At 71.5% G+C, this 56899-nt stretch carries 54 protein-coding genes, 1 tRNA gene and 1 pseudogene (1 of these 56 cut by a window edge); 41 read left to right on the top strand and 15 right to left on the bottom strand.

All coding sequences use genetic code 11. The features are described 5' to 3' along the window. Positions 1 to 125, top strand: partial view of a pyruvate formate-lyase-activating protein gene (pflA, locus tag JS756_RS30420; protein WP_205386474.1) — the 3' portion only. Its footprint begins 712 nt before the window's first position; the window shows 125 of its 837 coding nt (coding positions 713-837); the start codon falls outside the window, past its left edge; the stop codon is at positions 123 to 125. Between the two features lie 94 nt (positions 126 to 219). After that, positions 220 to 396, top strand: coding sequence for a hypothetical protein (locus JS756_RS30415; RefSeq protein WP_205386473.1), 177 nt, complete (start codon positions 220 to 222; stop codon positions 394 to 396). A gap of 52 nt (positions 397 to 448) precedes the next feature. Here JS756_RS30415 and mscL read toward each other — a convergent pair whose 3' ends face one another. The 6 genes from mscL to JS756_RS30385 all read right to left on the bottom strand — a co-directional run bounded on the left by mscL (position 449) and on the right by JS756_RS30385 (position 6380). Further along, on the bottom strand, positions 449 to 922 hold the full coding sequence (mscL, locus tag JS756_RS30410; RefSeq protein ID WP_205386472.1) for a large conductance mechanosensitive channel protein MscL: 474 nt from the start codon (positions 920 to 922) through the stop codon (positions 449 to 451). Positions 923 to 1060: 138 nt separating this feature from the next. Next, positions 1061 to 1654 (bottom strand): hypothetical protein, encoded by a 594-nt coding sequence (locus JS756_RS30405; RefSeq protein ID WP_205386471.1) that lies wholly within the window; start codon positions 1652 to 1654, stop codon positions 1061 to 1063. Between the two features lie 169 nt (positions 1655 to 1823). Then, complete coding sequence (locus tag JS756_RS30400) at positions 1824 to 2657, bottom strand: S-methyl-5'-thioadenosine phosphorylase (protein WP_205386470.1); 834 nt, start codon at positions 2655 to 2657, stop codon at positions 1824 to 1826. Positions 2658 to 2763: 106 nt separating this feature from the next. Beyond that, positions 2764 to 3069: an FmdB family zinc ribbon protein gene (locus JS756_RS30395; protein ID WP_205386469.1), complete on the bottom strand. Its 306-nt coding sequence runs from the start codon at positions 3067 to 3069 to the stop codon at positions 2764 to 2766. Positions 3070 to 3136: 67 nt separating this feature from the next. Then, positions 3137 to 4426: an MFS transporter gene (locus JS756_RS30390; protein WP_205386468.1), complete on the bottom strand. Its 1290-nt coding sequence runs from the start codon at positions 4424 to 4426 to the stop codon at positions 3137 to 3139. Positions 4427 to 4829: 403 nt separating this feature from the next. Then, entirely contained in the window at positions 4830 to 6380 is a 1551-nt protein-coding gene (locus JS756_RS30385) for a potassium/proton antiporter (protein ID WP_307791238.1), read from the bottom strand. A 214-nt stretch (positions 6381 to 6594) separates the two neighbouring features. Between JS756_RS30385 and JS756_RS30380 the strand changes: the two genes are divergently transcribed. Beyond that, positions 6595 to 9351, top strand: a complete 2757-nt coding sequence (locus tag JS756_RS30380) for a penicillin acylase family protein (protein ID WP_205386466.1) — start codon at positions 6595 to 6597, stop codon at positions 9349 to 9351. Positions 9352 to 9440: 89 nt separating this feature from the next. Here the strand turns inward: JS756_RS30380 and JS756_RS30375 are convergent, their stop codons facing one another. After that, on the bottom strand, positions 9441 to 9995 hold the full coding sequence (locus tag JS756_RS30375) for a 5-formyltetrahydrofolate cyclo-ligase (RefSeq protein WP_438817357.1): 555 nt from the start codon (positions 9993 to 9995) through the stop codon (positions 9441 to 9443). A gap of 158 nt (positions 9996 to 10153) precedes the next feature. Here JS756_RS30375 and galU point away from each other — a divergent pair, with 158 nt between their 5' ends. The 7 genes from galU to JS756_RS30340 all read left to right on the top strand — a co-directional run bounded on the left by galU (position 10154) and on the right by JS756_RS30340 (position 15872). Then, entirely contained in the window at positions 10154 to 11056 is a 903-nt protein-coding gene (galU, locus tag JS756_RS30370) for a UTP--glucose-1-phosphate uridylyltransferase GalU (RefSeq protein WP_205386465.1), read from the top strand. Positions 11057 to 11061: 5 nt separating this feature from the next. After that, positions 11062 to 12384: a molybdotransferase-like divisome protein Glp gene (glp, locus tag JS756_RS30365; protein WP_205386464.1), complete on the top strand. Its 1323-nt coding sequence runs from the start codon at positions 11062 to 11064 to the stop codon at positions 12382 to 12384. 135 nt (positions 12385 to 12519) lie between these two features. Continuing rightward, entirely contained in the window at positions 12520 to 12999 is a 480-nt protein-coding gene (moaC, locus tag JS756_RS30360) for a cyclic pyranopterin monophosphate synthase MoaC (protein WP_205386463.1), read from the top strand. Then, the gene (locus JS756_RS30355) at positions 12996 to 13571 is read left to right on the top strand and encodes a MogA/MoaB family molybdenum cofactor biosynthesis protein (RefSeq protein ID WP_205386462.1); all 576 of its coding nucleotides are present in this window, start codon (positions 12996 to 12998) and stop codon (positions 13569 to 13571) included. The genes moaC and JS756_RS30355 overlap by 4 nt, the downstream gene beginning before the upstream one ends. 59 nt (positions 13572 to 13630) lie before the next feature. Further along, positions 13631 to 14251 (top strand): GNAT family N-acetyltransferase, encoded by a 621-nt coding sequence (locus JS756_RS30350; protein WP_240204590.1) that lies wholly within the window; start codon positions 13631 to 13633, stop codon positions 14249 to 14251. Positions 14252 to 14430: 179 nt separating this feature from the next. Further along, on the top strand, positions 14431 to 15627 hold the full coding sequence (gene sepX, locus JS756_RS30345) for a divisome protein SepX/GlpR (protein WP_205386461.1): 1197 nt from the start codon (positions 14431 to 14433) through the stop codon (positions 15625 to 15627). A gap of 171 nt (positions 15628 to 15798) precedes the next feature. Next, positions 15799 to 15872, top strand: a tRNA-Ala gene (locus JS756_RS30340). On the opposite strand, the gene JS756_RS30335 is transcribed toward JS756_RS30340, so the two are convergent. The 3 genes from JS756_RS30335 to JS756_RS30325 all read right to left on the bottom strand — a co-directional run bounded on the left by JS756_RS30335 (position 15854) and on the right by JS756_RS30325 (position 19028). Then, positions 15854 to 16258, bottom strand: coding sequence for a hypothetical protein (locus JS756_RS30335; RefSeq protein WP_205386460.1), 405 nt, complete (start codon positions 16256 to 16258; stop codon positions 15854 to 15856). The two genes, JS756_RS30340 and JS756_RS30335, sit on opposite strands and share 19 nt — an antisense overlap. Before the next feature lie 85 nt (positions 16259 to 16343). Then, a complete protein-coding gene (locus tag JS756_RS30330; protein ID WP_205386459.1) occupies positions 16344 to 16715 on the bottom strand; it encodes a hypothetical protein in 372 nt (123 codons plus the stop codon). A 270-nt stretch (positions 16716 to 16985) separates the two neighbouring features. After that, on the bottom strand, positions 16986 to 19028 hold the full coding sequence (locus JS756_RS30325) for a TerD family protein (protein ID WP_205386458.1): 2043 nt from the start codon (positions 19026 to 19028) through the stop codon (positions 16986 to 16988). 372 nt (positions 19029 to 19400) lie between these two features. Between JS756_RS30325 and kilB the strand changes: the two are divergent. From kilB to JS756_RS30310, 4 genes and pseudogenes are all read left to right on the top strand, one after another. After that, positions 19401 to 19748: pseudogene (gene kilB, locus JS756_RS37890) on the top strand (plasmid transfer protein KilB); the annotation flags it as partial. 147 nt (positions 19749 to 19895) lie between these two features. Next, positions 19896 to 20360: an SRPBCC domain-containing protein gene (locus JS756_RS30320; protein WP_205386457.1), complete on the top strand. Its 465-nt coding sequence runs from the start codon at positions 19896 to 19898 to the stop codon at positions 20358 to 20360. Beyond that, positions 20357 to 20701, top strand: a complete 345-nt coding sequence (locus JS756_RS30315) for an ArsR/SmtB family transcription factor (RefSeq protein ID WP_205386456.1) — start codon at positions 20357 to 20359, stop codon at positions 20699 to 20701. Before JS756_RS30320 ends, JS756_RS30315 begins: the two co-directional genes overlap by 4 nt. Before the next feature lie 12 nt (positions 20702 to 20713). Further along, entirely contained in the window at positions 20714 to 21151 is a 438-nt protein-coding gene (locus tag JS756_RS30310; protein ID WP_205386455.1) for an SRPBCC family protein, read from the top strand. A gap of 228 nt (positions 21152 to 21379) precedes the next feature. Here JS756_RS30310 and JS756_RS30305 read toward each other — a convergent pair whose 3' ends face one another. Beyond that, positions 21380 to 21856, bottom strand: a complete 477-nt coding sequence (locus tag JS756_RS30305) for a GNAT family N-acetyltransferase (RefSeq protein WP_205386454.1) — start codon at positions 21854 to 21856, stop codon at positions 21380 to 21382. A gap of 152 nt (positions 21857 to 22008) precedes the next feature. Between JS756_RS30305 and JS756_RS30300 the strand changes: the two genes are divergently transcribed. Beyond that, on the top strand, positions 22009 to 22812 hold the full coding sequence (locus JS756_RS30300) for an exodeoxyribonuclease III (RefSeq protein ID WP_205386453.1): 804 nt from the start codon (positions 22009 to 22011) through the stop codon (positions 22810 to 22812). Positions 22813 to 23095: 283 nt separating this feature from the next. Here the strand turns inward: JS756_RS30300 and JS756_RS30295 are convergent, their stop codons facing one another. Further along, positions 23096 to 23824, bottom strand: a complete 729-nt coding sequence (locus JS756_RS30295; RefSeq protein WP_205386486.1) for a MerR family transcriptional regulator — start codon at positions 23822 to 23824, stop codon at positions 23096 to 23098. Between the two features lie 160 nt (positions 23825 to 23984). Here JS756_RS30295 and JS756_RS30290 point away from each other — a divergent pair, with 160 nt between their 5' ends. The 4 genes from JS756_RS30290 (at position 23985) to JS756_RS30275 (ending at position 27973) form a co-directional block, all read left to right on the top strand. Then, the gene (locus tag JS756_RS30290) at positions 23985 to 25679 is read left to right on the top strand and encodes a flavin-containing monooxygenase (RefSeq protein WP_240204589.1); all 1695 of its coding nucleotides are present in this window, start codon (positions 23985 to 23987) and stop codon (positions 25677 to 25679) included. Then, on the top strand, positions 25676 to 26776 hold the full coding sequence (locus JS756_RS30285; RefSeq protein ID WP_205386452.1) for an alpha/beta fold hydrolase: 1101 nt from the start codon (positions 25676 to 25678) through the stop codon (positions 26774 to 26776). The genes JS756_RS30290 and JS756_RS30285 overlap by 4 nt, the downstream gene beginning before the upstream one ends. After that, positions 26773 to 27675, top strand: coding sequence for an SDR family oxidoreductase (locus JS756_RS30280; RefSeq protein ID WP_205386451.1), 903 nt, complete (start codon positions 26773 to 26775; stop codon positions 27673 to 27675). Before JS756_RS30285 ends, JS756_RS30280 begins: the two co-directional genes overlap by 4 nt. Positions 27676 to 27781: 106 nt before the next feature. After that, positions 27782 to 27973, top strand: a complete 192-nt coding sequence (locus JS756_RS30275; RefSeq protein WP_205386450.1) for a hypothetical protein — start codon at positions 27782 to 27784, stop codon at positions 27971 to 27973. A 432-nt stretch (positions 27974 to 28405) separates the two neighbouring features. Here the strand turns inward: JS756_RS30275 and JS756_RS30270 are convergent, their stop codons facing one another. Further along, positions 28406 to 31642: a S41 family peptidase gene (locus JS756_RS30270; protein ID WP_205386449.1), complete on the bottom strand. Its 3237-nt coding sequence runs from the start codon at positions 31640 to 31642 to the stop codon at positions 28406 to 28408. A gap of 384 nt (positions 31643 to 32026) precedes the next feature. Between JS756_RS30270 and JS756_RS30265 the strand changes: the two genes are divergently transcribed. The 8 genes from JS756_RS30265 to JS756_RS30230 all read left to right on the top strand — a co-directional run bounded on the left by JS756_RS30265 (position 32027) and on the right by JS756_RS30230 (position 41085). Continuing rightward, positions 32027 to 32629, top strand: a complete 603-nt coding sequence (locus tag JS756_RS30265) for a TetR/AcrR family transcriptional regulator (RefSeq protein WP_205386448.1) — start codon at positions 32027 to 32029, stop codon at positions 32627 to 32629. Between the two features lie 192 nt (positions 32630 to 32821). Next, a complete protein-coding gene (locus tag JS756_RS30260; RefSeq protein ID WP_205386447.1) occupies positions 32822 to 35032 on the top strand; it encodes an MMPL family transporter in 2211 nt (736 codons plus the stop codon). A 370-nt stretch (positions 35033 to 35402) separates the two neighbouring features. Beyond that, entirely contained in the window at positions 35403 to 36374 is a 972-nt protein-coding gene (locus tag JS756_RS30255) for a linear amide C-N hydrolase (protein WP_205386446.1), read from the top strand. 173 nt (positions 36375 to 36547) lie between these two features. After that, positions 36548 to 36859, top strand: a complete 312-nt coding sequence (locus JS756_RS30250; protein ID WP_205386445.1) for a threonine/serine exporter family protein — start codon at positions 36548 to 36550, stop codon at positions 36857 to 36859. 124 nt (positions 36860 to 36983) lie between these two features. Then, a complete protein-coding gene (locus JS756_RS30245; RefSeq protein ID WP_205386444.1) occupies positions 36984 to 37259 on the top strand; it encodes a DUF1876 domain-containing protein in 276 nt (91 codons plus the stop codon). Positions 37260 to 38044: 785 nt separating this feature from the next. Beyond that, the gene (locus JS756_RS30240) at positions 38045 to 39223 is read left to right on the top strand and encodes an acyltransferase family protein (RefSeq protein ID WP_205386443.1); all 1179 of its coding nucleotides are present in this window, start codon (positions 38045 to 38047) and stop codon (positions 39221 to 39223) included. Positions 39224 to 39397: 174 nt separating this feature from the next. Beyond that, positions 39398 to 40213 carry an SAM-dependent methyltransferase gene (locus JS756_RS30235; RefSeq protein WP_205386442.1) on the top strand — a complete coding sequence of 272 codons (816 nt, stop codon included), beginning with the start codon at positions 39398 to 39400 and terminating at the stop codon, positions 40211 to 40213. Between the two features lie 218 nt (positions 40214 to 40431). Further along, complete coding sequence (locus JS756_RS30230) at positions 40432 to 41085, top strand: ScbR family autoregulator-binding transcription factor (RefSeq protein ID WP_205386441.1); 654 nt, start codon at positions 40432 to 40434, stop codon at positions 41083 to 41085. A 153-nt stretch (positions 41086 to 41238) separates the two neighbouring features. Here the strand turns inward: JS756_RS30230 and JS756_RS30225 are convergent, their stop codons facing one another. After that, positions 41239 to 41913, bottom strand: a complete 675-nt coding sequence (locus JS756_RS30225) for a ScbR family autoregulator-binding transcription factor (protein WP_307791233.1) — start codon at positions 41911 to 41913, stop codon at positions 41239 to 41241. A 225-nt stretch (positions 41914 to 42138) separates the two neighbouring features. On the opposite strand from JS756_RS30225, the gene JS756_RS30220 reads away from it, so the two are divergent. Then, positions 42139 to 43125: a ScbA/BarX family gamma-butyrolactone biosynthesis protein gene (locus JS756_RS30220; RefSeq protein WP_240204588.1), complete on the top strand. Its 987-nt coding sequence runs from the start codon at positions 42139 to 42141 to the stop codon at positions 43123 to 43125. Between the two features lie 869 nt (positions 43126 to 43994). On the opposite strand, the gene JS756_RS30215 is transcribed toward JS756_RS30220, so the two are convergent. Beyond that, entirely contained in the window at positions 43995 to 44783 is a 789-nt protein-coding gene (locus JS756_RS30215) for a response regulator transcription factor (protein WP_205386440.1), read from the bottom strand. 379 nt (positions 44784 to 45162) lie between these two features. Here JS756_RS30215 and JS756_RS30210 point away from each other — a divergent pair, with 379 nt between their 5' ends. The 13 genes from JS756_RS30210 to JS756_RS30145 form a co-directional block, all read left to right on the top strand. Continuing rightward, positions 45163 to 45792, top strand: coding sequence for an OvmZ protein (locus tag JS756_RS30210; RefSeq protein WP_240204587.1), 630 nt, complete (start codon positions 45163 to 45165; stop codon positions 45790 to 45792). Further along, the gene (locus JS756_RS30205) at positions 45789 to 45986 is read left to right on the top strand and encodes a hypothetical protein (RefSeq protein ID WP_205386489.1); all 198 of its coding nucleotides are present in this window, start codon (positions 45789 to 45791) and stop codon (positions 45984 to 45986) included. The genes JS756_RS30210 and JS756_RS30205 overlap by 4 nt, the downstream gene beginning before the upstream one ends. 405 nt (positions 45987 to 46391) lie before the next feature. Further along, on the top strand, positions 46392 to 46763 hold the full coding sequence (locus JS756_RS30200) for a dehydrogenase (RefSeq protein ID WP_240204586.1): 372 nt from the start codon (positions 46392 to 46394) through the stop codon (positions 46761 to 46763). Next, positions 46760 to 47797: an ester cyclase gene (locus tag JS756_RS37135; RefSeq protein ID WP_240204585.1), complete on the top strand. Its 1038-nt coding sequence runs from the start codon at positions 46760 to 46762 to the stop codon at positions 47795 to 47797. The genes JS756_RS30200 and JS756_RS37135 overlap by 4 nt, the downstream gene beginning before the upstream one ends. 177 nt (positions 47798 to 47974) lie before the next feature. Beyond that, positions 47975 to 48379 (top strand): nitroreductase family deazaflavin-dependent oxidoreductase, encoded by a 405-nt coding sequence (locus JS756_RS30185; RefSeq protein WP_205386439.1) that lies wholly within the window; start codon positions 47975 to 47977, stop codon positions 48377 to 48379. Then, positions 48376 to 48987: an NADPH-dependent FMN reductase gene (locus JS756_RS30180; protein WP_205386438.1), complete on the top strand. Its 612-nt coding sequence runs from the start codon at positions 48376 to 48378 to the stop codon at positions 48985 to 48987. The genes JS756_RS30185 and JS756_RS30180 overlap by 4 nt, the downstream gene beginning before the upstream one ends. Before the next feature lie 90 nt (positions 48988 to 49077). Further along, positions 49078 to 50382, top strand: coding sequence for a cation:proton antiporter (locus JS756_RS30175; protein ID WP_205386437.1), 1305 nt, complete (start codon positions 49078 to 49080; stop codon positions 50380 to 50382). A 178-nt stretch (positions 50383 to 50560) separates the two neighbouring features. Then, positions 50561 to 51238 carry a hemerythrin domain-containing protein gene (locus JS756_RS30170; RefSeq protein WP_205386436.1) on the top strand — a complete coding sequence of 226 codons (678 nt, stop codon included), beginning with the start codon at positions 50561 to 50563 and terminating at the stop codon, positions 51236 to 51238. Positions 51239 to 51416: 178 nt separating this feature from the next. Further along, positions 51417 to 52892 (top strand): MFS transporter, encoded by a 1476-nt coding sequence (locus JS756_RS30165; protein WP_205386435.1) that lies wholly within the window; start codon positions 51417 to 51419, stop codon positions 52890 to 52892. Between the two features lie 253 nt (positions 52893 to 53145). After that, positions 53146 to 54072, top strand: a complete 927-nt coding sequence (locus JS756_RS30160) for a MarR family winged helix-turn-helix transcriptional regulator (protein ID WP_307791231.1) — start codon at positions 53146 to 53148, stop codon at positions 54070 to 54072. Positions 54073 to 54242: 170 nt separating this feature from the next. After that, positions 54243 to 55955, top strand: a complete 1713-nt coding sequence (locus JS756_RS30155; RefSeq protein WP_205386433.1) for an NAD(P)/FAD-dependent oxidoreductase — start codon at positions 54243 to 54245, stop codon at positions 55953 to 55955. 84 nt (positions 55956 to 56039) lie between these two features. Next, positions 56040 to 56645 carry a flavin reductase family protein gene (locus JS756_RS30150; protein WP_205386432.1) on the top strand — a complete coding sequence of 202 codons (606 nt, stop codon included), beginning with the start codon at positions 56040 to 56042 and terminating at the stop codon, positions 56643 to 56645. Position 56646: 1 nt separating this feature from the next. Continuing rightward, positions 56647 to 56899, top strand: a 253-nt coding sequence (locus JS756_RS30145) for a biotin carboxylase N-terminal domain-containing protein (protein ID WP_275892750.1), incomplete at its 3' end; no start/stop codon positions are given.

Genomic DNA, 56899 nt, shown 5'->3' with positions numbered 1-56899 from the left:
TGGGCGAGTCCAAATGGAACGCGCTCGGACGGCCCTTCCTGCTCCATGACACGCCCAGCCCGACGCCCGAGCAGATTGCCCGGGCCCGGGCTGTCTTCACCGGACACGGCCTGTACGCCGTGTGACCCCGCCGCTCGAACGGCCCGCCGACCCAGCCGCTCGGGCGCGGGGCTCGTGCGCTCCCGAGGGGCGCCGCCGGCGGAGCCGTACCCTGGAGGCATGACGTCCGCACCCGCACCCGAGCCCCGCGACCCGAAGGCCGCGCTGATCTTCGACGACCCGCTCGACCAGCAGTCGTCGGACGACACGGACCGCGGCTGGGGCGAGCGGCCGGGCGGCGACGCCGTCGGCGACCTGAAGCGCTTTTTGGAGGAGAAGCCGCCCCACCACCTCTGAGCCTTCCGGGCCCAGCGGGCCGCTGCCCGCAATGTCGCGCGTACGACTGTGGCTACCTGTCGTCGCCGGAGCTGCGCTGGGCGACCATGACGTCGCGGATCTCCTTGAGCACCTCGAGCTCGGTCACCTCGACGACTTCCTTCGTGCCCGCGCGCGCGGCCTCCCGGTTCGCCTGCCGCGCCAGGTACTTCGACATCGGCAGGACCATCAGGAAGTACACCACCGCCGCGGTGATCACGAAGCTGAGCGTGGCGCCGAGCACCGAGCCCCACATGATCTGGATGCCGCTCGTGACCGTGCCGTCGGCCGCTTGCTTGCACGGCGCCCTCAGACAGGTGCTGTAGTTGTCGAGGTTCTGCGTGCCGATCGCTCCGACCAGCGGATTGATGATCCCCTTCACCACCGAGTTGACGATGTTCGTGAAGGCGGCGCCGATGACCACCGCTACTGCCAGATCGACGACGTTGCCGCGCATCAGAAAGGCTTTGAAGCCCTGCAAGACGCTCGGTCCCTTCTTCTCCCTCACCTCGGGGCCCTTTCTCGTACGTACCTGTGGTGGAACGAAACGCTCCGCAACCTACGCCAGGTCGAGGCATCCCTGTCCAATTGGGTAGCTCCCAAGAAGGACTTGACAGCAAGATCCGCAGCCTGCGGACGATGCGGCTCAGCACAGCGTCACCGCCAACCGAGTCGTCGCACCCGCGGCGACCAGGCGCGCCGCAGTGTCACGCGGCACCGAGAGAACGACCAGAGCTCCCGCGCCGGCTGTGTCGTCCCCGGACTCCGGCAACTCGGTCACCAGCGCCGCTCGTGCCAGCACCCGGGCGTCACCGCCGCCAGGTGCCGTCTGCGCGGCGGCGATCACGTCGACCCGGTCGCCCGGCCTCAGCAGCCGTACCGTGGCGGCGTCCGCGATGCGAACCGGCGCCGCCACGTGCGCCTCGGTGCTGCGCTGCTCACGCGCACCGGTCTCGACCGCCGCGGGCGCACGGGCCGGTGTGACCCGCTCCGGATGCCCGCGGGCCCGGTCGGCACGCGGACCCGCCGACACGAGGGCGGCGGCCGTGAGAGCGAGGCCGACCGCCACCGTGAGTCGCCGACGGCGCAGGAACCGGTGCAGCCGGTGGCGCACACCGCCCACGCGCACGGGAGCGAAGTGCGGCACCTCGCATGTGGGCGGAGCATCAGTGCCGGGCGGTTGTGGAGGGGGCGAGAGCGGAGCGAGGGACGGAAGGGACGGAGAGGGAGGGAGGGACACGCGGGATCACCACCTGCGACGCGAGACCGTCTGACCAGGCCACGATGGGGCCTCGCACGTTCGCTCGCCGGAGCCCGTGGGCTACTGGCGGGTTGTGGAAAAGCCGCTCACTCGAACGAAGGATCCGCTGCCGTCGCAGCCCCTGCCGCCCGTTCCGCCACGGTCCCACCTACGGCAGTTCGAAACCGGGATCCATCCCACCGAGGGCATGCGTGCACAGGCAGTCCCGCTGCTCCGTCGCGGGCAGCGCGGCCACCGCGTCGAACAGCACGCCCCGCAGCCGGTCGACGTTCGCGGCGAACACTCGCAGCACCTCGTCGTGCGAGACTCCCTCGCCGGTCTCGGCTCCCGCGTCCAGATCCGTGACCAGTGTCATGGACGTGTAGCAGAGTTCCAGCTCACGGGCGAGCGCCGCCTCCGGATGACCGGTCATCCCCACCACGGACCACCCCTGCGCCTGGTGCCACAACGATTCGGCACGGGTGGAGAACCGCGGTCCCTCGACGACCACGAGCGTGCCCCCGTCGACCGGTTCCCAGTCCCGGCCCCGGGCCGCCTTCAGCGCAGCCGCCCGCCCGGCGGGGCAGTAGGGATCCGCCAGTGACACGTGCACCACGTTCGGCATCGTGCCGTCGGGCAGCGGCAGCCCGTCGAAATACGTTCCCGTCCGGTGCTTCGTACGGTCGACCATCTGGTCGGGGACGAGCAGCGTGCCCGGTCCGTACTCGGGGCGCAGGCCGCCGACCGCGCACGGACCGAGGACCTGGCGCACGCCGACGGAGCGCAGCGCCCACAGGTTGGCCCGGTAGTTGATCCGGTGCGGTGGGAGATGGTGGCCCCGGCCGTGCCGGGGCAGGAACGCGACCCGCCGTCCGGCGATCTCGCCGAAGAAGAGGGAGTCGCTGGGCGGCCCGTAGGGGGTGTCCACCTGGACCTCGGTCACATCCTCGAGGAACGAGTAGAACCCGGAACCGCCGATTACACCGATCTCTGCGTTCGCCATGAAGTGCACAGTAGCCGGACCCGCGTGGCACCCGGCGTCGGGCTCCGAAGACACCGAAGACCCCGCCGACCGGGGCGGCAGGGTCTGCAAGCGATGTGTCTCGGTCTCAGGCGGCGGTGGTGCCGGTCGAGGTGCCCGAGCTCGACGACGAGGAACCCGAGGACGAGGAGCCGGAGGACGACGACGAGGAGGACGTCGACGGCTTCGACGGCGCGGGCGAGCTGCTGGACGACGCGCCGCGGCTGTCGTTGCGGTAGAAGCCGGAGCCCTTGAAGACAATGCCGACCGCGGAGAACACCTTCTTGAGGCGGCCACCGCAGTTGGGGCACTCGGTCAGGGCATCGTCGGTGAACTTCTGCACCGCCTCGAGGCCCTCGCCGCACTCGGTGCACTGGTACTGGTAGGTGGGCACTGTCTTCCTCCTGGCACTCTCACTCGATGAGTGCTAACGACGCTCCATAGTGACGTATTCCGCCGGATCAGTCCACCGTGACCGGCACGCGGTGACCGACGCCACGTGCGACGGTGAGCCCGCCGGGCCGCGCCGTCAGCCGCGAGCGCAGTGCCAGCAGGGTGGTCAGGGCGAGCAGTGTGCCCCCCATCGGCACCAGGAATCCAGCCCCGCCCCAGAAGCGGTCCTCCAGCTGACCGGCGACTGTGACGGCCGCGGCCTGGCCGAGCGCCACCGCGCCGGTCAGCCATGTGAACGCCTCGGTGCGTGCCCCCGCCGGGACGAGTGACTCCACCAGCGTGTAGCCGGTGATGAGAGCGGGCGCGATGCACATGCCGACCAGTAGTCCGAGGCCGGCGAGCACGAGCGCCGAGTGCGCCGTCCACAGCGCGGACGCGGTCAGCGCCAGTGCCGCGTACCCCATCAGGAGGCGCTGCTGCGGTGTGGACCGCCAGGCGATCGCGCCGCACGCGATGCCGGAGAGCATGTTGCCCGCCGCGAAGACGCCGTACAGCACGCCGTTCAGCCCGGGCTCGCCGATCGACTCGGTGAACGCGGCGAGCGAGACCTGCATGCCGCCGAAGACCGATCCGATGCCCAGGAACGTCACGATCAGCACGCGCACGCCGGGCACACGTAGGGCGGAGGTGTGCGCCACCGGCGCGTGACCGTCTATGCGCACTGCGGGCTGGGTGCTGCGCTGCGCGGCGAACAGCAGGCCGCCGACCAGGGTCAGCGCGGCTTCCGCCACCAGGCCCGCCGCCGGGTTCACGGCCGTGCACAGCGCGGTGGCCAGCAGCGGGCCGACGACGAAGGTCAGCTCGTCCGTGACGGACTCGAAGGCCGCCGCGGTGGTCATCAGGCGCGAGCCCTTCAGCTTCACTCCCCACCGGGCGCGCACCATGGGGCCGACCTGAGGCACCGAGGCGCCCGTCGGCACGGCCGCCGCGAACAGTGCCCACAGGGGCGCGTGGGAGAGAGCGAGCGCCGTCAGGGTCAGCCCCGACAGCGTGTGCACGATGACGCCGGGAACCAGCACGGTGCGCTGCCCGTAGCGGTCCGCGAGCCGTCCGCTGTAGGGAGCGAACAGCGCCATGGAGACACCGGTGACGGCAGCAGCGGCGCCCGCCGCGCCGTAGGAGCCGGTGGTGTGCTGGACCAGCAGCACGATGGAGATCGTCAGCATCGCGAACGGCTGACGGGCCGCGAAGCCGGGGAGCAGGAACGTCCAGGCGCCGCGTGTGCGCAGCAGCCGCCCGTAGCCCGGACGCGGGGCGGCGGACGTCTTCTCGGGCCCGGTGGTGACCGTGGATGCCACGGCCTGTGCCTTTCTGCCGCCTGGTAGCGCGGCCCCCTGTAGGGGGCGCGAGCGCCGAGAGCTGTCCTCTTGCGCGGACTGCGGTAGATGCCGACGCCCATTGCGGGGGCGACCCGGCCGCCATACGGTCGCGCCAGCTCTGCGTCAGGCAGAGTTGGTTCGATCAGGGTGCGGCCTTCATCGTACAGGGGAAAGTGGATGGCGCGCCTGTGAAAACGAGCACCATCAGGATGTTCGCCTGGGAATGGCGCCAGGGCGGACCGTCGTCCGGGACAGCCCCGCGCCGTAGCGCCTTCGGGGGCGCCCGCGCGCCGCGCGTGGGGGGCACCGCACGGCCTTCTCGGCGCCGGCCGGGCGCACTCGACGCACCCCACGCGGCAGCCGCGCGCCGGGGGCGCTCGGCTCAGCTCCCCACGCCCCCGTTGTCCGCGCCCAGCCATCCGGCCAGCTTGCCGCCCTTGCCGACGGCGCGCAGGCGTCGCTCGGCCGCGTCGCGCACGGGGTCCGTCGCCACGACGAGCAGTTCGTCCCCGCGCCGCAGCACCGTCGCCGGCATGGGGACGAACGAGGTGCCGTCGCGTACGACGAGCGTGACCGCGGCGCCGGCCGGAAGCCGCAGCTCGTTGATCTCGACGCCGTGCATCTTCGACCCCTCGGGGATGGAGACGGACAGCAGATGGCCCCGCAGCCGCTCCAGCGGCGCCGACTCGATGCCGAGGTCGGCGGCCTCCGGCCCCTGGCCCAGACGCAGCTTGCGGGCCAACCAGGGAAGGGTGGGCCCTTGGACCAGGGTGTAGACGACGACCAGGACGAAGACGATGTTGAAGATGCGCCGGCTGCCGTCGACGCCGTTCACCATGGGAATGGTCGCCAGGATGATGGGCACGGCACCGCGCAGCCCGGCCCAGGACATGAGGGTCTGCTCCTGCCAGGGCACGCGGAAGGGCACCAGGCAGGCGACGACGCTCAGGGGGCGCGCGATCACGGTGAGCACCAGCCCGATGACGAGTGCGGGTGCGACGTCGTCGCCCAGCTCGTGCGGTGTGACCAGCAGGCCCAGCAGGACGAACATGCCGATCTGCGCGATCCAGCCGAGTCCGTCGGCGAACCCGCGGGTCGCGGGCCAGTGCGGCAGCTTCGCGTTGCCCAGCACCATCGAGGCGAGGTAGACGCCGAGGAAGCCGCTGCCGTGCGCCAGGGCGCCCGCTGCGTACGCCGTGACCGCGATCGCCATCACGGCGATCGGATACAGGCCGGACGCGGGCAGCGCTACGTGCCGCAGGGCCCAGGAACCCAGCCAGCCGACCGAGAGACCGACGGCCGCGCCGATGGCCAGCTCCAGGGCTATCTCGCCGAGCAGGACGTACCAGTGCTCCACCGGCCCCGCTGCGGAGAACGCGACGACCATGATGACGACCGGGGCGTCGTTGAAGCCGGACTCGGCTTCCAGGGTGCCCGTCACGCGCGCGGGCAGCGGGATCTTCCGGAGCACCGAGAAGACGGCCGCCGCGTCCGTGGAGGACACCACCGCGCCGATGATGAGGGCCTGCCGCCACTCCAGCCCCGTCAGGTAGTGCGCGCTCGCGGCCGTGACGCCGACGCTCACCGCGACGCCGGCCAGTGCCAGCGCGGTGGCGGCCGGCAGGACCGGTTTGATCTCCTTCCACTTCGTGCCGAGCCCGCCCTCGGCGAGGATCACGACCAGGGCGGCGTATCCGATGACCTGGGTCAGTTCGGCGTTGTCGAAGTGGATGTTGCCGACGCCGTCCTGGCCCATGAGGACGCCGATGCCCAGGTACACGAGCAGGCTGGGGAGCCCGCTGCGCGACGAGATCCGGACTGCCGCCGCGGCGACGAGAAGGACGAGCGAGCAGACGAGCAGGAGCTGGTTGAGGTGGTGGACGGTCAGCGGCGGATCCCTTCCCTGGCGCACGAGCCTCGCGCGCGGGTGCACACACATATCGGACACGAAGTGGTGCGCGCCCGCATGCAACTACTTCGTTACCTTACCTAACTCTTGACGATTTCTTGACGTTCCCCCGAGAGTGGTCGAACGTCCGCCCGTGCTGGTTCCAGACTCCGCGTCAAGTGCCACCGGGCCCTGCGCCTATGGTTGCTCCAGCACTCCAGGACCGCCTGCCGCTCGCGTTAGGACAGCAAGGACAGCGATGCCCCCCAACACCACCGCCACAACGGGTGACAAGCCCGGCAAGTCCGGCAGGAAGAAGGGGCGCAAAGCCCGTTTTATCGTGCTCGTCCTGGTGCTGGCCGTCATCGGGGGCGTCGCGTACGGGGCGTACTGGTCCATCAGCACCGTCCGCGCCTCGTTCCCGCAGACGAAGGGAACGATCACGCTCCAGGGTCTGTCCGGCCCCGTGGACGTCAAGCGTGACGGCTACGGCATTCCGCAGATCTACGCCTCCTCCGACGAGGACCTGTTCATGGCGCAGGGGTACGTCCAGGCGCAGGACCGGTTCTACGAGATGGACGTGCGCCGCCACCTGACGTCCGGGCGACTGTCGGAGATGTTCGGCGCGAGTCAGGTCGACAACGACGCCTTCCTGCGCACCCTCGGCTGGGACCGGGTCGCGAAGCAGGAGTACGACACCAAGCTGTCCCCCGCCACGAAGAAGTACCTCCAGGCCTACGCCAAGGGCGTCAACGCCTACCTCGACGGCAAGAACGGCAAGGACCTCTCCCTGGAGTACGCCGCCCTCGGCTTCGCCAACGACTACAAGCCGGGGAAGTGGACGCCGGTCGACTCGGTCGCCTGGCTGAAGGCGATGGCCTGGGACCTGCGCGGCAACATGCAGGACGAGATCGACCGCGCCCTGATGACCAGCCGTCTCGGCCCCAAGCAGATCGCCGACCTGTACCCGCAGTACCCCTACGACCGCAACCGGCCGATCGTCCGGGAGGGCACGTACGACGGGCTCTCCAAGACGTTCGAACAGCAGGGCGCCTCCAGCGGCTCGGGCGCGTCCACGAGCAGCGCGGCCGGTACCTCCTCGGGCACCGCCTCCTCGGCCCTGCAGGGCCAGCTGGCGGGCCTCTACAAGGTGCTGGACGACATCCCCACGGCCGTCGGTGTGAACGGCAACGGCATCGGCTCCAACTCCTGGGTCGTCGCCGGGGGGCACACCATCACGGGCAAGCCACTCCTGGCCAACGATCCGCACCTGTCGGCCTCCCTGCCGTCCGTGTGGTACCAGATGGGCCTGCACTGCCGCAGCGTGTCCAGCACCTGCCGGTTCGACGTCGCCGGCTACACCTTCGCCGGCATGCCCGGCGTCGTCATCGGCCACAACAAGGACATCGCCTGGGGCATGACGAACTCCGGCGTCGACGTCACCGACCTCTACCTGGAGAAGCTCGCCGGCGACGGCTACCTCCACGACGGCAAGGTCCTCCCCTTCACGACGCGCGAGGAGACCATCAAGGTCGCCGGCGGCGACGCGAAGAAGATCGTCATCCGCCAGACCGAGGACGGGATGCCGCTGCTGTCCGACCGCAGTGACGAACTGGTGAAGGTCGGCAAGAAGGCGACCGTCGACACCGCCGCCCCCGACCGCGGTGACGGCTACGGCATCGCACTGCGGTGGACCGCCCTGGACCCCGGCACCTCCATGGACGCCGTCTTCGCCATGGACAGGGCCACCGACTGGGAGGGCTTCCGGGCCGCGGCCAAGCTCTTCGACGTCCCCTCGCAGAACCTGATCTACGCCGACACCCGCAACAACATCGGCTATCAGCTGCCCGGAAAGATCCCCACGCGCGCGAAGGGCGACGACGGCTCGGTGCCCGCGCCGGGCTGGGACTCCACGTACCGCTGGACCGGCTACCTGGACTTCGACGAGCTGCCCTACGAGTACAACCCCGAGCGCGGCTACATCGTCACCGCCAACCAGGCCGTGACCGGCAAGGACTACCCCTACACGCTCACCACCGACTGGGGCTACGGCGCACGCAGCCAGCGGATCAACGGCCTGATCGAGCAGAAGATCAAGGGCAACGGCAAGATCTCGACCGAGGACATGCGGCAGATGCAGCTCGACAACAGCAGCGAGATCGCCAAGCTGCTCGTGCCGTCGCTGCTCAAGATCGACATTGGGGACAAGGACGTCCGACAGGCGCAGAAGCTGCTGGAGGGCTGGGACTACACCCAGGACGCCGACTCGGCCGCGGCCGCCTACTTCAACTCCGTCTGGCGCAACATCCTCAAGCTCGCCTTCGGCAACAAGCTGCCCAAGGAGCTGCGGGTCGAGGGCCAGTGCCTGTGGGTGGACCCGGTCGACACCACGGGGCCCGTGGACGACACCAAGAGGGTGCGCGAGTGCGGTCAGCGCGACGCCGACCAGGCGCAGCCGGACGGCGGCGACCGCTGGTTCGAGGTGGTGCGCAACCTCATGGACGACGAGAACAGCGACTGGTGGACGGCGCCCAGGTCGGGCACCCGGCCCGCGGCGCACAATCGGGACGAACTGTTCAAGCGCGCGATGATCGACGCCCGCTGGGAACTCACGGCCAGGCTCGGCAAGGACATCGACACCTGGAGCTGGGGCCGGTTGCACCGGCTGTTCCTGAAGAACCAGACCCTGGGCACCGAGGGCCCCGGCGCCCTGCAGTACGTGCTCAACCGCGGTCCGTGGAACCTCGGCGGCGGTGAGGCCGCGGTCGACGCGACCGGCTGGAACGCCGCCGGCGGCTACGGCGTCGTGTGGGTGCCGTCGATGCGGATGGTGGTCAACCTCGACAACATGGACAAGTCGAAGTGGATCAACCTCAGCGGGGCCTCCGGGCACGCCTACAGCGCCCACTACACCGACCAGACCGGAAAGTGGGCCAAGGGCGAACTGCTTCCCTGGTCGTTCTCCCCGCAGGCGGTCGACGACGGCACCAGTGACGCCCTCGTCCTGAAACCGTGAGCCGACGGTGAGTCAGGGGCCTGCACGCGAGCGTGCAGGCCCCTTTCGCACACCGGGTCCGCACACCGGGTCCGCGCGGCGGGCCGCGCTCAGCCCCCGAAGCGGCGCACCCTCGTCGGGGTCACCACGGCGTGCACCGGTCGGTCGTGCGCCTCCTCGGGGAGGCTCGTCACGACCTCGGTGTCGTACAGCAGCACCACCAGCGCAGGGTGTGCGCCCGCGCGTTCCAGGCGGGCCAGTACGCGGTCGTACGAGCCCCCGCCGCGCCCCAGGCGCATGCCGCGCGCGTCGACCGCGACCCCCGGCAGCAGGACGACGTCCGCCGTGGTCACAGCCTCGGGGCCGAGGCGTTCGCCTGCGGGTTCGAAGAGGGCCATCCGCCCGCCGTGCCGGACGCGCGCGAGGGAGCCTTCCCCGGCGTACTCGCCCCAGTCGAGGTCGTTGTCGGGCAGCAGCGCCGGCAGCAGAATGCGCACGCCCCGCTCGCGCAGCGCATCCAGGAGCGCGAGCGTTCCCGGTTCACTCCCCACCGAGACGTACGCCGCCACCGTGCGCGCCCGCGCCAGCTCGGGCAGCTCCAGCGCGCGCCGGGCCAGGGCGCCGGCCGCTTCCTGCAGATCGGCGGCGCTCAACCCGTTCCTCATCGAGAGGAATTCCCGCCGCAACATCCGCTTGCCAGGATCAGCCGCAGGTCCGCTGTTGTTCACTCGTGGCTCCCGTACCGTTTTCAGTGTGCTCATATGAGCCGTCATGGTTGCGGAGAGGCGCAATCCCCTCCAAGGGCACCGGATATGGTGACGCCATGACCCAGTCCCACCCCAGGATCAGCAAGGCTGTCATCCCCGCAGCAGGCCTCGGCACGCGGTTCCTGCCCGCCACGAAGGCGACGCCCAAGGAGATGCTGCCGGTCGTGGACAAGCCGGCGATCCAGTACGTGGTCGAAGAGGCCGTGTCCGCCGGTCTCGACGACGTCCTCATGATCACGGGGCGCAACAAGCGCCCGCTGGAGGACCACTTCGACCGGAACTACGAGCTCGAGTCCGCCCTGGAGAAGAAGGGCGACTCGGAGCGACTGGCCAAGGTCCAGGAGTCCAGCGACCTCGCGACCATGCACTATGTCCGCCAGGGCGACCCCAGGGGCCTCGGCCACGCCGTGCTGTGCGCGGCACCGCACGTGGGACAGGAGCCCTTCGCCGTCCTGCTGGGCGACGACCTCATGGACCCCCGCGACCCTCTGCTGCAGCGGATGATCGAGGTCCAGGAGCAAGCCGGCGGCAGCGTCGTCGCGCTCATGGAGGTCGCCCCCGAGCAGATCCACCTCTACGGTTGCGCCGCCGTGGAGGAGACCGAGGACGGCGACGTCGTCAAGGTCAGCGGCCTCGTCGAGAAGCCGGACCCCGCCGACGCCCCCTCGAACTACGCGATCATCGGCCGTTACGTCCTCGACCCGCACATCTTCGACATACTGCGCACCACCGAGCCGGGCCGCGGCGGCGAGATCCAGCTCACCGACGCCCTCCAGCAGCTCGCGCAGGACGAGAAGGTCGGCGGCCCGGTCCATGGCGTCGTCTTCAAGGGGCGCCGCTATGACACCGGCGACCGCGGCGACTATCTGCGGGCCATTGTCAGACTCGCGTGCGAACGTGAGGACCTGGGACCGGACTTCCGGACCTGGCTTCGCAGTTACGTCACCGAGGAGATGTAGCCACCTTGAGCAGCGCCGCGCCCCGAACCACCGGTCAGGACCCCCTGTGGTCGGTGGACGAGCACCTGGAGGACATCCTCGCCACCGTCCGCCCCCTCGACCCCATCGAGCTGCAACTGCTCGACGCCCAGGGCTGCGTCCTGGTCGACGACGTCACGGTCCCGGTCTCGCTGCCGCCGTTCGACAACAGCTCCATGGACGGCTACGCGGTGCGGGTCGCGGATGTCGCGGGCGTGAGCGAGGAGTTCCCGGCGGTCCTGGAGGTCGTCGGGGACGTCGCGGCGGGCCAGTCCGACCTGCTCCACGTGGGCCCCGGTCAGGCCGCCCGCATCATGACCGGCGCCCCGCTGCCGCCCGGGGCCGAGACCGTCGTCCCCGTCGAGTGGACCGACGGGGGGCTCGGCGAGGGACCGGTGAGGGGGATGACCGCGCGCAGTCTGGCGCCGGAGGGTGCCGCCGGTCAGGTGTGCGTGTACCGGCCGGCCGAGGCGCGTGCGCACGTGCGCGCCGAGGGCAGCGACGTGAAGGCGGGGGAGCGGGCCCTCGAGGCCGGCACGGTGCTCGGACCGCCGCAGATCGCGCTGCTCGCGGCGATCGGCAGGGGCTCGGTACGGGTGCGCCCGCGCCCGCGCGTGGTGGTGCTGTCCACCGGCAGCGAACTCGTCCAGCCGGGCGAGGAACTCGGCAGCGGCCAGATCTACGACTCCAACAGCTTCGCGCTGACCGCGGCGGCCCGGGACGCCGGCGCCCTCGCCTACCGCGTGGGGGCCGTCGCCGACGACGCCGAGACCTTGCGCTCCACCGTCGAGGACCAGCTCATCCGCGCGGACCTGCTGGTCACCACCGGCGGGGTGAGCGTGGGGGCGTACGACGTCGTCAAGGAGGCGCTGTCCCACGTCGGTGACGCGGACGAGGCGGGCAGCGGCATCGAGTTCCGCAAGCTGGCCATGCAGCCGGGCAAGCCCCAGGGCTTCGGCTCCATCGGCCCGGACCACACACCGCTGCTCGCGCTGCCCGGCAACCCGGTGTCCTCGTACGTCTCCTTCGAGCTGTTCGCCCGCCCCGCGATCCGCACCCTGATGGGACTTCAGGACGTGCACCGCCCGCGCACCACGGCCACGCTGGCCGCGGACAGGGCGCTGAGCTCGCCGAAGGGTCGCAGGCAGTTCCTTCGCGGGGCCTACGACGACGGGGTGGTCAGCCCGGTCGGCGGCGCCGGCTCGCATCTCGTGGCCGCGCTGGCGCACGCAGACGCGCTGATCGTCGTCCCCGAGGACGTGGAGTCCGTCGAGCCCGGCGCCGAGGTCGAGGTGGTTCTGCTCGGCTGAGTGCACGCGCGCGTGCCCGTATGCCGGGACGGCGGGTCCCGGGCCGCTCACGCGCGCGGCATGGCGGTACCGTGTCGCGCACAACAGGCCCGCGCGCCGCACCGCACCGGGCCCGGACCGGGAGCGCCCACGATCATGAGTACGCAGGACCGACTGACGCACATCGACGAGGCGGGCGCGGCCCGCATGGTCGACGTATCGGAGAAGGACGTGACCGCCCGCACGGCGCGTGCCAGCGGGCGTGTCCTCGTCTCGCCCCGCGTGGTGGAGCTGCTGCGCGGTGAAGGTCTTCCCAAGGGCGACGCCCTGGCCACGGCGCGAATCGCGGGCATCATGGGCGCCAAGCGCACCCCGGATCTGATCCCGCTGTGCCATCCGCTCTCGGTGTCCGGTGTGAAACTGGACCTGTCGGTCGCGGACGACGCCGTGGAGATCCTGGCCACGGTGAGGACGACGGACCGCACGGGCGTCGAGATGGAGGCCCTCACGGCCGTCTCCGTCGCCGCGCTCACCGTGATCGACATGGTCAAGGCGGTCGACAAGGGAGCGGTCATCACGGACGTGCGGGTGGAGGAGAAGACCGGCGGCAAGTCGGGCGACTGGAGCCGGACGTGACCGGGGACGCCCCCACGGGCGGGGCTCTGCACGCGGTGTACGGCGCCTTGGTCGTGACCGCCTCCAACCGCGCCGCCGCGGGCGTGTACGAGGACAGGGGCGGTCCGCTCGTCGCGGCGGGACTGGAGAGCTTCGGGTTCGCTGTGGACGGCCCGTGGGTCGTCCCGGACGGCGACCCGGTCCGGGCCGCGCTGCGGACCGGCGTCGAGGCCGGGTACGACGTGATCGTCACCACCGGCGGGACCGGCGTCTCGCCCACCGACCGCACCCCGGAGGCCACCCGGGAGCTGCTGGACTTCGAGGTGCCGGGCATCGCGGAGGCGATCCGGGCCTTCGGCCGGGAGAAGGTACCCACGGCCGTGCTCTCGCGCGGCCTGGCGGGGGTGGCCGGCGGAACGCTGATCGTCAACCTGCCGGGTTCCACGGGTGGGGTCCGGGACGGTCTGGCCGTCCTGGAGCCGTTGCTGGTACACGTCGTGGACCAGATCCGCGGCGGAGACCACCCGCGGCCGGCCGGGGAGCCCGCGCACGGTGGCGAGGATCGCTCCAGACATGGTGGGGGTGCGAGCTGAACAGCCCTTCCTGGCCGGTGGTGCTCGCCGAGGGCGACGTAGTCCTGCGGCCGATAAGGATGCGCGACCAGCGGGCTTGGCGCGAGGTCAACCGGCGCAACCGCGACTGGCTCAGGCCCTGGGAGGCCACGATCCCTCCGCCCACGCCGAGCGGGCCCATCACGCACCGGCCGACCTACCGCCAGATGGTGCGCCACCTGCGGCACGAGGCGAACGCGGGACGGATGCTGCCCTTCGTCATCGAGTTCGAGGGGCAGTTGGTCGGGCAGCTGACCGTCGCCGGGATCACCTGGGGTTCCATGTGCTCCGGGCACATCGGCTACTGGGTGGACGAGGGCGTGGCCGGTCGCGGAGTGATGCCGACGGCGGTGGCGCTCGTGATGGACCACTGCTTCCGCACCGTGGGCCTGCACCGGATCGAGGTCTGCATTCGCCCGGAGAACCGGCCGAGCCGCCGGGTCGTGGAGAAACTCGGATTCCGCGAGGAGGGCCTGCGCCCTCGCTATCTGCACATCGACGGTGCCTGGCGGGACCACCTCGTGTTCGCGCTCACCGCGGAGGAGGTTCCCGAGGGGCTGATGAACCGCTGGAGGCGCATGCGGGCGCAGAGCGCGCCGCGCAACCAGCGCGGAGCGCCCCGGGACCCGCAGAACACGCCGGGGAATCCGGGCCCGGCCTAGAAATTGAATAAACGTTCGAATTTAATCGCCTGATGACCGTCTCGGGGCGTTGAATTAGCGCCTCCGACGGGCTAGTGATCGCATCGATCGCAAAAAAAGCTCGAAATATCAGCCAGATCGTGCGACACACCGGCCCAATTGGCGGATGGGCTCGCGCAAACCCCTCTACCGTGTGAGGCGTGAGCAGCAGCGGCCTCATCTACGCAGTCATCGTCGGGGCCTGGGCCGCCTACTTGGTGCCGATGTGGCTCCGTAGGCAGGACGAGCTGAACGAGGCCCGTCCGACGGAACGCTTCAGCACCGCCATCCGGTTGCTGTCCGGACGAGCGGGCATGGAGCGCCGGTACGCCAAGGACCTGCAGGCGCGCTCCGCCGACGAGGGGGAGTGCGACGCCGGCGCATCGGACGCCGCCACCGACTCGGTGGACGTCCGGTCCTTCGCCATGCCTCCGACCTTCGCCCAGGAGACACCCTCGGACCCCGCCCGGGCGCAGGATCGCGCCGAGCCGGAGCGCGCCCCCGCGGTGGAGCCGGCGACCGGTCCCGACGTCGAGCCGGAGCGCAAGCGGGTGCCGCACCCTCGGCGTACTCCCTCCGCGCAGGCGGCAGCAGCGCGTGCCCGGCGCTCCAAAGTGCTCGCGCGCCGCCGGCGCACCACCGTGATGCTCTTCCTCGCCTTCACATGCGGCGCCATCGTTGCGGCGGTCGGAGGGCTCGGCTTCCTCTGGGCGCCGGCCGCACCCGCGGTACTCCTCAGCTCCTACATCGGCTACCTGCGCCGGCAGGAGCGCCGTCGCTTCGCGTACCAGATGGACCGCCGTCGGGCCGAGGTCGCGGCGCAGCGCCTGCGGGAGCGTCAACCGCGCCGGCGCACGTCCGTCGGCCCGGACGACCGTGCCGAGGCCGAAGACCCGGACGGCGGGGCCGAGCCGGAGATCGACCCCGGGATGTCGGCACTCGCCGCGGACCGCCGCGCGCTCGTCGAGCAGACGGACCACGCCGAATGGGTCGATCAGCAGCGGGAGCGGCAGCGCAGGCCGGGTCACGGGGAGAGCTGGGACCCGGTGCCGGTGCCGTTGCCGACGTACGTGACCGCGCCGGTGGCGCCACGTGCGACGGCGGAGGTGGACCTGGGGGCGCCGGACGCCTGGAGCTCGGCGCGTTCCAGCGCCGTGGTGCCGGAGCACGACGTGCAGCCGATCGCTGCACCCGAGCAGGCCGTGGAGGAGGAGCCCGGCGCGGAGGACAAGTCGACGGCGCCCGCCCGCACCGACGCGCGCCGCGCGGCCTCCGCGCGCCGGGCGCGCGAGCGGGGACGTACGCCGCTCTTCGACCAGTACGAGGACGGGCAGCGCCCGCGCGCGGCCAACGAGTGACCAGCTCTCACTGACGCGCCCCGAGCCCTCGGAGCCCCCGAGCGGGCGCTCGGGGCACCCGGGGTCGGAGCGCGCAGAAGCGGAACGACCTTGGCATCCTCGCCCGCAGGCAGCAGCGGCAACGGATTTCCAAGCACGCCGATCGGGATGCTAGAGTTTCACTCGTTGCAAGGGCCTGTGGCGCAGTCCGGTAGCGCACCTCGTTCGCATCGAGGGGGCCAGGGGTTCAAATCCCCTCAGGTCCACGCAGCTCAAAGCCCTGGTCGGGTTGTCTCGACCGGGGCTTTGGCGTGTCGCACAGCAGCGAAGTACAGCAACTACTTCGGATCTTGCTTCCCGAGATGCTTGCCGAGACCAGTCCCTCCGTCATCGTGCTGGTACGCGCAGACCGCAGGCCCGGCACGATGTAGAGCCGCACGTGCATGGCGTACGTCTCGGCCGTCTTGGTCTTCAGGTCGGGTTCCACCACTTCCCGGAGCCGGCGAGCCAGGTACTGCGTCAGGGCCGGCGCCGACGTAGCCACCAGCCCTTCCTTGGCCTCGGGGCTGATGCAGGTTCGGGTGACAGGTGCGGTCACGCGGCCTGGAGGGCCGGCGTGGTCATGACGGTCTCGAATGTGCATCACCATCACCCGGTGTGCACCTCGCGCATAACGACACCGAGCACTCATTCCGGGCTGAAACGCCGAGCGAAACAACCTCTCAACCCCATCGGGGTTATCGGGTGCCGGTGTCGGTCTTGTGCAGCATGTGGGCCAACAGCAGGGCGCCTCCGGTCGCTGCCCCGACCGCTCCCGCGGCCAGGAAACCGCGAGAGGAGCGCCAGGACAGCACCGACCACCGCGACTGCGCGGAGAACAACGATCCTGTACTCAGCCACGACCCGGTTGAGATCAACGACAGGGAGGAACCGATCGAGCCGACCGACAGGGCACTTCCGATCGAGCCGACCGACAAGGCAGAACCGACGGAACCCACGGAAAGCACCGATCCCACTGAGCCGATCGACAACACGGAGTTCTGTGACCACAACGACAGCACCGAACCAGAGGGCGTACGACGGACTGATCGTACGGACAGCTTTGCCATGAGGCCATTTTGCCCGTTGGTCGTTCCGTCTCGGGAGGTTGTGGACGGACGTGTCGGGTCTCCGGGTGAGGGCCTTCCGGCATCTGGCGCGCTGCGTGGCCGCGGTGGACGACGCTGAGCGCGCCGATCGCCTCATCCCACCAGGGGGGGGAGTGAAGCAGGCTCCCCCAGCGTCACTCTCTCCGTCTCTGTCTCAGGCCCGAGAGCGCGGCAGGTCCTTGGGTAGTTGCAGGTGAGTGGCGATGGCGTGCAACTGCCCGAGGCCGGGCTTCATCGTGTCTCAGCGGGTTCCTTCGAGGACGCTCGCCGGGGCGTCGGGTGGTCCAGGTGGACCACCACGGTGGTGTAGAAGCGGTGCACGGCGTCGTCGACGCTGCGGATGAAGCCGGACTCGGCATTCCCGCGGCTGCTTCCCATGCCTTTGAACAGGGACAGGCGAAAGCCGGTGATCTGGGTGGCGTTGTTCCTGGGGAGCAGGTCCGCCGGCTCCGGGCGGAGCCGTTCCAGCGTGCCTCGTGGGCCGCCGGGTTCTCCTTCGACCAGGGTTTCGATGTGGAGGTCTGCCGGTGCCTCGGTCAGGCGGCGGATGAGGCGTTTGGCCCAGGTCAGGGGGTAGCCCTGCTCGGGTGCGGGGATCTCGATGGAGGTGCGGAGCTTGCTGGTGCGCAGGTCGGCGCTGACCGTCAGCGTTCCGGGCGCGCCCTCGATCCGGAGCTCCGCCGGGAGTCTGCCGTCGAGGCAGAGCTGATCGGCAAGGCGCCCTCGGCGCGCTTTCGGATCCGTTCCCCGCTTGGCGCGCTGGACCGGCAGCACCTTCTGTCCGAGTTCGCCGCCGAGGCTGAGGCAGATCTGACGGATGAGTCGTTCCCAGCTCTCGACGACGTCCAGGGCGCGCGGGTCGCCCTGGCTCAGGGTTTCGTCGTTGATTCCGTTGCGTACGGGGACCCAGGCCGAGCCCATGTTCTGGAAGCCGTGGCAGCCGGAGTTGTCGTGCTGCAGGTAGTGCAGCAGTTCCCGGAGCAGCCAGGCGTGTGTCTTGTCCGCGACGCCTTCATGCCGGATCAGCATCTGCGCCTGGTAGGTGACTTCGGCCCACGACAGGTGCCAGAGCGCCACCTTGTGCTTGCGCCGTCTGTCGATCTTGACATCGACGAGTGGGCTGCCCTCCAGGGCGACGTCGTTGGACAGCGTGATCACGGCCTCGTAGCCACGGCGTGCGGCGATGTCCATGTACGCCTGCACCTGGTCGGGCTTGAGGTCGTTGCCGTTGGTCTTGGTCTCCACCAGGGCCGTCCACAGCTTGCCGGCCCGCTCGACGCGGATCACTCCGTCGGGGCGCCTTGGAGTGTCGCCGTGCGGCAGGGTGACCTCGGTGAATGTCTCCATGCGGCCCGCCGGTGCTCCGAAGGCCGCGGTGAGGCGCCTGCCGAACTCCGGAACCTGGGCCATCACCGACAGCAGTACCGACGTGGCGCGCATTTCGCGGTCCCGGTCGCTCTTGAGCGCCGACACCGGAAAGAGCCTGGCCTGTGTCCAGGAATCGTTGTCCGCCAGAGACTTCTGGGCCACCTTGGGCAAGGTGACCTTCTTCTTCGCGGTGCGAGGCCGTGCCGACTTCTTCCTCGGCCCACCCTCTTCGGCAGCCGGGCGGGGAGTTGGAACCGAGTTCAGGATGGCTCGCGGTTGCGGCTCAGCAGCTGGAGTCGGGGCTGTGGTATCGGTCTGTTCGTTGCCTTCCGAGCCGCTCAGCGCTTCCTCTGCGGCCGCGTCGTCCTCGATGTCGACGCCGAAGTCGGTTGCCAGACCGGCCAGCCCGCAGTCGTAACCCTGTCCGACGGCACGGAACTTCCACTCGTCCCCGCGCCGGTACAACTCGCCGAAGATGATCGCGCTCACGGTGCCGGCGTCATCGATGGCGAAGCTGAGGAGGTTGTCGCCGCCCGCGTCGGCCAACGTCACCTTCAGATCTTCCAGTTCCCCGAAACCAGCGCCGTCGTACCGGCTCGCGGCCACGACGATCCGGTCGATGCCGGGAGAGACAGCGGTCAGGTCGAAACTGATCCTGTCTTCGTCGCCGTTCTCCGACGGTGTCTTGCCCAGCAGTTGCACGCTCCCGTCGGCAGCCACCGGGTTGTTGTAGAAGTAGAAGTCCCCGTCACTGCGGACCTTGCCGTTCGCATCCAGCAGCAGGACGGACACATCCGCATCGCCGTCACCGGTCGGACTGACCCAGCTCAAACCAGCGATCACCGAACCAGCATTCTCACTCAGAGCCGCCAGCGCCACGTTCGACCCTTTGACCATCTCACGCATCAAGCCCCCCAAATCCCGCGCTCCGGGCACACGGCTATCCCCACCCTGACCCCCACCCGCGCCAACATGTGACGTACGGCACAGGGAGACTGTAGTACTCAAGCGCGAGCCCATGGGGCCGTCCTGCACATCGCTCGACCTGCCTGCCGACGCTGCTCCGCCGTCTCGCTTTCCGTCTCGTTCAGCCCCGTTCACCGTCGTTCACAGGGGTCCCGGAGCCGAGGCCGGACGACCGGCCGGTCTCGCTTGAACGCAGGTGAACGCCCTACGCCCCTCCACATGGCCCGCCGCCCACCACCACCGTTGGAAAGCGTGTTGGCATCCGTTGGGCATCGGGTCACGGATGACGGCGATGCGTGATCAGCTTGGAGTCTGGAGACCGTCATCGCCAGCGGCACAGCCGTCCTGGGGACGCTGCTTGGTTCGGGGATCACCCTGGCGTTCCAGCAGCGCACCGCCGACCGAAGCCACCGGTTCACCCGGCGCGGGAAACTCGGGCAGGAACGACTCGATGCCTGCTCCGCCTACGCCGGCGGGTTGGTCGACTACCGCCGCTGCCTGGTTCACCTCTGGTTCTGCGAGCGCGAACAGTCACCGCCGGAAGACCCCGACACGGTGCGGATCCGCGCCTACGACCTACGCTCCAACGCCCAAGAGGCACTGTTCAGGGTGCAGATGCTCACCGATGACGAGACGCTGAGCCGTGTCGCGGAAGGTGTCCCCCGCCCCCGTCGGTCCGATGCCCGCGTCAGCCCCGCCCACAGGCACGCGCCGGCCCCGAGCCCTCTAGTGCAACGTTTGGTTGCGTGGCCGCCGAGGGTGGGCTAGCCTGATGTGCAACCGGTGGTTGCGAATGTGGAGGCGGGTATGGAGTACGGGAGTATCGAGCGCGAGCTGCACGTCGACGCCTCGCCCGAGGTGGTGTTCGAGGTGCTGACCAGTCCCGAACACATCCGGGACTGGTGGAGTGCCGAGACCGACCTCGAACCGGCCGCCGGCGCGACGGGCAGCCTGATGTGGACGGACGAGGACAGCGGCCGGCGTCACTCCTCGCCGTTCACGGTCGTCGAGGCCGACCCGCCCCGGACGTTCTCGTTCCGCTGGACGCACGGCGAGGCGGAGACGGCGGGGCCGGGCAATTCGCTGCTGGTGACCTTCGAACTCGTCCCGACGGGCACCGGTACCACGGTGCGCTTCCGGGAGACCGGTTTCCGCGAGCGGGGCTGGGAGGCCGCCGTGCTCGAGGCGCACTACAACGACCACCGCCAGGGCTGGGACTTCTTCCTGCCGCGTCTGGCCGCGTCCGCGGGGCGACTGGCGGCCGCGCGATGAGCACCGCGATCGACGACGACCTCTGGTCGGCGATAGGGGACCCGACCCGGCGGCGTGTGATCGACCTTCTGCTGGCGGAGGGGCAGGGCACCGCGACGACCCTCAGCGCGTATCTGCCGGTGACCCGGCAGGCCGTGGCCAAGCATCTCGTCGTGCTCGACCGGGCCGGCCTCGTGCGGTCCGTGTCGGAGGGGCGGGAGAAGCGCTACCACGTGGACGAGGCGCAACTGGCCCGTGCGGTCGCCCAGCTGAACTCCGTCGGGGCGATGTGGGACGCCCGCCTGCAGCGTGTCAAGAGCATCGCCGAGGCGATCCAGCGAGCCAAGAACACGGAGAAGTGAAAGGAGAGCGAGATGGTGGACATCCTGCACCGGGTGGGCATCACGGCCCCGCCGGAGAAGGTGTACGAGGCGCTCACGACCGTCGAGGGCCTGGCCGGTTGGTGGACGACCGACACGAGCGGGAGCGGCGACGGCGTACTGAAGTTCCGCTTCGGTGACGTCGGCGGCTTCGACATGAAGGTCCTCGACCTGCAGCCGCACACACGGGTGCTGTGGGAGGTCGTCGAGGGTCCGGACGAATGGATCGGGACGACGGTCACCTTCGACCTGGCCCGGGACGGAGAGTGGACGATCGTCCTGTTCGCGCACGAGGGCTGGCGCGAGCCGGTGGAGTTCATGAACCACTGCAGCACCAAGTGGGCCATGTTCCTGATGAGCCTGAAATCCATGGTGGAGACGGGTGCCGGTGCGCCGCATCCGCACGACGTGCGGATCAGTGACTGGCACTGACCCTGCCCGCGGGGCCCCGGACGCCGCGGTCCGGCCGGGCGGTGGGGTTCCGGCGGTCGGGTCCCGGTCGCGGGGTCCCGGAAGGCCCGTCGGCACCACGCCCGGTTGCCGGCGGGCCTGCGTGCAACGGCCCGTCGAACCCGCCCCCGCGCCGGCTCGCGCCGGGTGTGCCGGAGGCGGTGGGGCGGGCTCGGCGCCGGAGGCCGGGGTGGCACGGTGCCGGTGGCGTCACAGGGCCTTCGCGTAGCAGCGGCTCGCTTCGTGGAACCGGTAGTAGCCGAACTTGGTGCACGGCGCGTAGCCGCTGGAGGCGTACAGGGCGATGGCCTCGGGCTGCTTGGTGCCGGTCTCCAGGACCATGCGGATGCGGCCCGCGTCGCGTGCGTCGTCCTCCAGGGCGGCCAGGATCAGCCGGGCGATCCCCCGTCCGCGCATGTCGTCGACGACGTACATGCGCTTGAGTTCGGCGTCGCCGTTCTCGTTGCCCTCGCCGTTGTCGTCCTGGCTGCGCCAGCCGCCGGTGGCTACGGGCCGGTCGGACTCGTCGTAGGCGATGAGGTAGGCGCCGTTCGGCGGGGCGAAGTCCGAGGGGTCCAGGGGGGTGGCGTCACCGCCGTCGCCGTAGCGGACGTGGTACTCGGCCTGGACCTGGTCGTTGAGCTTGACGGCGTCGGGGTGGTCGAAGGCGACCCGGCGAATATTCATGCACTCAATCGTAGGAGTATGCAGCTGGTGGGCGGGCTGCGGGCGGACATCGGGACGACGTCCAGTGTGCCGGTATCGTGCCCTCGTGCTCACGGCGACCTCGGACAACGCGTCCTGCCGATGGGGTCGACCATGAGGTCGAGGAGAGTGTTGTGCTGACGGTGACCTCTGTGAACGTGAACGGGCTGCGCGCCGCCGCGAAGAAGGGCTTCGTGGAGTGGCTCGCCGGCACGGACGCCGATGTGCTGTGTCTGCAGGAGGTGCGCGCCGAGCCGCACCAGCTGCCCGAGCAGGTGCGTGCCCCGGAGGGCTGGCACGTGGTGCACGCGCCGGCCGCCGCCAAGGGCCGTGCGGGCGTCTCCCTGTACACCCGGCGCGAGCCGGACCGCGTCCGGGTCGGGTTCGGCTCGGCCGAGTTCGACGGCGGCGGGCGGTACGTCGAGGCCGACCTGCCGGGTGTGACCGTCGCCTCCCTCTATCTGCCCTCCGGCGAGGTCGGCACCGCGCGGCAGGACGAGAAGGTCCGCTTCATGGGCGAGTTCCTGGCGTATCTGAAGGGATTGCGCGAGCGGGCCGCCGCCGGCGGGCGCGAGGTCCTGGTGTGCGGCGACTGGAACATCGCCCATCAGCAGGCCGACCTGAAGAACTGGCGCGGCAACACCAAGAACTCCGGTTTCCTGCCCGAGGAGCGCGCCTGGCTCACCCGGGTGCTCGACCCGGCCGACGGCGGTTATGTGGACGTCGTGCGGGAGCTGCACCCGGATGTCGAGGGGCCGTACTCGTGGTGGTCGTACCGGGGGCGGGCCTTCGACAACGACTCGGGGTGGCGGATCGACTACCACTGCGCGACCCCGGGGCTGGCGGGCAGGGCCGCCAAGGGGTACGTGGAGCGGGCGGCGACGCATGCCGAGCGCTGGTCGGACCACGCGCCCGTCACGGTCGTCTACGAGGCGTAGGTCCCGGCTCGCCGCCAGAGCCGCGGCTCGCCCCCTCCGGGATCACGGGTCCGCACCTCCGGGATCACGGGCCCGCTTCCCGGGCTCATGGGTCGGCCCCTGGGTCACGGCTCGCCTCTTGAGCCCCGGCTCTCGCCTCCCTGCCCCGGCGTGGCCCCGGTCCGCGAGACCTGCGGCCTGAGCCTCTGCCCCGCGTGCCCGGCCTTTCCCCCGCACGCTCGGCCCTCACTCCACGCTTCTGCGGCCTTCACCCCGCGGACCCGGCCCCACGCCACGCCCTCGCTCAGGTGGCCGGCTCGTCCGGTCGCGGGTGGGTCGGCTGCCCGTCGGCGGGCAGGGTGCGGGCAGGGCCGGCTGCGGGCGGCCCCGGTCGGGACGGCCCGGGTCCGTCCCTGAGGTGCTTGCTGAGCCGCCTGTCCAGGGCGAGGGAGAGTTCCGCGTCCACGACGCTGCGGGCCAGCGGGCGCAGGCGCTGCAGGTCCTCCTCCGGGCCGTGCCGCAGGATCAGGTCGGCGAAGAGTTCGGCGAGGGTGTCGGCGTGCTCGCGGACGCGGGCGCCCGCCGAGAGGACCTCGGCGAGCGGGATGCCCTCGCGGACCAGGGCCGAGGAGACGTCGAGGAGTCGGCGGCTGATGTGGACGATCTCGTCGCCGTCGGTGCCGAGGTAGCCGAGGTCCATGGCGGCGGCCAGGTTCTCCGGGGTGACCTCGCCCTCGAAACGCGCGGCGAGTTCCTCGGGGGTGAGGCGGACCGGCTCCTCCTCGGAGGGGGTGCCGACGCCGAGCAGGTCGGCCACGTCCCGGCCGTGGTCGAAGGCCTCGGCGAGTTCCGCGATGCCGCTGAGGGTGTGGCCGCGTTCGAGCAGCGCCGCGATGGTGCGCAGGCGGGCCAGGTGATGGTCGTCGTACCAGGCGATGCGGCCCTCGCGGCGAGGTGGTGGGATCAGTTTGCGCTCGCGGTAGAAGCGCAGGGTGCGCACCGTGATGCCGGCCAGCTCCGCCAGCTCCTCCATGCGGTATTCACGCTTCTCTGCCACACCGGAACCCTATGTTGTACCGCGGGTAACTTTCCTCGCCCCGCCCTCTACCCATGAGTACGCCGCTCCTCTACGCTCCCCATTGTGCCAGTGTTCACTGGCAGAGTCGCGGAGCGGGTGTGGGAGGGGCTTCGGCATGGCTGAGCACGAACATGTACGGGTGGCGGTGATCGGGTCCGGATTCGGCGGGCTCGGAGCCGCCGTGCGGCTGCGACGGGAGGGCATCACCGACTTCGTCGTCCTGGAGCGGGCGGGCAGCGTCGGCGGCACCTGGCGGGACAACAGCTACCCCGGCTGCGCCTGCGACGTACCGTCCCACCTGTACTCCTTCTCCTTCGCGCCCAACCCCGACTGGCCACGCACCTTCTCCGGGCAGGAGCACATCCGCGCCTACCTGGAGCGCGTCACGGACACCTTCGGGCTGCGCCCGCACATCCGCTTCGACTCCGAGGTGAAGCGGATGGCCTGGGACGGCGAGCAGCTGCGCTGGATCATCGAGACCACCGGCGGCAACCTCACGGCGGACGTCGTCGTCTCCGCCACCGGCCCGCTCTCCGACCCGAAGATCCCCGACATCCCCGGCCTCGACTCGTTCCCCGGCAAGGTCTTCCACTCCGCCCGCTGGGACCACGACCACGACCTCGCCGGCAAACGCGTCGCGGTGATCGGCACCGGCGCGTCCGCGATCCAGATCGTGCCGTCGATCCAGCCGAAGGTCGGACGGCTGACGCTCTTCCAGCGCACCCCGGCCTGGGTCATGCCCCGCGTCGACCGCGCCATCGGCGGGTTCGAGCGCGGGCTGCACCGGCAGCTGCCGTTCACCACCCAGCTGCGCCGCGGGCTGCTGTGGGGACTGCGCGAGCTCCAGGTCCAGGCCTTCACCAAGCACCCGAACGAGCTCGGCTTCATCGAGCGGCTCGCCGAGCGCAACATGGCACGCGCCATCAAGGACCCCGCGCTGCGCGCCAAGCTCACTCCGGACTACCGCATCGGCTGCAAGCGGATCCTGCTGTCGAGCACCTACTACCCGGCGCTCGCGCAGCCCAACGTGGACGTCGTCGCCAGTGGGCTCAGCGAGGTCCGCGGGTCCACCGTCGTCGCCGCCGACGGCACCGAGACCGAGGCCGATGTGATCATCTTCGGTACCGGCTTCCACGTCACGGACATGCCGATCGCCGAGCGGGTCGTCGGCGCCGACGGCCGCACGCTCGCCGAGACCTGGACCGACGGCATGGAGGCCCTGCGCGGCGCCTCCGCCGCGGGCTTCCCGAACTGGATGACGATCATCGGGCCCAACACCGGCCTCGGGAACTCCTCGATGATCCTCATGATCGAGTCCCAGCTGAACTATCTGGCCGACTTCATGCGCCAGTTGGACGTGCTCGGCGGCCGTGCCGCCCTCGACGCGCGCCCGAGCGCCGTGCACGCCTGGAACCGCCGGGTGCAGGAGTGCATGAAGCGGACGGTGTGGAACACGGGCGGCTGCACCAGCTGGTACCTCGACGCGAGCGGACGCAACACCACCGTCTGGCCGGGGACGACGAGCGAGTTCCGGCGGGCGACACGCGGCGTGGACCTCTCGGAGTACCAGGTGCTGCGCCCCTCCGCCGACCGTACCCCCGGGCGGAAGACCCTCGGCGAGAAGGCGGCCGACGGCATCGTCCCCGACGGCGTCGTCCCCGGCGGGAAGGCCCCCGAGGCGAACGGCCCCCGGAGGAAGGCCCGCGCGCAGAAGGCGCCGGCGCAGAAGGCTTCGGGGGCAGCTGCGCGGGAGGCCTCCGCGGCACCCGCGCAGCAGGCCTCCGGCGAGGCCCGGGGGACTGCCGCATGAGCCGTCTCACCCACGTGGTCTCCGGGCCCTACGCCCCGCCCGCGCCCGCGCGCGAGCTGACCGCCGTCTCCGCCGACGGCGCGCGGCTGCACGTCGAGATGCACGGCCCCGTCGACGACCCGGCCGCACCCACGGTCGTCCTCGCGCACGGATGGACCTGCTCGACCGCGTTCTGGGCGGCGCAGATACGCCTGCTGGCGGCCGACCACCGGGTCATCGCCTACGACCAGCGCGGCCACGGACGCAGCCCGGCGAGCCCGGCGTGCAGCACCCGGGCGCTCGCCGACGACCTGGAGGCCGTGCTCGCGGCCACGCTCGCGCCCGGTGAGAAGGCGGTGATCGCCGGGCACTCCATGGGCGGCATGACGGTGATGGCTGCCTCGGCGCGCGAGGCCTTCCGCGAGCACGCGGCGGCGGTTCTGCTGTGCAGTACCGGCAGTTCGCGTCTGGTCGCGCGGTCCACCGTCGTGCCGCTGCGGGCCGGGCGGCTGCGGACCTGGCTGACTCGGCACGTCCTCGGCTCCCGCGCCCCCCTCGGGCCCGTCACGCCGCTCGCCCGGCGTGTCCTCAAGTACGGGACGATGGGCCCCGGTTCGGCCCCGCACATGGTGGAGGCGTGTGCGCGGATCGTGCACGCCTGCCCGCGCACGGTCCGCCATGCCTGGTCGCAGGTGCTGGCGCGGCTCGATCTCGACCACGGGGTACGGGAGTTGCGGGTGCCTGCGGCGGTCGTCGTCGGTACCGCGGACCGGCTCACGCCGCCCGTGCACGCACGGGCGCTGGCCGCTGCACTGCCCCGGTGCACCTCACTGACGGAGCTGCCGGGGCTCGGCCACATGACGCCGGTGGAGGCGCCGGACGTGGTCACCGAGGCGATCCGCGAGCTGGTCGCGACCCACCTGGTGGCCGCGCGGGCCACGGACGTCCGGGACACCTCCGGGCAGGCGGATGCCGGGCGCCCGCACGCCGGGAACGCGGACACCGCTGACGGGGACGTGCGGGACGCGGTGCAGAACGCCCACGCGCGGGGCGCGGAGGGACGACAGCGTGCGGACGGCGCGCAGGCCGCCGGCGCACAGATCAAGGAGGGCGCATGAGCAGGGTCAGCCTGGAGGGGCAGGTCGCGGTCGTCACCGGCGCGGCGCGGGGCGTCGGCGAGTTGCTCGCCCGCAAGCTCTCCGCGCGCGGTGCGAAGGTCGCCCTGGTCGGCCTGGAGCCGGACGCCCTCAAGGAGGTCGCCGGGCGGCTGCACGGTGAGAGCGGCCACTGGCACGCGGACGTCACCGACCACGAGGCCATGGCGCGGGTGGCGCAGGAGGCGAAGGAGCGGTTCGGGAAGGTCGACGTCGTCGTCGCCAACGCCGGTGTCGCCAGCGGCGGGCCCTTCGTCGACTCCGACCCGCAGGCCTGGCGCCGGGTGATCGAGGTCAACCTCATCGGGTCGGCGGTGACGGCCCGCGCGTTCCTGCCGGTGCTGATGGAGAGCCGCGGCTACCTGCTGCAGATCGCCTCCCTCGCCGCGATCACGCCCGCGCCGATGATGACCGCGTACTGCGCGTCGAAGTCGGGCGTGGAGGCGTACGCCCACAGTCTGCGCGCCGAGGTCGGCCACAGGGGCGTCCGGGTCGGCGTCGGCTACCTGTCGTGGACCGACACCGACATGGTGCGCGGGGCCGACCAGGACGACGTCATGCGGGAACTCCGGCAGCGACTGCCCTGGCCGTCGAACAAGACGTACCCGCTGGGACCCGCGGTCGACCGGATCGTCGCCGGGATCGAGCGGCGGTCCAGCCATGTCTACGGCCAGTGGTGGCTGCGGGGGATGCAGGGCGTGCGCGGGTACCTGCCGGGGCTCATCGGCACCGTCGGGCAGCGTGAGATGCGGCGCTTCGCGGACCGGCTGGAGGGCATGCGGACCGGGCTGGTGGGCGCGGGCGGAGCCGCCGACGAGCGGGAGCGGACCTCCACCACGGGGGCCGCTACGGAGCGTGAGTGATCGACATGCGGCGCGTGACTGCCCGTGTGAGTCTGGTCGAGGCCCCACCGCCGCCGGATCCGGCCGGTCGGAGGCCGTCCCCTCACCCACACAGGAGTGAACCCACATGGGCATGAAGGACAAGTTCCAGGACCAGGCGGAGCAGTGGCAGCAGCAGGCCAAGGACAAGGTCGGCGAGAGCCGCGAGAAGTCCGGCCGGCGCAGCCCGCAGCGCCAGCAGCCCGAGCGTGGCCGCCAGGAGATGGAGGACACGGACCGGGAGATGCAGGAGCAGTTCGACCAGGACTACGACGCGTAGCCGCTCCGCTCGGCCTGTTCCGCTCGACGCGGGGCGCCCCCTTCCCTCGGGGGCGCCCCGCGCCGCGTTCCGGCCGCGCCGCCGGTGCGCTGCCTCCGTTCTCTGCGGACGTCCGCGGAGAACGGAGGGCCCCGCGCCCGTACGGTCGTTCACCGTCGCTGACCGTCGGGTGCACCTCGTGCCGGTCGAGGGCTCGGCGGCACCGGGTGCCCGACGCCACGATTCCTCCGCGGCTCCCGCTCCGGCCCCATGGCGCCGACGGCACGCTCGCTCCGGCCCCACGGTCACCCGGCCTGTCGCCCCGGCTGCTCCCGCTCCGGCCCCACCACGCCGCCCGTCCCCGTTCCCCGATTCGCTCGCTGCCGCTCCTCCCCGGCGTCCGCCGGGCTCGGTCCGCGGCGCTCGCCCCGTGCGGAACCTCCCCGGCAGGCGTCAACCGCTGCGCGGCGGCAGCTTGGGGCGGGACCTGTCGGGTACGTCCCGGTAGTCCGGAGGTGTGGCCGGCGGGTTGGACTCCAGCAGTTCCAGGGCGAGTCGGACCGCGTCGTCGAGTTGGGCGTGCCGGCCCTCGGCCCAGTCGAGGGGGGTGCGCAGGGCCTCGACGTCGGGACTGACGCCCTGGTTCTCCACCGACCAGCCGTAGGCGTCGAACCAGGCCGCGTTCATCGGCACCGTGATCACCGTGCCGTCGCCGAGGCGGTGGCGGCCGGTCATGCCGACGACGCCGCCCCAGGTCCGCTGCCCGACCACGGGCCCCAGGTCCAGCAGCTCGAACGCGGCGATGATCATGTCGCCGTCGGAGGACGTCGACTCGTCGCACAGGGCCACGACCGGGCCGCGCGGCGCGTTGGAGGCGTACGAAACGGGCTGGGCGTTCCTCGTCAGGTCCCAGCCGACGATCGTGCGGGTGAGTTTCTCGACGACCAGTTCGCTGATGTGCCCGCCGGCGTTGCCGCGCACGTCCACGATGAGCGCGGGCCGGGACACCTCCATGCGCAGGTCCCGGTTGAACTGCGCCCAGCCGGAGCCGCCCATGTCGGGGATGTGCAGGTAGCCGCACCGGCCGTCGCTCAACTGCCTCACGACGCCACGGCGTTTGGCGACCCAGTCCTGGTAGCGCAGCGGGCGTTCGTCGACGAGGGGGACGACCGCGACGCGGCGGGCGCGGCCGGCGACCCCTTCCGCCGGGGTGAACGTCAGCTCCACCGTCGTGCCCCCCGAGCCCGCCAGCAGCGGGTACGGTCCGGTCGCCCGGTCCACCGGGCGCCCGTCGACATGGGTGAGGACGGCGCCCTCGCGGATGCCCGTGCCGGCCAGCGGTGAGCGCGCCCTGGAGTCGGAGGAGTCGCCCGGCAGGATCCGCTTCACCGTCCACCCGGCTTCCCGGCGGACGAAGTTGGCGCCGAGGAGGCCCTGCCAGCGCTGGTAGTGCGCCGGGCCCTCGTTGCGGCGGGCGGCGGAGACGTAGGCGTGGGAGGTGCCCAGTTCGCCGAGCACCTCGCGCAGCAGGTCGGCGAACTCGTCGGGGGAGGCGACCCGTTCGACCAGCGGCCGGTACTGCGCGAGCACGCCGTCCCAGTCGACGCCGCTCATCCCCGGGTCCCAGAAGTAGGCGCGGACGAGCCGGCCGGCCTCCTCGTAGGACTGGCGCCACTCGGCGGGCGGGTCGACCTCGTGGAGGATGCGGCGCAGGTCGATCCAGGTGGTGGTGTCGCCCTCGCCGGACTCGGTGGCGGGCACGGCCCTCAGGTCGCCCTCGTCCATGACGACCAGCCGGGTGCCGTCGCCGCTGACGGCGAACCAGTCCAGGTGGCCGACGAGTTCGGACTTCTTCGCCCGGGTGGGGTTGAAGTGCTCCAGCGTCGGGCGCTCGCTGGGGTCGCCGGGGTTGGCGAACGTCTCGCCCAGCGCGCCGGAGATCGGCCAGCGCAGCCAGACCAGTCCGCCGCCCGCCACCGGGCGCAGCCCCGAGTACTTGGAGGCCGCGACCGGGAACGGGGTCACCCTGCTCTCCAGGCCCGCCACCTCCACCGTCACCGTGCTGTTGTCGCCGGTCTCCTCGTCCTCCACCGGGTCCAGGCCCCCGGCGGCCGGCCGCCCCTCGGGGTTCAGCGCGAACGGGGAGGGCGTGGCGGAGGACAGGGGGACGAGGTAGGGGCGGCAGCCCAGCGGGAAGGACAGGTCGCCGGTGTGGACGTCGTAGACGGGGTCGAAGCCGCGCCAGGACAGGAAGGCGAGATAGCGGCCGTCGCGGGTGAAGACCGGGTTCTCGTCCTCGAAGCGGCCGTTGGTCACGTCGACGATCAGGCGGTCCTTCATCCGGGCCAGCCGGATCTGCCGCAGGGACCGGCCGACGCCCGGGTGCGACCAGGTCAGCCAGGAGCCGTCCGGGGCGAAGGACAGGTCGCGCACGGGGCCGTTGCCGGACCGGATCAGCTCGGCGACCTCGCCGTTGGAGTCCTCGGTGACGTCCAGGAGGAGCAGCCGCCCGTCGTGCGCGGCGACGGCGACGCGTTCGCCCGTGGGGTCGGACACCATCTCCAGTACGCGGCCCAGTTCACCGGAGGCCAGCCGGCGCGGCGCACGGTCGCCGGTCGCGCGGGGCAGGTAGGCGATCTCGATCGCGTCCGCGCCGTCGGCGTCGGTGACGTAGGCGACCTGCCCGGTCGAGCCCAGCATCTCCGGCAGCCGCACCCGCACCCCGGGGGTGTCGGTGAGGGTGCGGGCGGGGCCGTCGCGATGGGTGAGCCAGTACAGGCTGCCGCGGACGACGACGGCGCTGGCCCGGCCCGTCTCGTCGACGGAGAGGCCGTCCACGTGCTGGGACGCCGGGACCTGGTAGTGGCGGCGCCCCGCGCGCGGCCCGGACAGTCGCACGTCCAGGCGGCGCGGCAGCGCGTCCGGTGACAGGTCGTCCACCAGCCACAGGTCGCCCGCGCACTGGTACACCACACGGGTGCCGTCGCCGGCGGCGTGCCGGGCGTAGAAGGCGTCGTGGTCGGTGTGGCGGCGCAGGTCGGAGCCGTCGTGGGCGCAGGAGTAGAGGTTGCCGACGCCCTCGTGGTCGGAGAGGAAGGCGATCCGGCCGGCGACGAACATGGGGGAGTGGAGGTGGCCGCCGAGCTCCGGCAGCAGTCGCTCGCCGTGCAGCCACAGGCGTCCCGTGGCCCCGCCCCGGTACCGCTTCCAGGCGGCCGGCTCGTGCGGCGGGGTGCCCGTGAGCAGCAGGGTCCTGCGCTCGCCGTCGAGGTCGGCCACCTGGATGTCGGAGACCGGGCCCCAGGGCAGCTTGCGGCCCGGGTCGTCCTCGGTGGCGATCTTGTAGGCCCACGTGAAGTGCGGGAAGGGCTCGCCGTGCGAGGCGACGGCGAGGATGTCGCCGTCCGGGGTCCAGCCGCGTACCTGGGTGTCGGCGCTGCCCCAGTTCGTCAGCCGGAGGCTCTCCCCGCCGTCCGTTCCGACCAGGTGGATCTCGGGCGCCAGGCTGCGCCACGAGGTGTACGCGATGCTGCGGCCGTCGGGCGAGAAGCGCGGGTGGCCGGTCTTGGTCCGGTCGACGGTGAGCCGCCAGGCACGGTCCGGACCGTCGAGGGGAGCCAGCCAGAGGTCGTCCTCGGCCACGAAGCACAGCAGATCACCGTGGAGGTGGGGCAGGCGCAGATAGCTCACCTCCCCATGCTTTTCCGGGGGAGGGGCGGCAGCAACTCGTGACCGCCCGGACCCTTCCGCCCCGGGCACGCACCGGCCCGGCGCCCGGTCCGACGGCGCCCGGCCCGGCGGGTTCGCGGGCGGTTCCTCGCCGTTCCGGTGGCTCCTCGGCGGCGTTGCGGCTGCCCTGGTGCAGCCGCGGTGGGCCGGACGCGGTGCGGAGCGGGGGGTGCGCCCGGCTCGGGTGGGCGTGGCGGGTTCATGCGGATCCGACGGTCGTGACGCAGGACACGTACGAAACCGTTTCGTTTCGAATGGGGGCTGCGGTACATTCATGGCGTACGCAGTGCCGTACGAAACCGTGTCGTTCGAAGCGGCACCACCGGAGCGGAAAGGGTGAGTGGCATGAGCGAGATCGCGACCGCGCGTCGCAGCCGGATCACACCCGAGCGGCAGGCCGAGCTGTACGAGGCCGTGCTCGACCTGCTCCGGGAAGTCGGCTACGACGCCCTCACCATGGACGCCGTGGCCGCCCGCACCAGGTCCAGCAAGGCGACGCTCTACCGCCAGTGGGGCGGCAAGGCCGAGCTGGTCGCGAAGGCGGTGCGGCACAACAAGCCGGGCGGCACGGCTGCCGCGGTCGACACCGGGTCGATCCGCGGCGATCTGCAGGCGCTCACCCTGAGGTCGGACGACTGCGAGTTGGAGCAGAACTCCGCCCTGCTGCGGGCCCTGGCCATGGCTGTCCACAGCAACCCGGACCTGCTGCAGGCCTTCCGGGAGCACCTGATCGAACCGGAGATGGCGGAGTTCCGCAGCATGCTGCAACGTGCCGTCGACCGGGGCGAGGTGCGCGCGGACAACCCTGCGATGGGTTACATCGTCCACATGATGATCGGCGCCTTCGCCGCCCGCACCCTGATCGACGAGCAGCCGCCCACCCAGGCGTTCCTGTTGTCGTACATCGACGCCGTGGTCCTCCCCGCCCTCGGCGTCTCCACCCCCTGACGCGTCATCCCCTGACGCGTCATCCCCTGACACGTCACCCCTGACGCGTCGGCACCGGCACGTCGTCGCCACCGACGCGTCACGCACGGACATGTCCCCGAGCGAGCCTTCCACCTGACGCCACCGCTCACGTCGTCGGGCCGATCACACCTGCCCTGAACACCCCCACGACCTGACCGGGAGTACGCACTCGTGGCCACGTTCCTCTACAGACTCGGCCGGTTGGCCTTCCGGCGACGGCACTTCGTCGCCCTGATCTGGGTGGCGCTGCTGACCCTCGCCGGGGTCGGCGCGGCCAGTGCCCCTGCCGCCGGCAATTCCTCCTTCTCCATTCCCGGCACGGAGGCGCAGAAGGCCTTCGACCTGCTGGAGCAGCGCTTCCCCGGCATGAGTGCCGACGGCGCCACCGCCCGTGTCGTCTTCAAGGCGCCCGGCGGCGAGAAGATGACCGATCCGGACAACAAGGCGACCGTCGAGAAGACGGTCGAGGAGCTCTCCGACGGCTCCGAGGTCGCCTCGGTCGCCGACCCCTACGCGGGCAAGGCCGTCAGCAAGGACGGCACGATCGCCTACGCCTCGGTCAAGTACAAGGTCTCCGGCATGGAGCTGGAGGACGCGACCAAGGACGCCCTGAAGGAGTCCGCGCAGCACGCGCGGGACGCCGGGCTGACGGTGGAGGTCGGCGGTGACGCGCTCAGCGCCGTTCCCGAGACCGGCGCCACCGAGGTCATCGGCATCGCCATCGCGGCCGTCGTCCTCGTCATCACCTTCGGTTCGCTGCTCGCCGCCGGCCTGCCGCTGCTGACCGCGCTGATCGGCGTCGGCATCGGGGTCTCCGCGATCAGCGCCCTGGCCGACCCCCTCGACCTCGGCTCGACCACCTCCACCCTGGCGACGATGATCGGTCTGGCCGTCGGCATCGACTACGCCCTGTTCATCGTCTCCCGCTACCGTGCCGAACTCGCCGAGGGCCGCGACCGCGAGGAGGCCGCGGGCCGCGCCGTCGGCACCGCCGGTTCCGCCGTGGTCTTCGCCGGCCTCACCGTCGTGATCGCGCTGGTCGGCCTGTCGGTCGTCAACATCCCGATGCTGACGAAGATGGGCGTCGCCGCGGCCGGCACCGTGGCCGTCGCGGTCCTCATCGCCCTGACGATGATCCCCGCCCTGCTGGGCTTCGCCGGCCGGAAGGTGAAGCCGGCCGGGCAGAAGAGCAAGCTGTTCGGCGGTGGCAGGAAGAAGGACCCCACGGCTGCGGGCAAGCCCAACATGGGCACGCGCTGGGCGAGTTTCGTGGTGCGCCGTCCCGTCGCGGTCCTGCTGCTGGGCGTGGTCGGCCTCGGCGCGGCGGCCGTCCCGGCCGCCTCGTTGGAACTCGGCCTGCCCGACGACGGCTCCCAGCCGACGTCGACCACCCAGCGCCGCGCCTACGACCTGCTGTCGGAGGGCTTCGGCCCCGGCTTCAACGGCCCGCTGCTGGTGGTCGTCGACGCGCAGCACGCCGACGACCCCAAGGCCGCCGTCGCCGACGTCTCCGAGGAGATCAAGGGTCTGAAGGACGTCACCACGGTCACGCCCGCGGCGTTCAACAAGGCCGGCGACACCGCGACGATCACCGTGATCCCGGGCTCCAAGCCGTCCTCGGCGACGACCGAGGAACTGGTGCACGGCATCCGTGACGCGGGCGCCGGGATCGAGGCGAAGACGGACGCGCAGGTCCTGGTCACCGGCTCGACGGCGATGAACATCGACGTCTCGCAGAAGCTGAACGACGCGCTCGTCCCGTACCTGGTCCTGGTCGTCGGCCTGGCCTTCCTGCTGCTGATCGTGGTGTTCCGGTCGATCCTGGTCCCGCTGAAGGCGGCCCTGGGCTTCCTGCTCAGCGTCATGGCGGCCCTGGGCGCGGTCGTCGCGGTGTTCCAGTGGGGCTGGCTCGCCGACCTGATGGGCGTGGAGGAGACCGGTCCGGTCATGTCGATGATGCCGATCTTCATGGTCGGCGTGGTCTTCGGCCTGGCGATGGACTACGAGGTGTTCCTCGTGACACGGATGCGCGAGGCGTTCGTCCACGGCGAGAAGCCCGGCCAGGCCGTGGTGACCGGTTTCCGGCACGGCGCGAGGGTCGTCACGGCCGCGGCCGTGATCATGATGGCGGTCTTCGCGGGCTTCATCGGCTCGTCCGAGTCGATGGTCAAGATGATCGGCTTCGGACTCGCGGTCGCCGTCTTCTTCGACGCGTTCGTCGTCCGCATGGCCATCGTCCCGGCGGTCCTGGCGCTGCTCGGCAAGCGGGCCTGGTGGCTGCCGAAGTGGCTGGACCGCGCGCTGCCCAACGTCGACGTCGAGGGCGAGGGACTGCGCACGCAGTCCGACGCGGAGGAGGACCGGGAGCTGGTACGGACCTGACGTACCGCTCCCGCCACTGACGGCCGGTGAGGGTTCCGTGGGGACGGGGCGCCCTCACCGGCCTTTCACTGCCCTCCAGCCGGTACGAGGTCGGCGCAGCGAGGGACCCGCTGCGAGGAGAGGGCTCGGTATGCAGGGGGTTGGCGATGAGGTGTGCTCCGGGGTGAATCCGGGTGCCTGGCGGCCGCGCCGTTGTGGTCACCTTCGACCATTGGGCTTTCGGAAGGCTGGAGCGGTTGCTGCGGCGTACCGTGAGTACCGGGGCGGACGCGTCGGCCGTACCTCTCAGGGCGGTCCGCGAGGCTGTGCCACGACCGAGTCTTCGTCCTGACCGGCCACAGGGCTCCGGGGCGGATGAGCGGAGGACGGCATGTGTTCCAAGATCACGTATCGCACGGGCACCGGCACGTTCATCACGGGCCGCGGGATGGATTGGAACGATCCGTCGGCTGAGACGGCGCTGTGGTCGTTCCCGGCCGGGATGCAGCGCGACGGTGGTGCGGGGAGCAGCCCGGTCGGCTGGACGTCGAGGTTCGGATCGGTGGTGGCGTCGTTCTACGGGGTGGCGTCGTCCGACGGGATGAATACCGCCGGTCTGGTGACCAACATCCTGTATCTGGCGGAGTCCGAGTACGGGGAACCGGACGGCGAGGGCAGGGCGACGATCTCGGTCGGGGCGTGGGCGCAGTACTACCTGGACGGTTTCGCGACGGTCGCGGAGGCCGTGGAGGCGACGCGCAAGGATCTGTTCAGCATCGTGGCTCCGGTGCTTCCGAACGGCCGGGCGGCCTCGGTGCATCTGGCGCTGTCGGACCCCTCGGGCGACTGCGCAGTGATCGAGTACCTCGACGGTCGCCCGGTCGTCCACCACGGTCCGGAGTACCGGGTGATGACGAACTCGCCGGTGTACGACCAGCAACTGGCCCTGAACGCGTACTGGGACCTGATCGGCGGGGACCGCATGCTGCCGGGAACGATCAGCGCCGCGGACCGGTTCGTCCGCTTGAGCTACAACCTCAAGAGCTCTCCGGAGTACGAGGACCGGAGGATGGCGGTGGCGTCGGTCTTCTCCCAGATGCGGGCGATCGGCGTGCCGTTGGGCATGGAGGACCCCGATCGCCCCAACATCTCCGCCACGTTGTGGCGCGCGATCGCCGATCACGACGCAAAGCGCTACTACTTCGAGTCGACGGTCGAGCCGTCGGTGATGTGGGTGGACCTGGACAAGGTGGATCTGGCTTCCGGAGCCGAGGTGATGGCGGTCGACGTGGCCCGGGACGGGCTGGCCGGGGAGGTCTCCGCCGAGTTCCGGCCGCGGGAGCCGTTCACCTTCCTGGCCTGAGCCCGGTTGCGGATCGAGCGGACCGTGCTCGGCCCCGGCCGGAGCACGGGAGAGGACATCACCGGTGAGCGGCAGCCGAGCCATGCCCTCCGGCAACAGTGCGGCTCCCCGGTCGGTATCCGGCGTCCGGTCCGGGCAGCCGGGTGTTCACGACGACGCCAGGAGACATCGCCATGGGCGAAGAATCGGACGACTCCTCAGGCGTCGATCCCCCCGGCCCACGGGCCGACCTCGTGGTCCTGCCTGCCTTCACGGCCGAAGCCGGAAAGCAGATGCTCGAATCCAGCACCTCGGTCAGCGAGCCCCGGGACCGTCTGCGGCGCCTCCTCTCCGCGGCCGGGCTCGGGAGCAGCGCCCTCGACGTCACGACGAGTTCCCTGACCATCAGCCACTGGCGGCCGGGCCCGGCGGTGCCGATCACCATGACGCGCGAGGTGAGCGTGACATCGCCGCGACTGGAGCGCCTAGCAGGTGCCTCGGCGTGAGGCCGTCGGCCAAGGAGTGGTGCCGGGCGGGGCGCGGTGCGGGAGCGGCCGGTGCGGGCGGCCGTGGATGCGCTGGCGGGCCGGGAGGAGCACCCTGGAAGCAGGTGTTCCGGAGGTGATCGTCATGATGCACACCACAGTGGGATGGCACGTCGAGATGGAGTTCATGGAGGACGACCAGCACACCCGCGCCGTGGCGCTGGTGCGTCTGCCCGACGGCACGGAGGTACGGGCCCACGGGCGCGCCACCCGCCACCACACCGACTCCAACCAGCCCCGGGTCGGCGAGGAGATCGCGGGTGCCCGGGCCCTGAACGAGTTGGCCATGGAGTTGCTGACCAAGGCACATGGGGAGATCGACGACGCGTCCGGCAGAACGTCCCAGCCGATCCACGTCTGACGGATCCGATCCCCGTCCGACGGATCCGATGGACGCGATCGACGTCCGACGGGTCCGGGACCGCGTTGCGCCCGGCGCCGCCCTGACCCAGGCGGCGCTGTCCGGCAGCGGCCTCCCGCACAGGGAGCAAGCCTCCTGAACGGGCGTCGCGGCCTTTCCAGCAGCCCTGCCCGACGCGGTGGGGAGGTGCCCGCGCAGCGGGTCCGTGACCGCGGCTCCGTGACGGTGGAACCGACGCTGCGGAACCGAGATCGCGGATCCGGGGCCGCGCATGTCCGCGCGGGCGTCCCGGCGGGCGGGCCCCGCTCGCCTGGTGGCTGACGGCGCCGTTTCCCGCCGGCGCTCCCCTCCCGCCCACGGTCCGCGATCCCGTCCGAACCCTCGCCCGCAGCGCGGCCGAAGCACGCCTGAGCCGCGGCTGAGCTACGTCTGATCTGCCCCTGGCCCCCGCCTGGCCGGCCGCTGTCCCGCTGCTGTCGCCCCGCTGACCTGCGGCTGACGCGGGTTCCGCCGGTGCGCACGTCCTCCGTACCGGTCGGCGGGGACGCTGTTGACTCCGGCCGAGCGGGGCTGTCACGCTCGTGCCGGCGGTCGATGCGCGCCCAAAAGGCGGCGACGCGTCCCGCCGTCGTTCCCCGGGCGCCGTGTTCCCCGCCCCTCGGGTTCCCGTGCCGAAACCGCCGGGTTCCCCAGTCGTCACCCGTTCTGCCGCGATCGCGCGGCGGGCCCCGTGCCCGCCGCGCGATCGCGTTCTCCAGCGCCGTTCCTCCCCTAAGGAGCGCTCCATGACCATCCCTGCCTACCGGTCCGCCCGGACCCTGGACGCCCGGCCCCGCCGTGCACCCGTGTCGTCCGGGCTGCCCTCGCTCACCGGTCTGCGGTTCTTCGCGGCGACCGCCGTGTTCCTCTACCACGTCACCAGCGCCGGACTCACCCCGTTAGGCGGCCGGCCGGCGCAGGTCGCCGGCCGGCTGTTCGGGGTCGGGGGCGGACTAGGGGTGTCGTTCTTCTTCCTCCTCAGCGGATTCATCCTGACCTGGTCCGCCCGCGCCGAGGACACTCCGCGACGTTTCTGGCGCCGGCGCGTGGTGAAACTGTTCCCCAACCACCTCGTCACCTTCGGCCTGGCGATGCTGGTGTACGCCGGGGCGACCACCACCGCGGTCCGGCAGTGGCTGCCCAACCTGCTGCTGGTGCAGACCTGGTCGTGGGATCCTGCCGTCTCCTTCAGCGTGAACGCGCCGAGCTGGTCGCTGGGGTGCGAGCTGTTCTTCTACCTCTGCTTCCCGCTCCTGCACCGCGCCGTCGCGGCCATCGACCCCGGGCGCCTGTGGGCGTGGACGGCCGGGTTCACCGCCGCCGTGGTCGCCGTCCCCGCCTTCGCGTACGCGGTGCTGCCCAGCGGGGTACGGGCCCCGGGCTGGCAGGTCGGCGCGGTGCAGAACTGGTTCGTGTACCAGCTGCCGCCCGTGCGGATGCTGGAGTTCGTCATCGGCATGCTGCTCGCGCGCATCGTGCTCACCGACCGGTGGATCGGGGTCCGGATGCCGACGGCGCTGGTGGTGTGCGCGGCCGGGTACGCGGTGGCGCTGGAGGTGCCGTACCTGTACGCGCTCTCCGCGGTCTGGGTGGTGCCGCTGGGCCTGCTGATCCCGGCCGTCGCCGTGGCCGACGCCACGGGGCGGCGCTCGCCCTTCCGGGGACGGGTGATGAAGTGGCTCGGCGAGGTGTCGTTCGCGTTCTACCTGCTCCAAGCCTGCGTGCTGATCGGCGGGGCCGACTGGCTCGCGAGCCGGCGGCCGTTCGGCACGGGCGAGGCGATCGGGCTGTGCGTGCTGGCCTGGGCGGTCACCCTGGTCCTGGCCCACCTGCTGTACACGCTGGTGGAGCGGCCGGCGATGCGGATGTGGAGCCGTTCACGCCGGATTCCGGCGCGTTCCGGCCAGCCGGACAGGGCACGTTGACACCTTTCGCGTGTACCTGTCACGCTTTTCCGCGGAGACCTGTGCCCCGAGGGGCATGCGAAGGCGGCATCCACGGCGAGAGCCGGGGATGCCGCCTTTTTGCTGCCCCGCCGAGCGGTGAGCCGTCTCCTGACCGTATGTGTATCCATCCCCCACCTCCAAGGACGTGTGGACATGCCCGACACCGCCCCCGCCCCCACTCCCGACCAGCTCCCGCACCCCGCCCGTATCTACGACTACTTCCTCGGCGGGAACGAGAACCTCCCCGCCGACCGCGCCGCGGCGGACGGCATCGTGAAGCTGCTGCCCGGCGGTCCGCTCGGCGCCCGGGCCAACCGCCGCTTCCTGGCCCGTGCCGTGCGGTACGCCAGCCGGCAGGGGATACGCCAGTTCCTCGACGTCGGCAGCGGCATCCCCGCGGAGCAGGCCACCCACGAGGTCGCGCCCGAGGCCCGGGTCGTCTACGTCGACAACGACCCGATCGTCGGCGACATCGCCCGGCGGCTGCTGGGCGGGGCACCGGGCGGCCGGACCGCCTTCGTCGCCGAGGACTTCCGCAACCCCGAGGCGGCGCTCGCGGCACCGGAGGCCAAGGAACTGCTGGACCTCTCCCAGCCCGTCGCCGTGATCTTCGGTGCGCTCCTGCACTTCGTCCTCGACGCCGAGGACCCCTACGCCGTCGTCGAGCGGTACAAGAGCGCGCTGGCGCCCGGCAGCCTGGTGATCCTCACGCACTCCAGCCCCGACTACGTCTCCGCGCCGGTGCGTGCGGCCGTCGACGAGCTGTACACGAACCTCCGCGTCGACCTCGCCTCCCGTTCCCGGGGGGAGATCGAGCGGTTCGTCGCCACGGAGGGCTGGAGCGTCGTGGCGCCGGGCGTGGTCTCCGTCAACGAGTGGGAGACGGAGCAGGAGCGGGCCGACGACGCCGACTACCAGACCAACCGTGAGGACACGGCCGGCTTCGCCGCGGTGGCGGTGAAGCACTGATCCGTGCGGTGAGCTGCCGCGGGTCCGGCGTGCGAGGGGTGCGCCGGGCCCGCGGTGCCCAGCTGTGGAGGCCGGCCGGAACGGGCCGGTGAAGATTCCCGAGGCTTGTCGCGTGCCTGACGTGGAGCTTGCATTCCACTGTCGTGCCGGGGCGTATCAAGGGACCAGGGACGTATGGACGGACGGCGCCGTACGGTGGTGCCGCGAGGGGCGGTCGGATGGCGGGCAGGCAGAAGCGGTCGGAGCAGACCGTGGAACGGCTGGTGGTCGCGGCTGCCGAGGAGTTCGCGCAACACGGGTACACGCGGGCGACGCTCGCCGACATCAGCCGGCACGCCGGGGTGACCAAGGGGGCCCTGTTCTTCCACTTCTCCACCAAGGACGAGATCGCCGCGGCCGTGCTGGAACGGTCCCGGGAGACGATGGAGCGTGCGGCGCTGCGGCTGGAGGCGGCCGGCGGCCCCTACCTCCAGATCATCGTCGATCTGACGTACGTGCTGGGGTGGTTGCTGCGCGAGGACGAGTTCGTGCGGGCCTCGGTGCGTATCGCGCGGGAGCGCGACGAGGACGGGCCGCAGGTGCGCCGTGACGACCCGCCCGATTTCTACCGGCAGTGGCTCGGACGGCTGGGCGGACTGCTCGACCAGGCCCGCCGGGCCGGGGAGCTGGGTCGCTCCGTGCCGCAGGCTTCCGCGCGCACGCCCGTGACGGCGGCCGTCACCGGACTGGAGACCCTGACGTGGCTGGGCGTGCCGGCCGCGCAGTGCGACGCCTGGCTGGCCGACCTGTGGGAACTCACCCTCCCGGGCCTGGCGTCCCGGGACGGCCTGCGCGGAGTGCGCACCGCACCGCCGGGCCACGGCGACGGCTGAACGGCACGCCCGCGCACCGGGCGCATCGGCTCACCGGGCACGACGGCTCGCCGGTGCCCGTGGCACCCGGGCAGCGGGCGGTGCCCGTACGGCGACGCCTGCCTGCCGCACCGGCCGCGGGCGCGGGACCGGGTCGCGCGGCCCTCGGGCCGGTCAGGCCTTGTCGGACTCCCCCTCGGAGAGCGGCGGCAGGCCCAGTTCCGCGCGGCACTCCGGGGAGCCGGCCGGTTCGAAGCGGGAGACGCGCCGCGGCGGGACGACACCGGGCAGCAGGAACCGCCACAGGTCGGTGACGCGGTCGTCCAGGTCCTTGCGCGCGGTCAGGACGTGCGAGGTGAGCTGAAGTCCGGTGAACGCGCTGGACAACACGTTCGCCAGGTCCGTGACGTTGATGCCGGTCTGGACGTCGCCGCGGGCCTGGGCGTGGACCAGGCAGTCCCGGATGGCGTTGATCCAGGCACTGTAGGGGGCCGGGTCGGGCGAGCCGAACGAGCCGAACTCCACCACGAGCCGCACCCCGGCCCGCAGGCGTACGTCGTGGCGCAGTCCGTGAGCCATCCGGTGGCCCATGTCGATGAGTGTCTGTACGCCGGGCCGCGGTACGTCGGCGAGCAGTTCGGCGTACTGCTGCTGCTCCTCCACCAGAGCCTGGGCCAGGGCTTCCTTGGACGAGAAGTGGAAGTAGAGCGCTCCCTTGGTGACGCCGGCGTGCTTGGCGACGTCGCTCAGGCTCGTGCTGCCGTAGCCGGTCGCGTCGAAGGCGGCGGCCGCCCCGTTGAGGATCGCCTGCCGGGTGATCTCCGCCCGTTCCTGCCTGGCCCTGGCCACGTGGTACCTCCCTGTGCGTCTCGGCGCCGAGAGCCGGCCGGTGGTGCCGGCCCCCTGCCTCGACTCCTCTCGGACATCAGACTGCCATGAAGAGGTAGAGAAAAAAAACCAGTCAGCTAGTACGCTATCGCCCCGGTGGTGCCCATGCGCGACGGCGGCCCATCTCTCGCACTGTCCTGGTCCTTTCGCGGAAGGCTGCGTTCCTTTCGTGTCACCGGAGGCGCAATGATGAGTCCACTTGTGCAAGCCGAGCGGCTGGATTTTTTAACACAGGAGAAGGAGGAGGCCCAGCTCTTCGAACGGACGGTGCCGCGCTGGCTGGTCCATCGCGCGGCCGTGTCCGAAGTGCTGCTCACGGGGGTGCGGCCCCGTGGGCGGGACGCGTACCGCATCGGCGCCCAATGGGCGCGCTGCCACAGCTACTACGGGCCGGTCGCCGGGAGCTGGCACGATCCGATGCTGTTCGCGGAATCGATTCGGCAGGCCGCGCTCCTGCTCGGCCACCAGGCGCTGGGCATCCCGATGGGGCACCAGTTCCTGACCCGGACCATGACCTTCGAGACCACGGAGGAGGGCATGCGGCTCGCCGGGACCCCGGCGGACGTGGTGATCGACGCGAGCATGCGGGACATCCGCTGCCGCGCCGGCCACGTCACCTCCTTCGGGTGCGACTTCACCGCGCACCGCGGCGGCACGCTGATCGCCCGCGGAAGCGGGTCGACGGACTGCGTCGCGCCGGCGGTGTACCGCAGACTGCGCGGCGGGCGGGCGGTCGACGACCCCGCCTGCGTGCCGACCCAGGCGGTCGCGCCGCACCTGGTCGGCCGTATGCAGGAGTTCGACGTGGTGCTGGGCGTCCCGGACGGGGAGGCCGCGGACGAACAGAGCCACGCCTATCTGCTGCGCGTCGACGCCACACACCCCGTGCTGTTCGACCACCCGGTGGACCATGTGCCGGGCATGCTCGTCCTGGAGGCCGCCCGGCAGGCGGCCCTGGCCTCACTCGGGCTGCCGCGCGGGCTGCTCGTCGGCTGCGACGCCGCCTTCCACCGGTACATCGAGCTGGACTCGCCGTGTCTGGTGATGGTCACGTCCTCCCCGCCCGGGGCTGAACCGGGGCGCCGTGAGGCGATGGTGACGTTCCATCAGGGCGATGCGGTGGCCGGCAGCTGCCGTGTCTCCCTGCTCGACGCGGGCAGCGGACGGCCGTAGGGGAGCTCCGGCCCCCGGTCCGGGCGGGGGGCGGCGCCGCGAGAAGGCGTACCGCTGGGAGGGGACACCGCGGTACGCACGACCGCCGACGGCGGCGCGCCCTCGCCCACTCGCCGAAACCCCGCCACGCGCGCCGGGGCGCCGGACCACGCGGCGCGGCGGCCCGTGCGGCGGCCCCGGACCACCGGGCGCTGCCGCACGACGGCGTCCGGCGCGGGTGCCGGGCAGCGCCGGTCGATCTCACCGGGCGGCGGGGGACACGCCGTCTCTCGCCACCAGGTGACCGCCTTCCGGCCGCGGCCGGGAGGGGGCGGGTGTACGGGAGGCGGTCGGCCCGCTCAGGAGAACGTCACCCGCACCCGGGAGGGCGGTCACCGCGGCGGCGAGCCAGGTCCGGATCGTCCTTCTCGCAGAGTCTCCTTCGCTCACCGCCGACCGGCGCGCTGCCGTGGGGCGGAGGTGCCGTGGGGCGAAGGTGCCGCCCCTCGGGTGTCGGCCGCAGCGGTGGACACTCCGTCGCCGCCGGGCGGGTTTCACCCCGCCGCGGCGGGATCGGGCCGGACGGCGAACGCAGGTCCTCCCGCCGCCGTGACCGCCGATCCGTACGGCTGCCGGTGCCGAGCGGCGGCCCCGTTCCTCCGCGACGGCCGTCAGCTCGCTCCGACGGCTCCCGGCTCCCCGCCCCTTCGACGGCCGGCCCCGCCCGTGCGGGCGCGGCGTGGCTCGGGCGGCTCCCTGCCTCCTGCGCGGCTCCCCGGCCCTGCGACGGCCACTGCCGGGCTTCCCCGACTCCGGGTTCCCCCGGATCCCACCGCCTCCGTGTCCCCCCTTCGCGGGTCCACCGGTCCCGCCCGCGTCGGCGGGTGGGCTCAGCGGCCCGTGGGCGCGGGGACGTGGGTGGCCTCGGGCAGGGGCGGTCCCGCGGGGACCGTCAGGCGGTAGCCGATCCCGCGCACCGTCTCGATCCACTCCCGGCTGCCCAGCTTGGTGCGCAGGGAGCCCACGTGCACGTCCAACGTGCGCGTGGAGCCGAACCAGTTCTCGTCCCAGACCCGCGCCATGATGTCCTGCCGTCGCCGCACCGTGCCGGGCTCCTCGATGAGGAGCGCGAGCAGGTCGAACTCCCTGCGGGTGACGGCCACCTCCTCGTCGCGCAGCACCACCCGGCGGGTGCGCAGGTCGAGGCTGAGCGGACCGGCGCTGAGCAGATCGGGGCCGGCCGGCCGGGCGGGCGGATCGGGACTGGCGGATGCCTCGGCCGGCTCCGTCGGCGCCTGCTCGTCCGATGTGTGCCGGGGGCAGGCGCCCGCCCGCCGGAACAGCGCGTGCATCCGGGCCACCAACTCGTAGCCGCCCACGGGCTTGGACGCGAAGGCGTCGGCGCCCATGTGGAAGGCCATCACCCGGTCCAGTTCCTCGGCCCGGTCGCTCATGGCGAGGACGGGCACGCAGGACCGCTCGCGGATGCGCCGGCACACCTCGTGCCCCGCCAGGTCGGGCAGGGTGAGGTCGAGCACGACGAGCGAGGCGTCGTCGAACAGGTCCAGGGCCTCGGCTCCGGTCCTGGCGCGCAGCGGGGTGTAGCCGTGCACGGCCAGGGTCTGCACGAGAGCCTCGGCCATGCCGTCGTCGTCGTCGACGATCAGAACGGTCCTCATCCGATGTCTCCCAGAGCCGTGGCCCGCCCGCGGAGCGGGCCCTTGCGTCTAAAAAAACTGGTCGAATGGTATCTTCTACTAGGTTTATCAAACCAGTCGACCGGTCGGCAAGGTGCTTCCGCGCCGTCCGGCCTTCGCCCCGGCCGCGGCCCGTTCCGGCCGCCGGGCCGCAGGGCAGCAGCCCCGGCGGTCCCTCCCGCCACCCGCGTCCGGCCCTCGGGAGCGTGTCGATCCAGCCACTTGACGCCCCGTTGACGCTCCGCTGACACAGCTGCAGATGCTTGTCGGAAATATGCCCGGGACAGCGTTGAAGCCCCTTCCGGCCACACCTGAGGATGGACGCAGTCTCAGGCGAACCCAGAGATCCAGGGGGATGGAAATGCACGGGCATCGACGGCTCGGCGACGAGCACGGAAGCAGGGACTGCGCACGGCTGTGCGGTCGGATCTGCGCCAAGTGCGTGGCACGGATCGACGGCGGACTGCGCACCCTGCTCGACCTGTACGAGGAAAGCGATCTGGCCCTCGCGCCCGCTCCGCCGCGGTTGCGCGAACGGGTCAGCGGCAGCCGCGGTGTCGTGGGCATCGTGCTCGACGAACGGACCGTGGCGCTGCGCGCCCGGCTGTCGGAGGTGCTGGGGCTGTGGGCGCGGCTCGTCGTGGACGAGCGCGACGGGTCGGGGCACCGTCCGGTGGAGCGTGGGGTGGGGGCGCTCGTCCCGTTCCTGCGACGGCAGCTGCCGTGGCTGGCGGGACATCCGGCGGGAGTCGACTTCGACGAGGAACTCATGGAACTGCGGGCCGAGTTCGGCGCGATCTTCGGCCCCGGGCCGGTGCGCAGGTTCCCGCTCGGCACCTGCGTGGAGCCCGACTGTGCCGGGACCCTGCACGGCGTGCTGCCGGCCGCCGGCGACCGGGTGCCGAGTCATGTCTCCTGCGACGCGGGCCACGCGCTGCCGCCGCGGCGCTGGCTGCTGCTGGCCGACCGGATGAGGCGGGACGCGGCGTGAGGGGGCCGGCGTCGGTCGGAGGGCAGCGGCGCACCGTGCCGACGGAACTGGCCGCCCTCGCGATGGGGGTGAGTCAGGCCACGATCCGCAAGTGGGCCAGCCGCGGGAAGATCACCCGCTACGGCGGGCCGCAGCGGGCCGAGTACGACCTCGACGAGCTGTTCGCGCTCGCCCGGGCCGGCGAGTCCGGGTGACGCGCACCGCCCGGCTGCCGGCAGCCGGCTGACCGGAGACCGAAGACCATCACGGAGCACGACCCGGATCCGTGCGGGGATCCGGAGAGCAGCAGCCCCCGCGGCCCGACCCCCCTCGGCCGCGGGGGCCGCTCGCCGTCCGTCATTCCCCATCTCCTTTCCCGCCGCTGCGCGCATGCCTGTGATTCATCAGCCGGTGATGCGTCAACTCGCTTTATTCAAAGGGCAGTTGACGAGCCGTGCGGCAGGGTGTCACACTTTTTCCAGCGCCCTCATGCCCTGACGCACCAGCCGTTCGGCCGGTGGTTTTCCCGGGCGGCGCTTTTCCGAATCCGTATCCAGGTCTGCTCATGACCGGATGCGGATTTTTTGTTTCCTGTCGCCCGACTGAAGGAAGTGTGGTCGATGCCTGTTTCTACCTGGACGCCCGTCGGTCGCTGGACGGGTACGGTGACGCACGACGGCGAGGTGGACGACTACACGGTCACCTTCGAGCCGGACGGGTCGCTCACGGTCGTCACGAAGAAGAGCACCGGCACCGGCTCCTGGACCGTCACCGGTGACGACGCCCTGGAGTTCTCCCTGCGCGAGGACTTCAACGTCGACATCACGCAGATCAGCCCCAACGGCCACCGTGCCGCCTACATACAGATCGACATCAGTGCGCGGCGCGACGGCGACACGATCGCCGGCGAGGGCAAGGCCGTCGTGCACGGCCCCGACGACGTCGTCATCTACGCGACCGGCGCGCAGACCGAAGCGCGCCGGGTGTCATGACCCGGCACGAGGCCGCGGACCGTGACGCCCTGGCGGCCGAGGTCGCCCGCCTGGCCGACCTCGCCGAGCTGAAACAGCTCGTCGACCGCTATCTGGCCAGCCTCGACGAGGGCGTCTTCGACGAGGCCTGGGCCGGCTCCCTGTTCACCGACGGCATCGAGATGACCTTCCCGGTGGGCAGCCACCGGGGCATCTCCGGTGTCGCCGCCTTCACCGCCGAGATCATGGCGCGCTGGGGCCGTACGCACCACCACGGCTCCGACAGCTCCATCGGCCTCGACGGAGACCGTGCCGAGGTGAGCTGGAGTCTGATCGCCTCGCACGTGCACCACGGCTCGCCCCTGCCGCCCGACGCCTCCGAGTACTTCCAGCTCGGGGGCCGGTTCACGGGCATCGCCCGCCGCACCCCGGGCGGCTGGCGCTTCGAGCGGCTGCAGCTGCGGATCGTGTGGACCACGGGCGCCGTACCCAAGGGCGTCACCCACGTCGACCGGCAGACCCTCGACACCCGCGGCAACACCCCCGCAACCCCAGCGAAGGAGAACGCACCGATGGCCACCACGCTCACCGCCGAGCAGCAGAAGGAACTGATCGAGAAGGTCTTCCACGAGGGCCTGGACCTGGGCGACCTGTCGGCCGCCGACCGCTACCTCACCGCCGACTTCCGCAACAACGGCAGCCACGACGACTCGCTGCGCGGCCCGGAGGCCTTCAAGCACACCATCAAGATCCAGCAGTCCGCGTTCACCGACATCAAGTACGAGATCCTCGACTTCATCTCGATGGGCGACAAGGCAGCCATCCGCTGGGTGATGCACGGCAAGCACACCGGCCCGTTCATCGGCATCGCGCCGACCGGCCTGCAGGTCCAGCACCAGGCGATCATCTGGTTCCGCTTCGAGGGCGACAAGATCGCCGAGCGCTGGGGCATCGTCGACAACTTCGCCCTCCAGAAGTTCCTGCAGTCCGGCGGCAAGCCGGCCGGCCCGATCACCCCGGCCGGCGGCCCGGGTGCGGGCAAGCCCTCCGCCTGACCGCGCTCCCCTCACCGCCGTGCGCCGGGGCGGGGCACCCGTCCCGGCGCACGGCGCCGGGCACCCGCCTCGCCCCCGCTGTCGGCGGCGGGGGAGAGACGGGCATGTGTGCGGCCCGTGCAGCGGGCGGCACCTGCAGCACAGGCGGATCACCAGGCAGAGCAGAGGAGGGAAGACATGCCGATCGACAGGAAAGTGGCGCGCTTCAACCGCAAGTTCGCCAACCGTTTCGTGGGACCGCTCTTCAGCAGGCTCCCCGGGTTCGGGAAGGTGCACCACCGCGGGCGCAAGTCGGGGCGGGAGTTCAGCACGCCGGTGAAGCTGTTCCGGCGCGGCGACGACATCGTCATCACGCTGCCGTACGGGCCCGGCTCGGACTGGGTCAAGAACGTACTGGCAGCGGGCGGGTGCGAGATCACCACCCGCGGACGCCGGATCAGGGTCACCGACCCGGTCGTCTTCACCGACGACGGCACGACGAAGATGCCCGCTCTGACCCGTCGCATCCTGAGCCGGGTGGAGGCCCACGAGTTCATCGCGCTGACGCCGGTGCCCGTGTCGCACCGGGCGGGCCGGCGATGACCGCCTCCGCCGGTTCCGCGGCGCGCCCGGCCGGGGACACGCGGCCGGTGCGGGTCGCCCTCCTGGTCGGCTCGGCGCGCGACGGGCGGCTCGCCCCGGACGTCGCCGGCTGGTTCGCCGGTGTGGCCGGGCGCCGCGACGACCTCGTCCTGGACACCGTCGACGTCGCCGGCCACCTGCTGCCCGCGAGCCTCGACGCCGACGACCCGCTGGCCGCCGCGCTGCGTCCGAGGCTGACGCGGGCGGAGGCGTACGTGGTGGTCGTCCCCGAGTACAACCGCAGCGTCCCCGGACCGCTGAAGACGCTCATCGACAGCTTCCAGCGGGAGTGGGAGGCCAAGCCGGTCGGCTTCGTCGGCTACGGGCTCGGCACGGCCGGCGGGGTGCGGGCGATCGAGCACCTGCGGCAGATCTTCGCCGAGTTCCACTGCGTGGGGATGAAGGACATCGTCACCTTCCCCCGGATCCTCGACCACTACGACGACGAGGGCCGGTTCCCCGCCGACCCCGAGGGCGCGGCAGCCGCCGCCAAGCTCATGCTCGACCAGCTGCTGTGGTGGGCCCGCGCCCTGCGCGCGGCCAAGGCCGCTGTCCCGTACGGCGCCTGACGCCGTCTCGGTGGTCCGGCAGAGCATCGCGCCCCGTTCGATCCAGGTACCCGCGCGCTTTCCCGCCCCTCCCCCTGTCTGGAGTACGTGATGGCCGCTGCCTCCGATCCGTTACCCGACCTGCTGGTCGCCCTGCCCGTGGTGATCCTCGCGTGCGGGGCCGGTGCGCAGCTCGTCAGACGGCTCGGCCAGCCTCCGGTGGTCGGTGAGATCGCCGTCGGCATCCTGCTCGGACCCTCGCTGCTGGGCCTGCTGTGGCCCGGCGCCCAGGGCTGGCTCTTCCCGCAGTCCGTGCTGCCGTACCTCGGTGTGCTCGGCGACGTCGGACTGCTCGCCTTCATGTTCCTCGTCGGGCTGGAGCTCGACCTCGGCTCGCTGCGCGGCCACAGCCGCACCGCGGTCGCGGTCTCCCAGGCCGGCATCGCCCTGCCGCTGGCGCTGGGCACCCTGCTCGCGCTCGGGATGTACGGCACGTTCGCGCCCGCCGGCGCCGACCGTCTGTCGTTCGTGCTGTTCATCGCGGTGTCGATGAGCATCACCGCCTTTCCGGTGCTGGCCCGCATCCTCACCGACCGGGGCCTGTACCGCTCCCGGGTGGGGGCGCTGGCGATGGCCAGCGCGGCCGTGGACGACGTGACCGCCTGGTGCCTGCTGGCCGCCGTGGTGGCGGTGACCGGCAGCGGTTCGCCCCTGGAGGCGGTCATCACGGCGCTGTACGCCGTCGGCTTCGCCGCGGTCATGGTGATCGTCGTGCGTCCGCTGCTGGCCCGCTGGGCCGCGCGCGCCGAGCGGCGTCATGCCGACGGGGTCGTCCTCGTCGTGCTGTTCAGCGGCGTGTGCCTGGCCGCCTGCGCCACCGACGGGATCGGGGTGCACGCGCTGTTCGGCGCGTTCGTCCTCGGTGTCGTCGCGCCGCGCGGGAACCGGGCGGTGGAGGTCACCGCGACCCGGCTGCGTGCGTTCGCGCTGCCGGTGCTGCTGCCGCTCTTCTTCGTCGGCACCGGTCTGAAGACCGATGTCTCCCTGCTGGCCGCGGATCCGCGGCAGTGGCTGTGGGCGGGTGCGGTACTGGCGGTGGCGGTGCTCGGCAAGTGGGGCGGGGGCTCACTGGCGGCCCGGTTGTCCGGCCAGGGCTGGCGGGACGCGATGACGCTCGGCGCGCTGATGAACTGCCGCGGCCTGACCGAGCTGGTGGTGCTGGACGTCGGTCTGGGGCTGGGGGTCATCGGCCCGCAGCTGTTCACGATCCTCGTGCTGATGGCGCTGGTCACCACGGCCGCGACCACGCCGGCCCTCGCCCTCGTCCGCAGGGGTCAGACCGATCCCGGCCAGGTCACCGGAACGGCCGGAAACGAGCGCGAGGAGCCCGCCCTGTCTTCCGGTGCACGTCTCTGACCTGCGTTTCTCATGGCCGGGTCGGTGCGGTGGAGTGACCGGAAAACAGTTGCTTCGGCAGCTGATGATTGGCATTTTGCTAGTTGGCAGGTTGATAGATAAGTACGTTGACGATAGTCTCGCAGAGCAGGCAAGCGCAGAGCGCGACGGAGCACCGAGGCACGAGGGAGAGAGAACGATGAGCCAGAACGTCTGGAACGTCGAGAAGTTCAAGAACCTGGACATGACGATGATGTTCGCGATCCACGACGCGCTGCGCCGCGAACTGGAGCGGATCGCGCGGATCACCGCCCGGGTCGACGAGGACCCCCGGCACGTGCTGAGCACCGCGGTCGGATGGGAGCTGTTCAAGAAGTTCCTCACCATCCACCACACCAGCGAGGACGTCACGGTGTGGCCGGTGATGCAGCAGGCCCTGGCGGGCAGGCCCGACGAGCTGGCCCTGCTGGACGCGATGGAGGCCGAGCACGCGGTCATCGACCCGCTGCTCGCCGACATCGACGCCGCCCTCGCCGACCGCGACTCCGGTCCGGAGCGCCTGGGCGGCCTCACCGACACCCTGTACACCAGCCTCAGCCACCACCTCGACCACGAGGAGCGAGAGGCGCTCGCCCTCATGGACCTGACGATGACCCAGGAGCAGTGGGCGGCGTTCAGCGCCGAGCAGCGCACCCGCGTCGGCGAGGACTCCCGCCGCTACCTGCCCTGGCTGCTCGACGACATGGCCGCCGCCAAGCTCGCCGCGGTCCTCGGCAAGATGCCCGAGCAGCTGCGCAACGCCTACGAGACCGAGTGGCGCGCCGCCTATGAGGACCTGGACATCTGGGGCAGCAGGGCCGGCTCCACCGCCCGCTGAACCGGCGCCGGCCCGCACCCGGCCCGTCCGTCGCACCCCGCCGGGCCAGGGGACCGCGGCCCTTCGGAGGCGCCCGCCCGCTCGCACCCGCACGGGCACCTCCGCGCCGCGTCCCCCGCGCCTGCCCACGGCCGTTCCGCTCCGCACCCCCCAACCCTTGAGACATCGGAGAGAGCTCATGTCGCTGCAAGACCGCACCCAGGCCGTCCCCCAGGCCGCGGCGCCGCCGCAGCAGGACGGCAAGCTCGGCCTCGCGCTGCTGGTCATCGCCGCAGCACAGCTGATGCTCGTCCTCGACAACACCATCGTCGCCGTCGCCCTGCCGAGCATGCAGGGCGCGCTGGGGCTGAGCGAGTCCAGCCTCGGCTGGATCGTCACCGCCTATGCCCTGGCCTTCGGCGGCCTGCTGCTGGCCGGCGGCCGGGCCGGTGACCTCTTCGGCCGTCGCCGGGTCTTCCGCACGGGCCTGATCCTGTTCACCGGCGCCTCCCTGCTCGGCGGTCTCGCCCAGAGCGGAGAGCTGCTCATCGCGGCCCGGATGATCCAGGGCGCGGGCGCGGCCATCGCCGCCCCCACCGCCCTGTCGCTGCTGGCCACCACCTTCCCCGCCGGACAGGCCCGCAACAAGGCGCTCGGCGTGTACGGCGCGATGGGCGGCCTCGGCTCGGTCGTCGGCCTGCTGCTCGGCGGCGCGCTCACCGAGTACCTGAGCTGGCGCTGGGTGATGTTCGTCAACATCCCGATCGCCCTGGCCGTCCTGCTCGGCACCACCGTCCTGATCGAGGGCGAGCGCGAGCGCGGCAAGGTCGACGTGCCCGGCGCGTTCGCCGCCACGTTCGGCTTCGGCGCGCTGGTCTACGGCATCAACCGGGCCGGCGACAAGGGCCTCGACGACGCCGTCACCCTGATCGGCCTGGCGGTCGCCCTCGTGCTGATCGCCGTCTTCGTCGCCATCCAGCGCTCCAGCAACGCGCCGATGATCCCCCGCGGGGTCCTGGCCGACAAGAGCCGCGTCGGCGCCAACCTGATCATGTTCCTGGTCGGGGCCGGCATGCTCGCCACCTTCTACTTCCTGACCCTGTACATGCAGATCGTCAAGGGCTACCAGCCGATGGTCACGGGCGTGGCCTACCTGCCCTTCGCGCTCGGCATGGGCATCGCGGCCGGCGGCCTCGGCCCGCAGCTGCTCGCCCGTCTCCCCGAGCGCACCGTCATCTCCCTCGGCCTGGTCGTCGGCACCGCGGGCATGGTCTGGTTCAGCCTCCTGGCCCCGGGCCAGAACCCGATGGTCGCCCTGCTGCCCGCCCAGCTGGTCTCCGGCCTCGGCCTCGGCATGGTCTTCGTCGCCGTCACCGTCATCAGCGTCCGCGGCGTCGCTCCGCAGGCCACCGGCGCCGCCTCCGGCCTGGTCAACACCGCCCAGCAGATCGGCGGCGCGATCGGCCTGGCCACCCTCGCCGCGACCGCGACGGTCGTCACCGAGCACGAGCTGCCGGGCAGCAAGCTGCCCGACGCACTGACCACCGGATACTCCTACGGTTTCCTGCTCGGCGGCGCCCTGTACCTGCTGGGCCTGCTGACGGCCGTCCTGACCCTCCCCGGTACCGCACCGCAGCAGCAGCCCGGCGCGGAGCACACCCCCGCCGCGCTGTGAACCGCTCCGGCGGCCCCGCCTCCTTCCCCCGCGGCGGGGCCGCCGGCTCTTCGACGGTCGCGGGGGCACCGGATCCGCGGGCGGCCCGCCGCCGCGCCGATCCACGTCGAGGTCGATGCCGGCGGACGAACCGGCGCGCCGGCGGTTCCGGCGACGGTGCGTCCGGCGCGGACCCGGGCCGTACCGGCGCCGCGCCTATACTCGGGCAGGAGGTGCTGTTGTGCGGCGTGAACGCGAGGAAGTCCAGGGACCCGTGACGCGGACCGAGGAGACGGCCGAGGTCGCCGGTGCGCTCCCGGCGTCACTCACGGACTTCGTCAGCTACCTCCTGCGCCGGGTGTACGCCCAGTTCTCGCAGACCGACCACGGCGCCGACGGCACCGACTCCCGCGACTTCCTCGTCCTCGACGCGCTCACCGGCCGCGACTGGGAGTCCCAGCTCGACCTCGCCGAGCGCCTCGGCATCAACCGCACCATCATGGTCGCGGTCATCGACCGCCTGGAGGCCCGCGGCGAGGTGCAGCGCACCCGCAACCCCGACAACCGGCGCCAGTACGTGCTCTCGCTGACCGACCGGGGCCGCCGGGCCCTCGAGGAGCGGCGCCGCGCGGTCGCCGACCGGGACGCGCAGCTCACCGCGGCCCTCACCCCCGCGGAGACGGCCCGGCTCGACGAGCTGCTCGCCCGGCTGCTGCCCGAGCAGGCGCAGACCCTCGTGCAGGGCACCGAGTACCTGGTGGCCCAGGCCCACCACCGGCTCCGCCGGCAGGGCGACGACAAGCTCGCCGGCACCGGACTGCGCGTGCGGCACTACGGCCCGCTGTCGGCCCTCGCCGCCTTCGGCCCCTGGTCCCAGCAGCGGCTCGCGGAGTTCCTCGCCATCACCGGGCCCGCCGTCTCGCAACTGGTGGACGAACTGGTCAAGCAGGACCTGGTCCGCCGCGGCCGGGACCCGCACGACCGGCGCCGGTACGCCTTGGAGGTGACCGACCTCGGCCGGGAGAAGCTCGTCCTGGTCACCGCCGCCGTGACGGAACTCGCCGACGACGTGGCACAGTTGCTCGGTCCTGGCGGCGAGGAGGAACTCCGCACGCTGCTGTGGAAACTCCTCGAACCGGAAACGTTCTCCACGACCGGAATTCCCGAGGGCGCCAAGTCGTCCGTCCCGGCCCGGGGTTGACCCTCAGGCCAAATCCTGTCACGCTTAATCCAGCGGCTGCGTCGCGCCCTTTTCAAGGCTCCTCATTCCGCCCCCTCGCTTCGAATCGAAGCCACTCGGGGGCGAATGAGGGGCCTTTTTTTCGACCTGAATTCCCTGCTGTGCACCGCCCCTGACGAAGGAGACAGCACATGGTCGCGAAGAAGACCGAAGGAGCGCCCGAGACGGCGCACATACCCGAGGAGATGACCTTCGACGTCATCATCCTGGGTTCCGGCCTGGCCGGCTCCGTCACCGGAGCCGTCCTGGCCAAGCACGGCGCGAAGGTCCTGCTGGTCGACGCCGCGGCCCATCCGCGCTTCGCCATCGGCGAGTCCATGACCCCGCAACTCGTGGAGTGGATCCACATCCTCGCCGAGCGCCACGACATCCCGGAGCTGAAGAGCCTGGCCAGCGTGGAGGCCTCCACCCGGGACATCGGCCCCACGTTCGGCACCAAGGCGCACTTCGGCTTCATGAAGCACGAGGTCGGCAAGGAGCCCGACCCGCGACAGGCCACCCAGCTGGCCCTGCCGAAGATCTTCCACCAGAACAGCCACATGTTCCGCCAGGACAGCGACTCCTTCATGTTCCACGTCGCGATCAAGTACGGCTGCACTCCGCGGCAGAACTGGCGTGCGAGCGAGGTGGAGTTCGACGACGACGGGGTGACCGTCCTCGGCCGGAGCGCCGCCCCGAACGCCCAGCCCGAGCTGTACCGGGGCAAGTACCTGGTGGACGCCTCCGGTTTCCGCTCCCCGCTGGCCGACAAGTTCGACCTGCGCGACAAGCCGGCCCGCTTCAAGCACCACTCCCGGTCGATGTTCACACACTACGTCGGCGTCAAGCGGTTCGACGACGTCAGCGGGCACGCCAAGGACGTGCGCCCGCCGGCCGACTGGCACACCGGCACCATGCACCACCTCATCGAGCGCGGCTGGTTCTGGATCATCCCGTTCGACAACCACCCCAAGTCGCGCAACCCGCTGTGCAGCGTCGGCCTGACCATGGACGAGCGCACCTACCCCAAGCCCACCGACCTGACCCCGGAGCAGGAGTTCCAGCTCTTCCTCGACAAGTACCCGGCGGTCAAGCGGCAGTTCGACGGCGCCACCCGGGTGCGCGAGTGGATCTCCACCGACCGGCTCCAGTACTCCTCCAAGAGGACCATCGGCGACCGCTGGTGCCTGATGTCGCACGCGGCCGGCTTCCTGGACCCGCTCTTCTCCCGCGGCCTGTCCAACACCATGGAGGTCGTCGACGCGCTGACCTCCCGCCTGGTGGCCGCCCTGAAGGACGGCGACTTCTCCGCCGAGCGCTTCGAGTACGTCGAGCGCCTGGAACAGGGCCTGCTCCAGTACAACGACGAGCTGGTCAACAGCTCCTTCATCGCCTTCTCCCACTTCCGCCTGTGGAACGCGGTCTTCCGGGTGTGGGGCTCCTTCATCACGCCGGGCACCATGCGCCTGACCCGGGCCCGCCTCAAGCACGTCCGCGACGGCCGCACCGAGCACTTCGACGAGTTGGAGAACGTCTCCCACCCGGGCCTGTGGTGGCCGCAGAGCGACTCCTTCAAGCGGCTGCTGGAGGCCACCGCGGAGACCTGCGAGAAGTACGAGGCAGGCGCCCTCACCGGTGACGAGGCGGCCGACATCGTCTTCAAGCTGCTCCAGGACTCGCCGGTGGTGAATCCGGTCTTCGGCTGGAAGGACGAGCAGAAGCGGTTCATCTACCCGTCCACGTCGACCATGGCCCGTTTCCTCTACTGGGCGTCGGTCGAGGCCCCGCCGGAGATGAACAGCGTCGGCCGGGAGTTCCTGCTCGGAATCGTCAAGGCCGGGGCCAAGGTCCGCAAGCTCCTCTGACCCCGCGCATTCTCCGAATGCCCCGAGTTCGGCATCCCGTGAATTCCGCCGACCTCCCTTGAATTCCCAGGAAAGGGATCCGCAATGTCCGCAGCAGCGCGGTCGCTGACCCGCACCCATGAGCGCCAGCCCATCGAGCCACTGAGCCTGCGCCGCGTGTGCGGCCTGTTCACGACCGGGGTCACGGTGATCACCACCGGGCCGGACGGCCGCGCCGACGGCACGACCGTCAACTCCTTCACCTCGGTCTCGCTGGAGCCCCCGCTCGTGCTGTTCTGCCTGCACAAGCAGTCACGGCTGCACTCCCTGCTCCAGGAGAGCGGCGGCTTCACCGTGAACTTCCTGTCCGCGCGGCAGCAGCCGCTGGCCCGGCACTTCGCCGAGCGGCGGCCCGACGTGTTCGACGGTCTCCCGCACCACTTCACCGCCGACGGCCTGCCGGTGCTGAGCGAGGCACTCGCCCACCTCACCTGCACCACCGTCGACATCCACGGTGCCGGCGACCACGACATCCTCGTCGGCGAGGTCGTGGAACTGGGCGTGCCCCAGCACGGCCAAGAGCCGTTGATCTTCTTCGACGGCTCCCTGGGCCCGCTGCAGACGGGCCCCGGACTCTTCGGCCACACCGGCCCCGAGCACGCGGCGGCGCGGCGGAGCGAGGTCCCGGCACCGGCCCGGCAGGCGTCCTGACATGCGCAGGGTGCTCATCGCCAACCGTGGTGAGATCGCTGTCCGGGTGGCCCGGGCCTGCCGGGACGCCGGGATCGCGAGCGTGGCCGTCTACGCCGACCCGGACCGGGACGCGTCGCATGTCCGTGCCGCGGATGAGGCGTTCGCTCTGGGCGGTGACACCCCGGCCACCAGCTACCTGGACATCGAGAAAGTACTCAAGGCCGCCCGCGAGTCCGGCGCGGACGCCATCCATCCCGGCTACGGGTTCCTGT

It is taken from the genome of Streptomyces actuosus (genome assembly GCF_016921115.1).
Taxonomy (GTDB): domain Bacteria; phylum Actinomycetota; class Actinomycetes; order Streptomycetales; family Streptomycetaceae; genus Streptomyces; species Streptomyces actuosus_A.
The sequence above is the reverse complement of the archived record's forward strand: the minus strand, read 5'-3'. Positions and strand labels throughout refer to the sequence as shown.

Bases quoted from the DNA above. Each gene is read 5' to 3' on its own strand.
- JS756_RS30415 (WP_205386473.1), top strand. From the start codon at position 220: ATGACGTCCGCACCCGCACCCGAGCCCCGCGACCCGAAGGCCGCGCTG.
- JS756_RS30400 (WP_205386470.1), bottom strand. From the start codon at position 2,657: ATGGCGAACGCAGAGATCGGTGTAATCGGCGGTTCCGGGTTCTACTCG.
- JS756_RS30380 (WP_205386466.1), top strand. From the start codon at position 6,595: ATGCCCCCCAACACCACCGCCACAACGGGTGACAAGCCCGGCAAGTCC.
- JS756_RS30375 (WP_438817357.1), bottom strand. From the start codon at position 9,995: ATGAGGAACGGGTTGAGCGCCGCCGATCTGCAGGAAGCGGCCGGCGCC.
- galU (WP_205386465.1), top strand. From the start codon at position 10,154: ATGACCCAGTCCCACCCCAGGATCAGCAAGGCTGTCATCCCCGCAGCA.
- moaC (WP_205386463.1), top strand. From the start codon at position 12,520: ATGAGTACGCAGGACCGACTGACGCACATCGACGAGGCGGGCGCGGCC.
- JS756_RS30350 (WP_240204590.1), top strand. From the start codon at position 13,631: ATGCGCGACCAGCGGGCTTGGCGCGAGGTCAACCGGCGCAACCGCGAC.
- JS756_RS30330 (WP_205386459.1), bottom strand. From the start codon at position 16,715: ATGGCAAAGCTGTCCGTACGATCAGTCCGTCGTACGCCCTCTGGTTCG.
- JS756_RS30325 (WP_205386458.1), bottom strand. From the start codon at position 19,028: ATGCGTGAGATGGTCAAAGGGTCGAACGTGGCGCTGGCGGCTCTGAGT.
- JS756_RS30320 (WP_205386457.1), top strand. From the start codon at position 19,896: ATGGAGTACGGGAGTATCGAGCGCGAGCTGCACGTCGACGCCTCGCCC.
- JS756_RS30315 (WP_205386456.1), top strand. From the start codon at position 20,357: ATGAGCACCGCGATCGACGACGACCTCTGGTCGGCGATAGGGGACCCG.
- JS756_RS30310 (WP_205386455.1), top strand. From the start codon at position 20,714: ATGGTGGACATCCTGCACCGGGTGGGCATCACGGCCCCGCCGGAGAAG.
- JS756_RS30305 (WP_205386454.1), bottom strand. From the start codon at position 21,856: ATGAATATTCGCCGGGTCGCCTTCGACCACCCCGACGCCGTCAAGCTC.
- JS756_RS30295 (WP_205386486.1), bottom strand. From the start codon at position 23,824: ATGGAGGAGCTGGCGGAGCTGGCCGGCATCACGGTGCGCACCCTGCGC.
- JS756_RS30290 (WP_240204589.1), top strand. From the start codon at position 23,985: ATGGCTGAGCACGAACATGTACGGGTGGCGGTGATCGGGTCCGGATTC.
- JS756_RS30285 (WP_205386452.1), top strand. From the start codon at position 25,676: ATGAGCCGTCTCACCCACGTGGTCTCCGGGCCCTACGCCCCGCCCGCG.
- JS756_RS30280 (WP_205386451.1), top strand. From the start codon at position 26,773: ATGAGCAGGGTCAGCCTGGAGGGGCAGGTCGCGGTCGTCACCGGCGCG.
- JS756_RS30275 (WP_205386450.1), top strand. From the start codon at position 27,782: ATGGGCATGAAGGACAAGTTCCAGGACCAGGCGGAGCAGTGGCAGCAG.
- JS756_RS30265 (WP_205386448.1), top strand. From the start codon at position 32,027: ATGAGCGAGATCGCGACCGCGCGTCGCAGCCGGATCACACCCGAGCGG.
- JS756_RS30255 (WP_205386446.1), top strand. From the start codon at position 35,403: ATGTGTTCCAAGATCACGTATCGCACGGGCACCGGCACGTTCATCACG.
- JS756_RS30250 (WP_205386445.1), top strand. From the start codon at position 36,548: ATGGGCGAAGAATCGGACGACTCCTCAGGCGTCGATCCCCCCGGCCCA.
- JS756_RS30245 (WP_205386444.1), top strand. From the start codon at position 36,984: ATGATGCACACCACAGTGGGATGGCACGTCGAGATGGAGTTCATGGAG.
- JS756_RS30240 (WP_205386443.1), top strand. From the start codon at position 38,045: ATGACCATCCCTGCCTACCGGTCCGCCCGGACCCTGGACGCCCGGCCC.
- JS756_RS30235 (WP_205386442.1), top strand. From the start codon at position 39,398: ATGCCCGACACCGCCCCCGCCCCCACTCCCGACCAGCTCCCGCACCCC.
- JS756_RS30230 (WP_205386441.1), top strand. From the start codon at position 40,432: ATGGCGGGCAGGCAGAAGCGGTCGGAGCAGACCGTGGAACGGCTGGTG.
- JS756_RS30220 (WP_240204588.1), top strand. From the start codon at position 42,139: ATGATGAGTCCACTTGTGCAAGCCGAGCGGCTGGATTTTTTAACACAG.
- JS756_RS30215 (WP_205386440.1), bottom strand. From the start codon at position 44,783: ATGAGGACCGTTCTGATCGTCGACGACGACGACGGCATGGCCGAGGCT.
- JS756_RS30210 (WP_240204587.1), top strand. From the start codon at position 45,163: ATGCACGGGCATCGACGGCTCGGCGACGAGCACGGAAGCAGGGACTGC.
- JS756_RS30200 (WP_240204586.1), top strand. From the start codon at position 46,392: ATGCCTGTTTCTACCTGGACGCCCGTCGGTCGCTGGACGGGTACGGTG.
- JS756_RS37135 (WP_240204585.1), top strand. From the start codon at position 46,760: ATGACCCGGCACGAGGCCGCGGACCGTGACGCCCTGGCGGCCGAGGTC.
- JS756_RS30185 (WP_205386439.1), top strand. From the start codon at position 47,975: ATGCCGATCGACAGGAAAGTGGCGCGCTTCAACCGCAAGTTCGCCAAC.
- JS756_RS30180 (WP_205386438.1), top strand. From the start codon at position 48,376: ATGACCGCCTCCGCCGGTTCCGCGGCGCGCCCGGCCGGGGACACGCGG.
- JS756_RS30175 (WP_205386437.1), top strand. From the start codon at position 49,078: ATGGCCGCTGCCTCCGATCCGTTACCCGACCTGCTGGTCGCCCTGCCC.
- JS756_RS30170 (WP_205386436.1), top strand. From the start codon at position 50,561: ATGAGCCAGAACGTCTGGAACGTCGAGAAGTTCAAGAACCTGGACATG.
- JS756_RS30165 (WP_205386435.1), top strand. From the start codon at position 51,417: ATGTCGCTGCAAGACCGCACCCAGGCCGTCCCCCAGGCCGCGGCGCCG.
- JS756_RS30155 (WP_205386433.1), top strand. From the start codon at position 54,243: ATGGTCGCGAAGAAGACCGAAGGAGCGCCCGAGACGGCGCACATACCC.
- JS756_RS30150 (WP_205386432.1), top strand. From the start codon at position 56,040: ATGTCCGCAGCAGCGCGGTCGCTGACCCGCACCCATGAGCGCCAGCCC.